This window comes from Streptomyces canus 299MFChir4.1 (genome assembly GCF_000383615.1).
Lineage (GTDB): Bacteria > Actinomycetota > Actinomycetes > Streptomycetales > Streptomycetaceae > Streptomyces > Streptomyces canus_C.
This window is the reverse complement of record NZ_KB911625.1, coordinates 1-55,631: the sequence shown is the minus strand read 5'-3', so window position 1 is coordinate 55,631 and position 55,631 is coordinate 1. Positions and strand designations below refer to the sequence as shown.

37 protein-coding genes and 3 pseudogenes are annotated in these 55,631 nt (G+C 67.8%); 16 read left to right on the top strand and 24 right to left on the bottom strand.

All coding sequences use genetic code 11. The features are described 5' to 3' along the window. Positions 1 to 564: 564 nt before the first annotated feature. On the bottom strand, positions 565 to 1,206 hold the full coding sequence (locus H293_RS0143095; RefSeq protein WP_020123976.1) for a TetR/AcrR family transcriptional regulator: 642 nt from the start codon (positions 1,204 to 1,206) through the stop codon (positions 565 to 567). 192 nt (positions 1,207 to 1,398) lie between these two features. Here H293_RS0143095 and H293_RS0143090 point away from each other — a divergent pair, with 192 nt between their 5' ends. Further along, positions 1,399 to 2,331: a zinc-dependent alcohol dehydrogenase gene (locus H293_RS0143090; RefSeq protein ID WP_020123975.1), complete on the top strand. Its 933-nt coding sequence runs from the start codon at positions 1,399 to 1,401 to the stop codon at positions 2,329 to 2,331. 307 nt (positions 2,332 to 2,638) lie between these two features. Here H293_RS0143090 and H293_RS60865 read toward each other — a convergent pair. The 7 genes and pseudogenes from H293_RS60865 to H293_RS0143055 form a co-directional block, all read right to left on the bottom strand. Continuing rightward, positions 2,639 to 2,758: pseudogene (locus H293_RS60865) on the bottom strand (IS5-like element IS4811 family transposase); the annotation flags it as partial. A 131-nt stretch (positions 2,759 to 2,889) separates the two neighbouring features. Then, positions 2,890 to 3,387, bottom strand: a complete 498-nt coding sequence (locus tag H293_RS51410; protein WP_020123973.1) for an ATP-binding protein — start codon at positions 3,385 to 3,387, stop codon at positions 2,890 to 2,892. Positions 3,388 to 3,725: 338 nt separating this feature from the next. Then, positions 3,726 to 4,046 carry a DUF4387 domain-containing protein gene (locus tag H293_RS0143075; protein ID WP_020123972.1) on the bottom strand — a complete coding sequence of 107 codons (321 nt, stop codon included), beginning with the start codon at positions 4,044 to 4,046 and terminating at the stop codon, positions 3,726 to 3,728. After that, positions 4,039 to 5,430 (bottom strand): acyclic terpene utilization AtuA family protein, encoded by a 1,392-nt coding sequence (locus tag H293_RS0143070; RefSeq protein WP_020123971.1) that lies wholly within the window; start codon positions 5,428 to 5,430, stop codon positions 4,039 to 4,041. Before H293_RS0143070 ends, H293_RS0143075 begins: the two co-directional genes overlap by 8 nt. Before the next feature lie 45 nt (positions 5,431 to 5,475). Further along, positions 5,476 to 6,459 carry an NAD(P)-dependent oxidoreductase gene (locus H293_RS0143065; RefSeq protein WP_020123970.1) on the bottom strand — a complete coding sequence of 328 codons (984 nt, stop codon included), beginning with the start codon at positions 6,457 to 6,459 and terminating at the stop codon, positions 5,476 to 5,478. Positions 6,460 to 6,466: 7 nt separating this feature from the next. Beyond that, positions 6,467 to 7,783, bottom strand: coding sequence for an MFS transporter (locus tag H293_RS51405; protein WP_051138247.1), 1,317 nt, complete (start codon positions 7,781 to 7,783; stop codon positions 6,467 to 6,469). A 91-nt stretch (positions 7,784 to 7,874) separates the two neighbouring features. Further along, positions 7,875 to 9,005 (bottom strand): tartrate dehydrogenase, encoded by a 1,131-nt coding sequence (locus H293_RS0143055; protein ID WP_020123968.1) that lies wholly within the window; start codon positions 9,003 to 9,005, stop codon positions 7,875 to 7,877. 131 nt (positions 9,006 to 9,136) lie between these two features. Between H293_RS0143055 and H293_RS0143050 the strand changes: the two genes are divergently transcribed. The 5 genes from H293_RS0143050 to H293_RS0143030 all read left to right on the top strand — a co-directional run bounded on the left by H293_RS0143050 (position 9,137) and on the right by H293_RS0143030 (position 16,851). Beyond that, the gene (locus H293_RS0143050; protein WP_020123967.1) at positions 9,137 to 10,093 is read left to right on the top strand and encodes a LysR family transcriptional regulator; all 957 of its coding nucleotides are present in this window, start codon (positions 9,137 to 9,139) and stop codon (positions 10,091 to 10,093) included. Between the two features lie 861 nt (positions 10,094 to 10,954). Continuing rightward, on the top strand, positions 10,955 to 12,052 hold the full coding sequence (locus tag H293_RS0143045; protein WP_020123966.1) for an ABC transporter substrate-binding protein: 1,098 nt from the start codon (positions 10,955 to 10,957) through the stop codon (positions 12,050 to 12,052). A gap of 5 nt (positions 12,053 to 12,057) precedes the next feature. Beyond that, positions 12,058 to 14,871 carry a branched-chain amino acid ABC transporter permease/ATP-binding protein gene (locus tag H293_RS0143040; protein WP_020123965.1) on the top strand — a complete coding sequence of 938 codons (2,814 nt, stop codon included), beginning with the start codon at positions 12,058 to 12,060 and terminating at the stop codon, positions 14,869 to 14,871. Beyond that, entirely contained in the window at positions 14,868 to 15,566 is a 699-nt protein-coding gene (locus H293_RS0143035) for an ABC transporter ATP-binding protein (protein ID WP_020123964.1), read from the top strand. Before H293_RS0143040 ends, H293_RS0143035 begins: the two co-directional genes overlap by 4 nt. Positions 15,567 to 15,723: 157 nt before the next feature. Beyond that, complete coding sequence (locus tag H293_RS0143030; protein ID WP_028808708.1) at positions 15,724 to 16,851, top strand: NAD(P)/FAD-dependent oxidoreductase; 1,128 nt, start codon at positions 15,724 to 15,726, stop codon at positions 16,849 to 16,851. Positions 16,852 to 17,192: 341 nt separating this feature from the next. Here the strand turns inward: H293_RS0143030 and H293_RS0143020 are convergent, their stop codons facing one another. The 5 genes from H293_RS0143020 to H293_RS0143000 form a co-directional block, all read right to left on the bottom strand. Beyond that, the gene (locus H293_RS0143020; RefSeq protein ID WP_020123961.1) at positions 17,193 to 18,839 is read right to left on the bottom strand and encodes a PucR family transcriptional regulator; all 1,647 of its coding nucleotides are present in this window, start codon (positions 18,837 to 18,839) and stop codon (positions 17,193 to 17,195) included. 95 nt (positions 18,840 to 18,934) lie between these two features. Next, entirely contained in the window at positions 18,935 to 20,041 is a 1,107-nt protein-coding gene (menC, locus tag H293_RS0143015) for an o-succinylbenzoate synthase (RefSeq protein ID WP_020123960.1), read from the bottom strand. Continuing rightward, positions 20,038 to 20,946 (bottom strand): hypothetical protein, encoded by a 909-nt coding sequence (locus H293_RS0143010; RefSeq protein WP_020123959.1) that lies wholly within the window; start codon positions 20,944 to 20,946, stop codon positions 20,038 to 20,040. Before H293_RS0143010 ends, menC begins: the two co-directional genes overlap by 4 nt. After that, positions 20,943 to 22,073, bottom strand: a complete 1,131-nt coding sequence (locus H293_RS0143005; protein ID WP_051138248.1) for a M20 family metallopeptidase — start codon at positions 22,071 to 22,073, stop codon at positions 20,943 to 20,945. The genes H293_RS0143010 and H293_RS0143005 overlap by 4 nt, the downstream gene beginning before the upstream one ends. 77 nt (positions 22,074 to 22,150) lie before the next feature. After that, positions 22,151 to 25,501, bottom strand: a complete 3,351-nt coding sequence (locus H293_RS0143000; RefSeq protein ID WP_020123957.1) for a serine hydrolase — start codon at positions 25,499 to 25,501, stop codon at positions 22,151 to 22,153. A 348-nt stretch (positions 25,502 to 25,849) separates the two neighbouring features. Here H293_RS0143000 and H293_RS0142995 point away from each other — a divergent pair, with 348 nt between their 5' ends. Both H293_RS0142995 and H293_RS51400 read left to right on the top strand, forming a co-directional pair. Beyond that, the gene (locus H293_RS0142995) at positions 25,850 to 26,194 is read left to right on the top strand and encodes a RidA family protein (RefSeq protein ID WP_020123956.1); all 345 of its coding nucleotides are present in this window, start codon (positions 25,850 to 25,852) and stop codon (positions 26,192 to 26,194) included. Between the two features lie 366 nt (positions 26,195 to 26,560). Further along, a complete protein-coding gene (locus H293_RS51400) occupies positions 26,561 to 27,769 on the top strand; it encodes a PucR family transcriptional regulator (RefSeq protein ID WP_051138246.1) in 1,209 nt (402 codons plus the stop codon). 521 nt (positions 27,770 to 28,290) lie between these two features. Here H293_RS51400 and H293_RS51395 read toward each other — a convergent pair. From H293_RS51395 to aspA, 9 genes and pseudogenes are all read right to left on the bottom strand, one after another. Beyond that, positions 28,291 to 29,685, bottom strand: a complete 1,395-nt coding sequence (locus tag H293_RS51395; RefSeq protein ID WP_020123954.1) for a serine hydrolase domain-containing protein — start codon at positions 29,683 to 29,685, stop codon at positions 28,291 to 28,293. 422 nt (positions 29,686 to 30,107) lie between these two features. After that, positions 30,108 to 31,613, bottom strand: a complete 1,506-nt coding sequence (locus tag H293_RS0142980) for an amidohydrolase family protein (RefSeq protein ID WP_158694528.1) — start codon at positions 31,611 to 31,613, stop codon at positions 30,108 to 30,110. A 461-nt stretch (positions 31,614 to 32,074) separates the two neighbouring features. Next, positions 32,075 to 33,079: a dipeptidase gene (locus tag H293_RS0142975; RefSeq protein WP_020123952.1), complete on the bottom strand. Its 1,005-nt coding sequence runs from the start codon at positions 33,077 to 33,079 to the stop codon at positions 32,075 to 32,077. Between the two features lie 459 nt (positions 33,080 to 33,538). Then, the gene (locus tag H293_RS57905) at positions 33,539 to 34,720 is read right to left on the bottom strand and encodes a cytochrome P450 (RefSeq protein WP_033416404.1); all 1,182 of its coding nucleotides are present in this window, start codon (positions 34,718 to 34,720) and stop codon (positions 33,539 to 33,541) included. Positions 34,721 to 35,014: 294 nt separating this feature from the next. Beyond that, positions 35,015 to 35,526: pseudogene (locus H293_RS56035) on the bottom strand (helix-turn-helix domain-containing protein); the annotation flags it as partial. Positions 35,527 to 35,849: 323 nt separating this feature from the next. Beyond that, positions 35,850 to 36,731 (bottom strand): hypothetical protein, encoded by an 882-nt coding sequence (locus tag H293_RS57900; RefSeq protein ID WP_158694527.1) that lies wholly within the window; start codon positions 36,729 to 36,731, stop codon positions 35,850 to 35,852. 980 nt (positions 36,732 to 37,711) lie between these two features. Continuing rightward, entirely contained in the window at positions 37,712 to 39,070 is a 1,359-nt protein-coding gene (locus H293_RS0142955; protein ID WP_020123947.1) for a dicarboxylate/amino acid:cation symporter, read from the bottom strand. A 228-nt stretch (positions 39,071 to 39,298) separates the two neighbouring features. Next, positions 39,299 to 40,723: an NAD-dependent malic enzyme gene (locus tag H293_RS0142950; RefSeq protein WP_028808705.1), complete on the bottom strand. Its 1,425-nt coding sequence runs from the start codon at positions 40,721 to 40,723 to the stop codon at positions 39,299 to 39,301. Between the two features lie 61 nt (positions 40,724 to 40,784). Then, positions 40,785 to 42,206 carry an aspartate ammonia-lyase gene (gene aspA, locus H293_RS0142945; protein WP_020123945.1) on the bottom strand — a complete coding sequence of 474 codons (1,422 nt, stop codon included), beginning with the start codon at positions 42,204 to 42,206 and terminating at the stop codon, positions 40,785 to 40,787. A gap of 244 nt (positions 42,207 to 42,450) precedes the next feature. Between aspA and H293_RS0142940 the strand changes: the two genes are divergently transcribed. Both H293_RS0142940 and H293_RS0142935 read left to right on the top strand, forming a co-directional pair. Further along, on the top strand, positions 42,451 to 43,362 hold the full coding sequence (locus H293_RS0142940; RefSeq protein ID WP_028808704.1) for a LysR family transcriptional regulator: 912 nt from the start codon (positions 42,451 to 42,453) through the stop codon (positions 43,360 to 43,362). A 548-nt stretch (positions 43,363 to 43,910) separates the two neighbouring features. Then, positions 43,911 to 44,324: an isochorismatase family protein gene (locus tag H293_RS0142935; protein ID WP_028808703.1), complete on the top strand. Its 414-nt coding sequence runs from the start codon at positions 43,911 to 43,913 to the stop codon at positions 44,322 to 44,324. 305 nt (positions 44,325 to 44,629) lie between these two features. Here H293_RS0142935 and H293_RS51390 read toward each other — a convergent pair whose 3' ends face one another. Both H293_RS51390 and H293_RS0142925 read right to left on the bottom strand, forming a co-directional pair. Next, entirely contained in the window at positions 44,630 to 45,790 is a 1,161-nt protein-coding gene (locus tag H293_RS51390; protein ID WP_020123943.1) for an acyl-CoA dehydrogenase family protein, read from the bottom strand. 137 nt (positions 45,791 to 45,927) lie between these two features. Continuing rightward, positions 45,928 to 46,890 carry an RNA polymerase sigma factor gene (locus H293_RS0142925; RefSeq protein ID WP_028808702.1) on the bottom strand — a complete coding sequence of 321 codons (963 nt, stop codon included), beginning with the start codon at positions 46,888 to 46,890 and terminating at the stop codon, positions 45,928 to 45,930. A 131-nt stretch (positions 46,891 to 47,021) separates the two neighbouring features. Between H293_RS0142925 and H293_RS61820 the strand changes: the two genes are divergently transcribed. The 6 genes and pseudogenes from H293_RS61820 to H293_RS58750 form a co-directional block, all read left to right on the top strand. After that, on the top strand, positions 47,022 to 47,390 hold the full coding sequence (locus tag H293_RS61820) for an HIT family protein (protein ID WP_397896257.1): 369 nt from the start codon (positions 47,022 to 47,024) through the stop codon (positions 47,388 to 47,390). A gap of 107 nt (positions 47,391 to 47,497) precedes the next feature. Then, the gene (locus H293_RS0142920) at positions 47,498 to 51,304 is read left to right on the top strand and encodes a S8 family serine peptidase (RefSeq protein ID WP_078612860.1); all 3,807 of its coding nucleotides are present in this window, start codon (positions 47,498 to 47,500) and stop codon (positions 51,302 to 51,304) included. Between the two features lie 114 nt (positions 51,305 to 51,418). Further along, a complete protein-coding gene (locus H293_RS0142915; protein WP_020123940.1) occupies positions 51,419 to 52,147 on the top strand; it encodes a Sua5/YciO/YrdC/YwlC family protein in 729 nt (242 codons plus the stop codon). 764 nt (positions 52,148 to 52,911) lie between these two features. Then, complete coding sequence (locus H293_RS0142910) at positions 52,912 to 53,355, top strand: YbaB/EbfC family nucleoid-associated protein (protein WP_020123939.1); 444 nt, start codon at positions 52,912 to 52,914, stop codon at positions 53,353 to 53,355. A 2-nt stretch (positions 53,356 to 53,357) separates the two neighbouring features. Next, positions 53,358 to 53,741, top strand: a complete 384-nt coding sequence (locus H293_RS0142905) for a hypothetical protein (RefSeq protein ID WP_020123938.1) — start codon at positions 53,358 to 53,360, stop codon at positions 53,739 to 53,741. Positions 53,742 to 53,875: 134 nt separating this feature from the next. Further along, positions 53,876 to 55,631 (top strand): annotated as a pseudogene (locus H293_RS58750) (hypothetical protein); the annotation flags it as partial.

Here is a 55,631-nt window from a genome sequence, read left to right as displayed (position 1 = left end):
ACTCACCAGCACCAGATCATCAGCAGGCGCAAACCATCAGATAACACCGCGCTATAGAGGAAAACGACCTCTGAGAGGTCGTTTTCAGCTAATTTGTGTCGCTTCACGTGCCACAGGTTGATACTCGCGCCTCTCACGTGTCGGGTTCCTGCACAGGGTGGCGGGAGAAATCACTGATATCAGCTCCCCTTGGAATGAGACAGGCTTCCTAGGGCGAGGCGGGCAATATGGGCTTCCCTCATACCCCGTCAATCGCGCCAACCCCTACAGTCTCCCAAGGGCCGCTCCGTCACGGGGACTTGTTGGGATGAAACAGGATCTGCAGATGAAAACGACCTCTGAATAGGTGTTTTTGATTCCCGGCCGTGAGCTGTGCATACCTGGATGATCTGGGGTGTGAGGGCTGGCGGGGTGGCCAGGCGATACCGTAGAAGTGGTGATCCGCTGCCGCAAACGATGGCGGCCGAGGCGGTGTTCTGCTCCGGTTGGGCAGGTCACGGCAGTGGCGGAGGCTTCAGCGGGTCTGGCAGCGGGAGAGCAGGCGGAGTGCCCGGTGCTGTTTTCTCACGGGATCAAGGCACGGAACCCGGTCAGCAGAGCGTTAAGTCCGACTTCGAACTCGTCGTCGCTGGTCACCTCTGCGAGGGTGTCGGCGTGTAGGGCGATCAGCGGAAGGGCGGCGGCGTCCCGGGAGCTGTACAGCAGACGTCGGTGCTGGATTTCTTCGGGATCCGTATGGTCCAGGCTGAGGTTGAGCTGTACCGAGCCGATGATGAAGGCGGCCAGCGAGGACGCGGCGGCGGACGCGAGTCGGGGGCTGAGGCCGGCGCCGATGAACAGGCCGAGGGAGTACTCCACGCCGGCCAGTGAGTTGGGTCCCAGCCGTTCGGTCCCGTGGAGGAGCGCGGCCACGCCGGGATGCCGACGCAGATGTTCGCGGAAATGGCGGGAGGACCACGCCGCCTTCTCGGCCCAGTCCGCGTCGTCCGGTAGAGGTGAGTGCGCCACATTGATGGCACGGTCGACGAGCAGGGTCACCAGTTCTTCGCGATTGCGTAGGTGCCGGTAGAGAGAGGCCTGCGTGCAGCCGAGTGCCACGGCGACGTTGCGCATCGTCAACGCGGCCGCCCCTTGATCGTCGATGAGTGCGATGGCCGCGTCGAGGATGGCGTCGAGAGTCAGAGACCGTCGCCGGCGCTGCCGCATGGGCGCGCTCTCCCGGGCGCGCCACCAAGCCGCTGTCCCCGGCCTCGGTTCGGCCGCCGGAACGCTTGTCGGGGGTTCGCCTTCCTCGGCTGTCATCAGCGGTTCATCCACCCGGCAAGCCTAATTGCTGGCTGACCGGGGGGCACCCAGCTTAAGATAACGATGTTCGCTTAAGGATTTGAGGAGAACATCATGCGCGCTGTACGCAACACCGACCAGGGCATTGCCGTAACCGAAGCCGACGAGCGGGGTGGGCCCGGGGTACGCCTCAGCATCGCTTCGGCCGGTATCTGCGGCACCGACGTGAACTTCGCGGCCGGCGGGGTGCAGGGCTACATCTATGGTCATGAATTCGCCGGCACGACCGCCGAGGGCCATGCCTACGTGGTCGAGCCCACGATCTACTGCGGAGCCTGTGACCAATGCCGCGCCGGCCACGTCCAGCTGTGCGACGCTCCCGGGCATGGGACGCTCGGAATATTTCGGGACGGAGGAATGTGCGATGCCGTAACCGTCCCCGAGGACATGCTTGTTCCGCTTCCGTCGGGCCTGGATGTACGTGATGCCTGCCTGGTGGAGCCGGCGTCAGTGGCCTGGCACAGTGTCCGCCGCGCGGCGATCGAGCCGGGGGAGCGGGTGGCTGTCGTGGGCGGCGGCAGCATCGGGCTGCTTGCCGCCGCCGCGGCCAGGAGCCATGGAATCGACGTCGATGTCGAGGTACGCCACAAGCACCAGAGGATTGCGGCGGAGCGCCTCGGAGCCGGCTCCGCGGAAGGTGTTTACGACGTGGTGATCGATGCCGCGGGCAGTGAGGCCGGTCTTGCCCGGTGCGCTGAGCTGACCCGTCCCGGCGGCCGCGTCGTGCTGCTGGGTGTCTACCAGGGTTCCGTTCCCATCCCGGCCGACGTCAGTCTGATCAAGGAACTCACCTACGTTTACTCCACCGCTTACGGTCGGCACCACGGCATTCGTGACATGGAAGAGGCTGCAGCGCTGCTCGCCGGCGATCCCGTGATCGCGCAGACGGTGATCACCCATCGCTTCCCGCTCGACGAGGCCGCAGAAGCCTTCCGCGTCGCAGGTGACCGGGCCTCCGGCGCCATCAAGGTCGTCCTCCACCCCTGAGCTACAGCGGAGCGTCCCTGTGACGACGCTGATGGCCGCTGGCAGCCGCCGCCGAGGTCCCGGGTGCAGGAGGGTGGCTGGTTCAAACGGGGTCATGCCTGTATCCGGCTTGGCGTCACCATCGCATCCCCAACCGATCGTGTCCGCCTCGTCGTTGGGCGGTCGGCCCATCAGCGAGTGTTCGCCGTCCGCACACCCAGCTCAACAGGCGGCGCCAACGCGGGGCGGACGACGTGCCGGAGGCCGGCGCAGAGTAGGACCACCGTCATCCACCGGCCGGCGTCTACCGCGTCCACTGGCTCGTTCGCGGGCTCTTGCGGGTCAGGCGCCGGGTCATCATGGCGATGAGTGCCCAGTTCAGGTGTGCTTCGGAGTGCTGGGGCAGGCGTTCGTAGTCGCGTGCGTTGCGGCGGGCGTTCATGCACCAGCCGATCGTGTGGGGATCAGCACCGACGCGTGGCCCGGACGGTGTCCCTTGAGCGTGTGCGAGAGGGTGGACACCGCGTCCCCATGCAAGTGACCCGCGGCGAAGTGCACGCGGGCTCTTGCGACGGAATCTCACGCCGCGGGGGCGGGCATCGGTGACCTGAGGACGATGCGGGCCAGGATGTGCCATCCCTCGGCTGCCCTGTCGATGGACAGGTTGTGCGTGAGGGCCGCGACGATGGCAAGGCCGCGGCCATGTTCGTCGGGATCGTTGACCGTGGCGGATTTCGTGGCGGATTTCGTGGCATGGCCGTGGTCGATGACCGTGATCTCGAGACCGGATTCAGCACGGGTTACAGCGAGAGTCATGTCGGCACGCCCGTGCTCCACCGCGTTGGTGAGGAGCTCGCTGATGACCAGTTCGGCCGACTGTGCCTCATCCGTGCTGAGCATCCAGCCGGCAAAGATCATCGATGCACGCTTCCTGAGGTACCCGACGGACTCGGGGCGCGCCGACGCCTGGAAGGTGACGCGTAGTGCACCGCGCCTCAGGTGCGGGACGGGAACGCCTCCGCGATCCGTACCGGCCGCCGGTATGGGGACGGCGGCGGTGCTTGTCAGGGTGGACATGGGCAGCCACCTCCATTCGTCTCTCGCCGGCCTCGGCAACCGGGTCATAAAGGACGCTAGGAGCGGCAAACACTTACGTCAAACGTTTGATATAAAAAGTTCGTCAAGGGTATACGGATCATCCAGGTCTTGTTCGATCTTGCAGACTACGGCGACCGGAACGTCAACCGGGCCACCTGGAAGTGCGACTGCGCCCTCAACCATCGCGCGGGGTATATGACTTCGGCGCCCCGGCGCCCGCTGTCGAGCGGACGCCGGGCGCATCCCTCAGGCGAACACCGACAGCAGGAGCGCAGGGGACGGGCACCGCGTCCGGGCAGTCTCGGACGGGCGTGCCACTACCCGGCTTGGACAGGCAGCACGGCGAGCGGTACGTGGTGCTGACCGGCATGCATGTCCCGGTCCCGCAAGGAGCCTTGGCTGACGGGGCGGGGGAAGGAGATTTTGACCACGTTCAGCGAGGGGATCCGATAGAGGGAGACTGTCGTTTCGTCCACGTCGTACAGCCGGGCGATGGTGCCCTCATTGAGGAAACCGGGGTCGGCGGCAATGCGGTAGCCGTCGGTGTCGCGCATGAACAGTTCCATGGTGACCCAGAACGGGCCGGCGTTCTTCGACCGGATTTCGTGGGCGAGGTCGGCAAGTGTGGTCTCAGGCATGGTGCGCGGCCTCCTGGAGGACGAGGCGGAACATGTCGGTGGGGGTGTCGGTGTCGACGACGTGGTTGAGGACGAACTCGTAGGCGGGGCCGCGTTCGGTCTCCGCCGGTGAGGTGGCGAACGCGAGGCTGGGCAGATAATCCATGTCGGCCGTGGGCAGATGCAGCATCAGCGGGTTGGCGATCTTGGCGATGGCGGTAGCGGTGCCCTGGTCGGCGGCGCTGACCAGGAGCATGACGCCTACCTCCCGCGGTGGTCCCGAGGCCGGGTCGAGTTCCTCCAGTACGGCGTTGTAGCCGTAGAGGCGGACGTCGAAGGCGTAGGCGTCTTCTCGCAGCCCGAGGGTCTGCTCCACCCGTTGCCGAAGGATGGTGTGCAGGAGTTCTGCCCAGGCTTCGATGTCGGCGAGGATGTGCGGGTCGCGGATCGCGGAGAACGACATGGTTTCGTAGCCGGTGATCCGGGCGCCTTCGAGCTTGACCGTGTGCTGGTCGGCGGTGTGGAAGCGTGAACCCTCGACCCGTACGGTGCGTTCGTCGAGGGAGGTGTAGGTGGCGTCGCGGACGTCCAGGGTGCCGGCGGGCTCACGCATCTGGAAGGGATTGGCTGTCTCGTAGAGCATGTGGGCGGCGACCGAGTGCGGTGTGCAGGCCGCCGTCGGATCGAGCGGTTCGATGGTGAACCCGTCGGCGTCGATTGTGGCGAACACGCCGCCCGCGCGCGGGTTGGTGGTGCACTGGCCACCGCATTCCACGATTTTGGACGCGTGCCAGGTCGGACCGGGAGGCATCCCTTTCATGAGGGGATACGCCGCGGCGACGGCGGTGTCCGTAGCCCGGCCGGCGAGCACGACGTGGGCGCCTGCTTCGAGCGCGGCGACGATGGGCTCGTGGCCCATCATGCCGACGATGTGCGTGCAGCTCTCCAGCGTTTCGGCCTGCAGCTCGCCCAGCGGCGGCAAGGCGTGGATACGGCCGGCCTCCAGGTGCTGTTTGAGGGTGGTGGCGTCCTGCTCGCTGTAGATGCGGGCGACGTTCAGTCGCAGACGCTCCTCGGACTGGATGGCGGCCACGATGCCGGCGACCCAGTCGACTCCGCTGTCGGTTCCGCTGGTGCCGCATGAGCCGACGATCAGCGGAATGTCCGCGCGCGCCGCTGCCTTGAGCAGGATGCGAAGGTCACGGGCGACCGCGGCCGTCGTGGTCTTGGGCACGGAAGCGCCGAGGTAGTGGGGGCCGGAGTCGGTGCTGCCACCGTCGATGGCTATGACGTCGGCGCCGAGCGCCAGGCCCCGCTCGATGGTCGCCTCGCTGAAGCCTGCGCCGAGCATGCCCGCAGGCACCAGAATGCCCACCTTCTCGGCCGGTCTGTCCTTCGTGCTCATCGGTTCCTTCTCTGGCGTCTGGTCGTGTCAGGGTGGGTGGTCGGTTCAGCCGGTCCGCTTGGCGGGCGGGTCGGCCAGGTGAGGGGTGTTCACCGCGAAGCGCGGGCGCCCGGCGAGCGCCGCGAGAAGCTCGTCCGCTCCTTCCGAAGCGGCTGCCGCACGGGCCTGGTCCGTCTGACCGGCCATGTGCGAATAGACGACGATGCCGTCCACACCGCGCAGCGGGCTGTCGGAGGGGAGTGGTTCCTGGACGGTCACGTCCAATGCCGCACCGGCGATCTGCCCGGTGCGCACGGCCTCGGCCAGGGCCTGTTCGTCGACGATGGCTCCACGAGCGGTGTTGATCAATACGGCGGTCGGTTTCATCGCGCGGAATGCCGCAGGGCCTAGCAGGCCGCGGGACCGCTCGGTGAGCGCCGTGTGCACCGACACGTAGTCGGCCTCGGCCAGCAGTTCGGGTAGCCCCACGAAATGCACGGTGGCATCGGCCTGTTCGGCGTGCGGGACACCGGTCGTGCAGAGCACGCGCATGCCGAATGCCTGGGCCAGCGGTACGACGGCTCGCGCCGTCGCGCCGTAGCCGAGCAGGCCGAGTGTGGCTCCGCGCAGTTCACTGCCGTGCCGGCGAGGCCAGGCACCCTGGGCGACCGCTGTCGCGCTGTGCACCAGTCGTCGTGCCGAGGCCAGCAGCAGGCCCAGGGTGTATTCGGCGACGGCGTTGGCGTTGATCCCGGGCAGGTTGCTCACCGTGATGCCCAGTTTTCCAGCGGCTGCCACGTCGATGGCGTCGTATCCCACGCCGGTGCGCACGATGACACGCAACTGCTGCGCCCGGCGCAGGACATCGGCAGTCAGAGGTTCGTGGCCGACGAGGGCCGCGTCGGCGTCGGCGTAGGCTTCGGCGATCCGTTCATGGTCCCGCACACCGGCGAGGGAGGTGTGCACGGTGGTGTGGCCACGCGTACGCAGGTAGCGGTCGACCTCGTCGCCAGGGCGCAGGTAGTCGGTGGTGATCAGGATGTGCGGCACGGGCTCCTCATTCTGTCACTGCCTCTTCGTCTGCGCGGCTGGTCCGGCCGTCCTGAGTACGGGTCCGGGCCATGAGCCGCCGCCCTACGTCGATCCGTATGACGAGAGCGATGGCGACAGCGGCGATCAAGGCGATGTCGATGAGCATCAGAGCCCAGCCTGTGCCATCGACCATGGCGCCGACCAGTGTGGGGCCCACGAAGCCGCCGCTGGCCCAGCTGATGCTGTACATGCCCGCGTAGGTTCCGAAGACCTGAGCGGAAGGGGCGAGGTTCCACAGGACCACGGCCGCGTTCACGAGGAAGCAGGCCGCTCCGGCCGCGCCTATGCACAGCGCCACGGTGACGCCGGTCGCGGTCCGCAGGAAAGTGCCCAGCACCAGCGCCGCGGCGAAGACTGTCATGCCTCCCGCGATGACGCGCAGTCGTCCGTAGCGCTCGGCGAGAAGCGCTGCCGGATAGGCCGCTGCGATGAAGGCGATACCGCTGGGCAGTGTCAGCCCACCGGCATCGCCGCGCGACAGGCCGAGCGTCTCCATCCCGAAGGGAGTGATCAGCGAGCGGGAGGCAGACCATGCGCTGCCGAACAGGAGGATCGCGGCCAGGAGGAGCAGGCGGCTGCGATCGCTGTCCCGCACGATCTCCTTGAGCGTGTCGCGAACCCGCCGCCGCTTGAGAGCGTCTTCCGATCGGGACTCGCTTTCCGCCACCGCGGCCTGGTAGGCGGGTGAGTGGCTGTCGCGCACGGTGGCGGCGAGCACGGCCACGGAGATCAGCATGATGACCGCGGGGATGGCGAAGGCGATCTTGGGGTGGTCGTCCACCAAGAGGAGGCTGATGACCGCTGCGGCGATGGTAGTGAAGCTTGTCGCGATCTTCACCGTCGCGTTGGCACGGCTCCGGCGTTCAGGCGCGATGAAGTCGGGCACCAGCGCTTCGGCGATCGGTTTGAAGGCGTTGGCGACCACCGCGTAGGAGAACATCACCAGGATCAGGAGGGGCAGGGAGGCCGCCGCGTGCGGAAGAAGGACGAACAGCCCTGCCGCGACAGGCATGCCGACCACGAGGTAGGGCATCCGCCGGCCCCAAGCGGTCCTGGTGTGGTCGGACCTGTTGCCCATCCAGGGCTGGATGAAAATGCCCAGCAGGTTGTCCATGCCCATCAGCAGGCCGACCACCGCTGCGCTGGAGATGTGCTCCCTGAGCATGGGAGGGACTTGGGACTCGTAGAAGTTCCAGGTCGATTCCTGCGCGAACACCGCGAGGGCGGCCAGGAGCGTGATGCGCCAGGTCCCCTGGTGCTTCCCTGGTGACACTGTCCTCATGAACTTCCCCCCTTCGTGCCTCCACTCAGGGAGGAGGCTGGTGGATGAGATGCGTTCCGCACCGATACGTGATTACAGGACGTCCGGCGGCTCAGGCCGTTGTACGCGTCTCGTTGCCGAGGCCTTGGTTCGCGTTCGCCGGCGGGTGCGTGGCGATGCGGTCCGCGATCGCTGCCCCCAGGCCCGCCGTGGTGCCGGGCCCGCCCAGGTCGGGGGTCAGGACCTCGGGCTGCTTGTCCAGGACCTCTTCGATCGCGGTCACCATCCGTGCGGCGGCGGCGTGTTCGCCCAGGTGGTCGAGCATCATCGCGCCGCTCCAGATCTGTCCGACGGGGTTGGCCACGCCAAGCCCGGCGATGTCCGGTGCCGAACCATGGACCGGTTCGAAGAGGCTGGGGAACGTGCCCTCTGGGTTGATGTTGGCACTGGGGGCGATACCGATGGTGCCCGTAACCGCCGGGCCGAGGTCGGAGAGTATGTCTCCGAACAGGTTGCTGGCCACCACGACGTCGTAACGCTGGGGCCGCAGGACGAAGTTGGCCGACAGGATGTCGATGTGCTCCTTGTCGGCGGTCACGTGCGGATACTGTGCGGCCATCTCGGCCGCCCGCTCGTCCCAGTACGGCATGGAGATCGCTATGCCGTTGCTCTTGGTCGCCCAGGTCAGGTGCGGGGTTGGGCGAGAGGCAGCCAGCTCGAAGGCGTAGCGCAGCACGCGGTCGACGCCGGTTCGGGTCATCACGGTCTCCTGCAGAACGGTTTCCCGCTCAGTGCCTTCGAAGATCCGCCCGCCGATGCTGGAGTACTCGCCCTCGGTGTTCTCCCGGACGACCAGGAAGTCGATGTCGCCGGGCAGATGATCACGCAGTGGACTGCGCACCCCGCGCAGCAGCCTGACCGGCCGCAGATTGACGTACTGGTCGAATCCGCGGCGCATCTGCAGCAGGCTTCCCCACAGCGACACGTGATCGGGGACCACTTCGGGCCAGCCGACCGCGCCGAAGTAGATCGCGTCGAACGAGCCCAGCACGCTCTTCCAGTCGGAGGGGAGCATCACGCCGTGTCGCTGCCAGTAATCCGCGCTTGCGAAGTCGAACTCGACGACCTCCAGGCCGAATCCGTACACGTCGGCGACCGCTCGCAGGCAGCGCAGGCCCTGCGGGACGACCTCGGATCCGATCCCGTCACCGGGGATGGCGGCAATGCGGTAAATGCGCGGCACGAATCCGCTCCTCAGTCCGGGCCAACGGGAAGTCCAGTGCTCCAGCAGTGGGCGGAGCAACGGGGTGGACCCACTTTGGTCAGCACCAACAGCCGGAACAAGACTGCGTACGGCAAGGTAGCCTTTCGCTCATGGCAAGCCTCCGCTGGGCTGGGCAGCCGGCCGACGTGCGACACTCCTCGATGGATGACCTGTGGTTCTTCCAGGTCGTCGCCTCGAACGAGACGCTGACCGCCGCATCGCGCGAGCTGGGATGTTCCCTGTCGGCTGTCAGCAAACGCCTCAGCGCGCTGGAACGCCGTCTGGACGCCCGACTCGTCCAGCGCGGCGCCCGTCGGCTCGCACTGACCTCAGAAGGTGAGCGATACGCAGCACGCAGCCAGGCGATTCTTGACCAGGTCCGGGACCTGGAGGACTCACTGGCCGATCAATCCGCAGACCTGCGCGGGTTGCTGGTCGTCGAGGCCACCCTGGGCCTGGGACGAGCTCATGTGGCCCCGCTGCTGAGCGAGTTCGGCGCGGCCCACCCTCACCTGCGTGTACGACTACAGACCTCTGAGCTTCCGCTGCGTCCCCACCGACGCACCTTCGACGTGGCCGTCCATGTGGGCATGCCCCCCGACTCCTCGCTGCGCATGCGGCGTCTGGCCGCAAACCGCCGTGTGCCCTGTGCGGCACCGTCCTACCTCGCGGAACGCGGCGTCCCCGAGAGCATCGATGATCTGGCCCGGCACAACTGCATCGTGTTGCGTGAGAAGGAGAGCGACTACGCGCTCTGGCGCTTCGGCGACACAGCTGATACCCGGCAGATGCGCGTACACGGCAGCCTGGCGAGCAACGACGGTTATGTGGTGACGGACTGGGCGCTTGAGGGACGAGGGGTGATCATGCGTTCGGAATGGCACGTCAGGCCGTACCTCGAACGCGGCGACCTCGTCCGGGTACTGCCGCACATTCCGACACCCGCCGCTGACATCTACGCGTTGCACGGAGGCGACGAACACCTTCCGCACCGGGCCGCCCAGTTCATCGACCATCTCTCCGCGGGCCTGTCAAAGCGTCTGAGCTCTGTTGACCCGCCTCACTAGCGCCCACGGCGCCGCCCGACGGGAGATCGCCGTAGTTCCTCGACAGCGGTCGGCCGCGCCCGCGCCAGCACGTTCGCGGGCACGCCGCTGATCCGGGCCGGACAGGGTGTTGGTTCAAGCTCGGTGCGCTGGAGTCATTCCGAGGCGGTCTGTGGCCACCGGCGTCGTACCGTGTCCACGGTGGTGTCCGGTCCTGTGTGTGCGGAACTTCTCCTCTCCCCCCGTGCCTCGTCCGAGGAGACAGGTCTTGAAGCCAAGACCGATGCGCGCGAGCCCGGCCGCGGCCTGGTCGAGCCCGGCTTGGACCTGAGCGGCATCGACGATTGACCGACCTATCAGAGACAACGACCTCTTGAGGCGTCGTCGAGCGCGCCCCTCCGCAGGCAGCAGACGTGCGGGTGGAGGCCTGTGGGGCCACACACCGACCACCGTGCGGACAGCCTTGATCCGACGCAGCGCATGCGGACGCATCATGCGCCGGACGCCCGACGCATTGTCGAGCTGTCGAGGTATGAGGGCACAGATCGTGACATCTGTCGAAAGACCTCCCTCGTTCTGTCCCATACGTTGACGCACCAACACCGTCGACATCGCGCCACAGGACGAGCACCCACTCGTGGCCCGATCAACAATCTGGCACCCAGGCCCCCGCACGTTCGATCTTCCACGTTGTGCCCAGAGGAACCCTCAGACCCCCCGGCGACACGAGCCGGCCCTCACTCCGGAGCGCTCATGCGAACAACCACCATCACTCGCGGATCTCGGCTCGCAGTCCTTGCGACTGCCGGTCTCCTCGCCCTGGCTGGGTGCGGCGACAAGGAGGCGCCCTCCGTCGCCAGTGGCTCGGACGGGGGCAAGCCTGTGACCGGCGCTCCCATCCTCGTCGGGTTCATCAACACCGGCCAGGGCGGCCTGTCATTTCCCGAGGTCAGGGTCGCGGCAGACGCTGCGAGCAGCTACGTCAACACCCACGACGGCGTGAACGGCAGACCGATCGAGCTCATCAGCTGCTCGACCACCGGAGCCCCGGAGAGCGCCGGCAAGTGTGCCAACGACCTCATCGCCAAAAAGGTTTCCGTAGCCGTGCTCGGCGTCGAACTCGGCGCCGACGCAGTCCTGAAGCCGCTCAAGGAGGCCGGCATCCCGATCTTCGGGGTCTCTTCGTCCGGAACAACGCTGGCCAGCGACCCCTCTGTGACCTTCACGACCCCGCCGGCGTCCCTGACGTGGAACGGCTTCTGGAAGGTCATGAGGCAAGCAGGGGCCCGAAAGCCGATCATGATCGGTGTCGACGCGGGCCCGGCGTACAAGAAGATCCTGGACACCACCGTGGTACCGAGCGCGAAGGCCGCCGGGCTCGACCTCAGCTACACGCTCAACAACCCCGCCTCCCCCGACTTCGCGGCCGCCGTCACCGCCGCGAAGGAGAAGGGCGCCGACGCGATCTACTTCTCCGGTGCCGAGGGCGACTGCACGAACGGCATCAAGACCGCCCGGCAACTCGGGTGGAACAAGCCCATCTTCGCGGGCAGTTGCACGCAGTTCATCAAGACCCTCGGTTCGCAGGCGGAGGGTGTCTACACGCAGCAGTACCTTCTGCCCGCCAACTCCAGGGACACCGCGCCCAAGGGCAAGCAGGCGCAGATCGACCTCTACGTCAAGCACATGACCGCGGCCGGCGCCACGGACAAGATCGACTCGTTCGCGACCTACGGGTTCGCCGACATCATGACCCTGACCGATGTCCTCAAGGGCGTCAACGGCAAGATCACCGCTGCCACGGTGAAGAGCGCACTGGCGACCTACAAGGGCGACGTGTTCCTCGGCGCCCCCGTGGACTGCTCCGCGCGTCCGCTGCCGAAGGAGAGCTGCGGTAGCTCGATCGTCTCGCTGAAGGTCCTGCCGGGCGGCAAGCAGAAGGTCCTCACCGGCGGCTTCCTCGACATCACCAAGGGCTGACCGCGATGGATCAGTATCTGCTCTTCGCCCTGCTCGGGATGGGCGCCGGTGCGGTGTTCGCCGGCCTCGGGATGGGCCTTGTCACGGTCTACAAGGGCTCCGGCGTGGTGAACTTCGCGCAGGCGAGCCTGGGCCTGTGGGGTGCTTTCGTCTTCGACGAACTCCGCAAGACCGGAGATCTGGTACTGCCTGTGCTGGTGATCCCGGGGCGCGTCCACCTGGGCACCAGCACACCCCTTCCCGTGGCGGTCGCCGTGGGTCTGCTGTCCAGCGCGGCGCTCGGCGCGCTCGTCCACGTCCTCGTCTTCAGGCCGCTGCGGAACGCTCCGGCACTGTCGAAGATCATGGCCTCGGTCGGGATCCTGACCTTGCTGCAGAGCTTGCTCGTGCGGCGGTTCGGTTCCGGCTCCCGGGTCGTCGACTCGGTGCTGGGGTCGGACAGTATCCGGTTCGCCGGTGTGGAACTGCCGCTGGACCGCCTGTGGTTGCTGGCGATCACGGTGGTTGTCGCCTGCGCGCTCGTCGCCTACTACCGCTGGTCGATGGCCGGACTCGCGACCCGGGCAGGCGTGGAGGACGAAGTCGCGCTCCTGCTCGCGCGCTGGTCCCCGAACCGCCTCGCGAGTCTGAACTGGGCGCTGGGGACCGGGGTGACGTCACTCTTCCTCCTGCTCGCGAGCCCGATCACCGGACTCAATCCCGCGAGCATCGGAACGCTGGTCGTACCCGGCCTTGCGGCACTGCTGGTCGCGCGGCTCTCCTCGGTCGCGGTCGCCGCGGTGGCGGGGCTCGGCCTGGGCGTGCTGCAGAGCGAGCTCTCGTTCATGCAACTGCAGTCGTGGTGGCCCCGCAGCCTCCCCAGCGGTACGACCGACGCGATCCCGTTCGTCGTGATCGTCATCGCGCTCGTCCTGCTCGGCAAGAAGCTCCCTCGCCGCGGCGAGCTGGTGCTCACTCGTCTGCCCGCGGTCGTGCGGCGGCCGTTGCGGCTGAAGTGGGTGCTGCTCGGTACGGCGGCCGTGGCGCTGCTGGCGCCGCTGCTCGGGCAGGCGCAGCGCAACGGGCTGATAGCCAGCATGGTGTTCGCGGTCATCGCCCTCAGCTACGTCGTCCTGGTCGGCCTCGTGGGGCAGGTCTCCCTGGGACAGGCCGCCATCGCCGGCGTCTCCGCGTTCACCCTGGCCCGGGCCACGGACGGGCTGCCCTTCCCCGTCAGCGTGCTGTTGTCGGCGCTCACCGCCACTCTCGTGGGCGTGGTGATGGGCGCACCGGCGCTGCGCATCCGTGGCGCCCAGCTCGCGGTCGTGACCCTCGCCGGCGCTGTGGCCGTGGAAGCGCTGTTCCTCCGGCAGATCTCCGCGGGCGGTTCCGAGCTGGCGGACCCGAAGCTGTTCGGCCTGGACCTGGCCGCGCAGCGGGCCAGCGAACTGGCCCGGCTCCCCTTCACCTATGCCGTGCTCGCCGCACTGGTGCTGTGCTGCCTGCTTGTCTCCCGTGTTCTGAACGGCACCACCGGACGTCGTTTCCTCGCCGTGCGTTCCAACGAGCGGGCCGCCGCCGCGGTCGGAGTAGACGTCGCCCGGACGAAGCTCATCGCATTCGCTCTGTCGAGCTTCATCGCCGGTGTCGGTGGAGCGCTGCTCGCGTACTCGCGCGGCAGCGTCTCCATTGAGAGCTTCAATTACCTCGCCGGCATCAGCTTCCTCATCTTCGCCTTCATCGGTGGCATCACCAGCGTGGGCGGGGCTCTGCTCGCGGGTCTGATCGGGCCCTTCGGCCTGTGGTACGTCGTGCTGGACGGCTTGGTGCCGCTGGGGTCCGCGTACGACATACTCGGCGGCCTCACCATGATCAGCACGGCGATCGTGGCCCCCGAAGGTGCCGCCAGCTTCTACGGCAAGGCCCTGCGCAAGCTGCTCGCCCGCCGTACCAAAACGGCAGGCCATGCCGGAAAGGTGCCGGCGCCGGCGGACACTTCTGCGGCAGCCGTTCCTTCCGTGGACGCGCTCGCGCCCACGCCGCCGGCCGCCGCGGAGCGCATGTCAGGCCCGGCCCTTGAAGTCGAGCGCGTCAATGTGCGGTACGGCGGGGTGCGCGCCGTGCAGGACGTGTCGCTGATCGTCCGAGCGGGCGAACTGCACGGCCTCATCGGCCCCAACGGCGCCGGCAAGACCAGCACGCTGGACGCGATCGCGGGTTTCTGCGTGAGCGAGGGCGCCATCCGGGTGCGCGGAACCGACGTCAGCCGCCTTCCTCCCCACCGTCGCTTCGGCGCGGGGCTGGCCCGAACCTGGCAGGCGACGGAGCTGTTCCTCGATCTGACGGTCCGGGACAACCTGCTCGTGGCAGCGCAGCCGGGAAGCCTCGGAGATCTCGTCAACGACGTGGTGGGTCGCGCGAGGATTTCCAAGGACGACGCGATGTCCGCCCTCCGGCTGCTCGGCATCGAGCACCTCGCCGACAGCCACCCCGCCGAGCTGAGCACCGGGCAGCAGAAGCTCGTCGGAGTCGCCAGGGCGCTGGCCGCGCGGCCAGCGGTGCTCCTGTGCGACGAGCCCGCCGCCGGCTTGGACAGCGCGGAGAGCCGCGAGCTGGGCCGGCACCTGCGCGCCGTCGCGGACACGGGCGTCGCCGTTGTGCTGATCGAGCACGACCTGTCGCTGGTTCTGCAGATGTGCGACCAGGTCACGGTGCTCGATTTCGGTCAGGTCATCGCGCAGGGCCCACCCGAGGCCATTCGTCGCGACCCCGCCGTGATGACCGCGTACGTCGGTGACACGCGCCCCGTCAGTTCCGTCTCGAAGGAGGTGCAGCCATGAGCGTGCTGCTGTTGCAAGAACTCACCGCCGGACGCAACGGCGTGCCCGTGGTACGTGACCTCGACCTCGATGTGCAGGCCGGTGAGATCGTCGCTCTGCTCGGCCCCAACGGAGCCGGAAAGACCACCGTGCTGGAGACCGTCGGGGGAGTGCTGCAGCCGCTGGGCGGTTCGGTGCGAGTCGGCGGAGAACAGGTGCGAGGGGTCCAGCGTGCGGCGGAACTCGGGGTGAGCTACGTGCGGGAGGGCAGAGGTCTGTTCACCCAGCTCACGGTCCGGGAGAACCTGCAACTGCGCACCCACAGCCGCCGTGCCGCACGGGACCTTCTGCCCCGCTACCCCGTTCTCGAAGCCATCGCGGACCGGCGCGTGGGGCTGCTCTCCGGCGGTGAGCAGCAGCTGCTCGCGGTCGCCTGCGCCCTCTCCGTAGAGCCCCGGCTCCTGCTCATCGACGAGATGACGATGGGTCTGTCCCCGGTCGCCGTGAAGCAGCTCCTCGTGCTGGTCCGTGACGCGGCCGACCGCGGTGTCGCCGTCCTGTTCGTCGAGCAGCATGTGCAGGACGCGCTGCAGTTCGCCGATCGCGCCTGTGTCCTCAGGCACGGTGAGCTGGTCGCACAGGGCACCTCCGAGCAGCTCGCCGAGCAGCTGGAAGCCCTGCACGACAGCTACTTCGACATGAGTCTGCCGCACTGAATGTGCTTCCCGCGGTGGCAGCGTGTGTCCTTGCCGTTTGTCCCTGATCCTGTTCCCTATCGCAGTTGCGGAGTGCAACTCCCCACCGCCTGACGGCGTTTGCTTGCCCTGATGTGTGCTGAGCCGCCCGGGCGGGACCCTTGTCTAAGGAGATCTCTTGCTGAGCAGTGATGTTGTGGTTGTCGGTGCCGGGATGGCCGGTGCGTCGATAGCCGCGGAGTTGTCCGAGCGGTTGTCGGTCGTGGTGGTGGAATCGGCCGCCTCGGGGGAGGAGCACAGCACGGGCCGGTCCGCTGCCGCGTATCTGCCCTCCTACGGCAGCGCTTGGGTGCGCGCGCTCACGGAAGCGAGCCGCCCGCTGTACGAGGCGATCGCCGCCGAGAACGGCGTACCGCTGTTGCAGCTGCGGCCCCTGCTCTGGCTCGCGACCGACGAGCTGAGCGAGAACGCCGTAACCGAGCTGACGCGAACCTCACCGCACATGGACACGCTCACCCCGGGACAGGCGCACGTGCTCTATCCGCCGCTGCGGGCCGAGCGGGTCCGATCCGCCGCCGTCGACCGTTCGGCTGCGGATCTGGATGTCGCCGGCCTGCACCAGAGCTACTTCAGGACACTGCGACAGCGTGGCGCCACCGTGCTGTTCAACGCGGAGGTGCGCGACATCAAGCGGGACGGCCAGGGCTGGCACGTCACGGCCGGTGAGCACGTCATCCGGTGCGCGAAGGTGGTCAACGCCGCGGGCGCGTGGGTGGATCAGGTCGCCGACCGCGCCGGAATTCCCCCGGTCGGTATCCGGCCCAGGCGGCGCACGGCGTTCGTCAGCCCGACACGCTACGGTGGTGACGTCTCCGAACTGCCGCTGGCCGTGGACGCGTGCGAGCGGTGGTACGTCAAGCCGGAGGCGGGGCTGATGCTGGGCTCGCCCGCGGACGCCACGGATGTGTCCCCCGGCCGGCCGCGCCCGGACGAACTGGAGATCGCCCGAGCACTCGAAGCGATCGAGGAGACGACCACGCTCGGATTGCGCAGTGTGCAGCGCGCGTGGGCGGGTCTGCGCAACTTCGTCGACGATCACGAGCCTGTGGTGGGCGCGTGGTCCGCGCACGAGGACTTCTACTTCCTTGCCGGGCAGGGCGGTTACGGCATCCAGATGGCGCCGGCGCTGGCCCGGCTGGCGGCTGACATCGTTGCCGAGGGAGCGCTGTCCCCGGAGACAGCCGCGTACGGGGTCCCCGCGGCCGGTCTCGCTCCCGACCGTCTGAAGCGTGACCCCATGTCGTGAGACTTGCCCGCATCGGCGTGTGGCCGCCGCTCGCACCACGCGGCGGTGTCTGCCTGACGGGGCGCGAGGTGGACGACGCGTCGGCGGGGCTCATGGCGCGCCGGCCCAGGTGAGACAGCCGCCGGTACCGTCCCCGCCGGAACCGTCAGCGAGCGTGCTGCGGCCGAAGTGCGTGAAGGACGCGATCCGCACCCCCCGGCCTTCCGGCGCGTGGCGGCGGTCGCCGCCCGCGAAAGCCCGGGGATCCTCCTCGGCGTTCCCCGCGCGGGCCCACCACCGCGACCTGACCGACGACCGCCTGCGCGGCTGTGAACAGGAGCCGGTCACCGCGCCGCCAGACGTCAGCCCCCCGAGGCCCCCAGGCGGAGCAGACGCAGCTGCAACATCAGCGCGAAGCGGCTCTCAGGGTCGTCGAGATCGGTCTCGGCGACCTCGGTCACGCGGCGCAGCCGGTAGCGGAAGGTGTTCTGGTGCACGTACATGGCCTTCGCGGCGGCGGGCACATCGCCGAAACTGTTGAGCCAACTCCGCAGCGTCTCGACCAGGTTGGCGTTGTGCTGCTGGTCGTAGGCGAGCAGGCGGGCCAGCGGTCCCGTCAGCAGGTCGCCGCGTTCGGCGGCCAGGTCGGCCAGATCGAGGAGGAGCGCCTCGACGTGCACGTCCGCGATGTGAGCGAGTCGCCGTGGACCACCGCCTGCGCGCAGTACGCGCAGGGCCCGGTCGGCGCCGCTTCGGGACCGGGCCAGCTCACCGCGGTTCCGGGCCACCGTGCCCACGCCGATCAGGGGCGACATCCGGTCGCCGACCCGGGTGAGGAAGTCCGACGCGACTCGGGCCGCCGACTGCTCCGCGTCGGTCTGATGCTGCGAGACGGGAAGGATCCCGTATGCCACCTCACCGATCAACGCCGTGGCGGCGCGCGGGTGCATCGCGGAGAGGTGCATCGCGAAGGCGTCGGTGAGGCGCTCGCGCTCGGCCGCGTGCCGGGCGTGCAGGCTGGTCGAGCCGGCCGCTGCGGGCGGATCCGATACGGCGAGCGCAAGGACTACGCCCGCGTAATCGGTGAGGCCGAGGCGGCTCAGCGCCTCCGACGTCCCGGGGCCGCCCTCCAGCGCCGTGGAGAGCAGGTCGGCGCGCAGGCGCCGCTCCACGTCGGCGCCGGCACGCAGCCGCAGCATGTGCAGCGCGACCAGCTTGGCCGCGTCGTGCAGTGCCCGCATGCGCTGTGGGCTGAGTTCGGAGTCCACAGCGGCCCAGATGGAGCCGAGGACCTCGTCTCCCGCGCGTACCGCGATCGCGACGCGGGGGATGTGAAACCCGCCCGTCTGCAGGGGTGCGACCAGGACGGGCTGATCGCTGCGGTACAGGTCGCGGAAGACACCGCGTTCCTCCAACAGGCGGGTGAAACGTTCGGGCACCTGCCGTCCCAGTACGGTTTCCACCCGGGAGTCGTCGGCCTCGTCCTGACGGCCGGAGAACGCCAGGACACGCGAGCTGCGGTCCTCGATCGTGACGGGGGCATCCAGGAGCGCGGCCACCGCGTTGGCCAGGGCGAACATGTCCCCGGACGGGGTGCCGCCCAGGGTCTGCGGTCCTGCCTCCCCGACGTCACCTTCCGCGAGCAGAGAGCGCAGCAGGACGGCGAGCTGTGCCCAGGAGGCTCCTCGGGTGAGAGCTAGCAGGGCGACGCCGGAGCGTTCGGCGGCTTCGAGGACCATGGGATCTTCGGGGGCGGGCGAGCGGACGATCAGCGCCGCCGCACCGGCCTCGCCCAGCGACGTGAGCAGCCGGGCGGTCTCGGCCGTCCCGTGCACGCTGACACCGAGGACCAGCGCCTGCCGGGGCAGTAGGGGCTCGTCCAGCGGGTCATGGATCACCACGCCGCCGATCGCGTCCGCGCGCCTGGGATCACCGCAGACCAGATCGAGCAGCGTGGTGCCAAGATCCTCCAGGACGCGCGACAGCCCAGCGCGGGGTCGCACGGCCATCACCCCCTCCGTGGCGGGAGAACGGGTGAGACCACGTCGTTCGTCGTCATTACCCAGAATTGTGCCTTCTGCTCGTTGTATGCGACAAGCGCGGCCTACAAAGGCACCCAGTGAGTCGCGACCGTGACCTCATCCAGGATGTCCGGATCGGGGGTGACACCGAGCCCGGGACCGCCGGGGACCGGCAGATGCCCGTCGTCGAGAATGAACGGTGCGGTGATGTCGGTTCGGTAATACCGGTCGGAACCCGAGGTGTCTCCCGGCAGCGTAAAACCGGGAAGGGCCGCGAGCGCCACATTGGCCGCCCGGCCGAGGCCTGTTTCCAGCATGCCGCCGCACCACACGGGCACTCCGTGTGCCGCGCACACGTCATGGATGCGCCGTGCCTCCAGATAACCGCCCACCCGGCCGGGCTTGATGTTGACGACACTGCACGCGCCGAGGGTGATGGCGGCCGCTGCGGAGCGGGCGGAGGTGATCGACTCGTCCAGGCACACCGGCGTGGTGATGGCCTTGGCGAGCTGGGCGTGCCCCAGAAGGTCTTCCTCCTCCAAGGGCTGTTCGATCAGGAGCAGGTCGAACGGATCGAGGCGGGCAAGATGCCGCGTATCGGCAAGCGTGTACGCGGTGTTGGCGTCGACCTGGAGCAGCAGGGCGTCCCCGAAGTTCTCCCGCACGGCCCGGACCGGCTCGATGTCCCACCCGGGTTCGATCTTGAGCTTGATGCGTACATAGCCCTCGTCGAGGTAGCCGGCGACCGTTTCCAGGAGCTGCGGCAGCGACTCCATGATGCCGACCGACACCCCGCACGGAACCCGGTCGTGCACAGCGCCCAGCTCACGCGCCAACGGCACGCCCCGCGCCCGCAGTTCGGCATCGAGGACCGCCATCTCCAAGCCGGCCTTCGCCATCCGATGGCCACGGAACGGTGCCAACGCGGTGCTGACCGCCGCGCCGTCCAGGCGCTCCCGACGACCGAGGGCCGGGATGAGGAAACGGCGCAGGACATCGGAGCAGGCGGCGACGTACTCGGAGGAGTACAACGGATCGGCCATCGCCACACACTCGCCCCACCCCTCGCTGTCGGCGGTCACCGCACGCAGCAGCAGCGCCGAGCGGTCGGTCAGGGTGGCGAAGGAGGTGCGGAACGGTGCCACCAGAGGCAGCCTGATCTCCCGGATCTCGATGCCGGTGAGTTTCATTGTGTGTCCTGTCTTTCGAGGAGATACCAGCCGGCACGGTCGAACCCAGCGACCTGCCAGCCGTCCGTGAGCAGGCCGCTGAGTACGTCCCGAAGCGCGGATCGCCACGCGGCGGCGCAGGCCGGGTCGCTCCGGCGGAGCTGTTCGATGTCCGCCGGTACGGCGACCCGGGTACGCGCGCCGCTGACGCGGCCGGTGACAGGGCGGCCGTCGGCCGTGATGTCCAGCGCGGCTTCGATGGTGCGCCACGCCCCGGCATCGGCGTCCCGTGGCCGGCCGTGGCAGGCCGCGGCGACGTCGGGCGCTGCCAGGTGCCACTCCGCCAGGAGCCGGTCGGTGGCATCCTCGCCGTTGATGCCGTCGTTCATACGGCCGTAGAAGTCCTGCAGGTACCGCACGGGCCGCGCGGCCAGCTTGCCGATGTTGAAGTAGGCGTTGCGCCGCACCAGCGGATCGAACGTCCACGAAACCTGTGCCGCACCGTGCCGCAGCGTCCATGAGCGTTGGTGCGCCTTGAGAGCGAAGCCGACGCTGCGTCCGCGCATTCGGGCCGACACACCGGCGATGTGACTGTGCAGGGAGCCGGCGGCCGGCGGCCCGAAGAAACCGATGCAGGCGGCGACCAGTTCGCCGTCCCGGGTTGTGTCGAAGGCCGCCGCGACATAGCTGCCCGCCTTGTCCATCGCACGGAGCAACTCGGGTGTCGCCAGGGCGCTTTCGCCGTCGGGTTTCCAGATGGTCTCGAAGAGTGCGCAGGCTCCCTCCAGGTCCGGTGAGGCGCTGATCGGACGTATCCGGCACCCTGAGACGCGTGCGGCCGCTTCCGCGGCTGCCTCCGCGTCAGCGACTATGCGCTCGTCGGCCGCCGCCGATCCGCCCCCCAGGGAGGCGGGGGTGTCGCTCATCGCGTGTTGCCTTCGGCCGTCGCCGAACCCTCGTGCAGTGTGCGCAAGCCCGTCCCGCACACCTCATGTATGAGGGCGGCGAGCAGGGCGGTCCGGGAGGGCAGCTCGCCGACCAGGACATGCTCGTGGTCGGCGTGCGCGCCGCCGCCGACGGCTCCGAGGCCGTCGAGGGTGGGGGTACCGACACCGGCGGTGAAGTTTCCGTCCGACGCCCCGCCTACCGCGGCCGCGGTCAGGGGAGCGAGTCCGAGGCGGCCGGCCAGCTTCTCGGCGGTGCGGTAGAGCCTCTCGGAGGCCTCCTGCTGCAGCGGGGGCCGGTTGGGGCCGCCGGCCACCTCCACCGTCGCGCCGTCGAGGACGGGACGCAGCGCCTTCAGCGCGGCATCCACCCGGGACTGTTCCGTCACGTCCCGTACGCGTACGTCGACGGCGAACCGGCCCGCCGCGGGCACCGTGTTGGCGGTCGTACCCGCACCGAGCACGGTCGGGGTGACGGTGGTTCCGCGGCGGTGGTCGCTGAGAGCGGCGACCGCGACGAGCTGGTGCGCGGCCTCGACGGCGGCGTTCACCCCCTTGTCCGGTTCCAGGCCGGCGTGCGCGGCCTTGCCTCCCATCCGTACTTCGTACAGCGAGACGCCCTTGCGCGCGGTCTTGAGCGCCCCGCCCTCGGCGGCTGCTTCGAGGACCAGGGCGGCGTCGCACAACGAGGCTTCTTGCTCGATCAACTCGCGTGACGAGGGGGAACCGAGTTCCTCGTCGCCGGTGACGAGCAGGGTCACCCCCTCGACCGTGCCGAGCGCACCGAGCGCGTGGAACGCCATCACCAGTCCGGTCTTCATGTCGAAGCATCCAGGCCCGCGCAGCACCCCCTCCCGCACCGAGAAGGGGTGGGTGTTGAGTGAGCCGAGCGGCCAGACGGTGTCATGGTGCCCGAGCAGCAGCACCCGCCGCGGCCCGGACCCCAGCCGCCAGCGCAGGTGGGTGCGACCGTCGAGTTCGATCACCTCCGGCGGTGCTCCGAGATGGCGGGCGCCTAGAGCGGCGACGACCTTGGCGCTGCGGGCCACCGCGGCGAGGTCCGCCGACGGCGACTCGGTGCGCACCAACCGCCCGATGTCGTCGATCATGTCGGCCAGCAACGCCTGGAACCGGGCCACCGGCACAGGAGCGCCGGGCCCGTCAAGGTCGTATGGCTGCTTCATTGTCAGGACACCTTCGGGGTCGCGCGCATGCCGTGGTGCACATACCTGTCGCCGTTGGGCAACGCGTAGAACGTCACCGGGATCCAGGACGGACTGCCGGCGTACTGCACGAGGAACTCGCTGTCGGAGACGGGCACCAGCGCGGTCTCCTGGACCGGTTCCGGCACCAGGTGGGCGAGCGGCCCGGTCGTCGTGTACCGCAGCCGCAGTCCGTCCGTGCCGTCGAAGATGTCGACGCGCGTTCCGGCCCGCTCGTACCGCCCGACGTATCGACCGGCGTCCACCGACACCGGTTCGGCCGGTGGCCGCGGAGGCTCCGGCAGGGCCACCCCGGCCAGGTCGGCGAAGATCTCCCCGAACAGGTCCCGGTACAGGTCCTTCGCCGCGCCACCGTTGGTGAGGAGCGTGACGGCCAGGTCCTGCTCGGGCAGCACCCGCAGGAACGCCGACTGCCCGAGCGTGGCCCCGTCGTGCCCGATCAGACGGTGGCCGTCCCAGCCGAAGCGGATCCAGCCGAGACCCCAGGAGTCCCCGAGCGTGAGCGTGTCCGGCAGATCGACCTGCTGCTCGGTCATGGCCCGCGCCGCGTGTTCCGAGAGCAGACGCGTTCCGTCCGGCGCGGTGCCGCCTGCCAGGTGCAGACGGGCGAAGGCGAGGACGTCCTCGGCCGTGGCGGTGATCAGGCCGGCGGGTCCTGCGGAGCGGGGCAGACTCCAGGCGGGGACCGGACGCGGCGGTTCGTCGCCTTCGGAGTCATGCCCCATGGCGGTGCGGAAGCGCAGCGCCTCCTCCGGCAGCGTGACGGTGTGCTCCAGGCCGAGCGGGGTGCACAGCAGCTCGCGCAGGGCATGGTCCCAGCTCATGCCGGTGAGCTTCTCGATGACCCGTCCGGCGAGCACGAACCCGGAGTTGCAGTACGAGAAGGTCGCCCCCAGCGGATGGTTCTGCGCGGCCTCGTCCAACTGGCCGACGAAGCGTTCCAGGCAGTCGTCGCCGCGTCCGGTGTCGGTGAACACGTCCCCGTCGATGCCGCTGGTGTGGGTCAGCAGATGCCGCATCGTCACCTGCTGTGCCACCTGCGGGTCGGCGAGGCGCAGTTCCGGCAGGACGTCGGCGACCGGGGCGTCCAGGTCGAGGGTGCCCGCGTCGACGAGTTGCATGGCCAGGGTCGCGGTCCACACCTTCGTGATGGACCCGATCTGGAAGAGGGAGTCCCGCGTGGTGGTCACCCCGGTGGCCTTGTTGAGCACGCCGTACGCGGCCACGTCGCTGTGCGCACCGCGGGCGATGCCCAGGACTGCGCCGGGTACCTGATGCCGTTCGGCCAGTTCGGTGAGACGCCGCTGCCAGTGCGCAACATCCACGGGGCGCGCGGCTGAGGGCGCGGAGGAGGCCGGTGCGGACCCGTTGGCGTGGTGGTCGACCCAGTCCACGATGCGCCGCGCCAGGTCGGTGCGGTGCGAGGGAGGGCCATCGAGGAGGAACAGGTGTGAGCCACCGGGGTAGAGCACCAGGCGGGTGGGCACACCTTGGATCTTCAGCGCGTTGAACCACTGCTCGGCCTGGCCGACGGGACATCGTTCGTCGGCCGTGCCGTGCAAAACGAGCGTCGGCGTGCGTACGTTCTCCACCCGGGAGTACGGGGAGAGCTCGGCGTACCTGTCGCGGTCGAGCCAGGGGGCGACGCCCAGTTCGGTGGTGGCCAGCCGGTGTCCCGCATCGCTGGTGCCACACATGCTGGTGAGATCGCTGATCATTGCGCCGGCCACTGCTGCGGCGAAACGATCGTCGCGGCTGGTGAGATAGCCGGTCATGTAGCCGCCGTAGCTGTATCCGGCCACCGCGAGCCGTTCGGGATCGGCGATGCCTTCGGCGACCAGGATGTCGACCGGTTCCAGGAAGTCCCGTGCGTCGCCGGTGCCCCAGGCGCCGAGGTTGGCCGTGAAGAAGGACTCGCCGTAGCCGTCGCTGCCGCGCGGGTTGAGCAGGAGTACGGCCCAGCCGCGGGCGATCAGCTCCTGGTGGTAGAGGTGCACAGGGTCCGCCGCTCCGTTCCAGGCGTTGTGCGGGCCGCCGTGGATGTCGAGCAGCAGCGGCGCGGGGCCGGTCCGCTCGGGATCGCGCAGCAGCCAGCCGTGGACCGTGCCTCCGTCGGAGATCTTGAAGTCCCGTTCCTGCGCGGGGAAGGGTTTCGCGTCCTTGAGCAGCGCGCCGTGCCGGGTGAGGAAGCGTTCTTGGCCGGTGGCGCGTTCGACGGCCACGATCTCGCCGTACCTGTCGGGTGTCGCCAGGACCACGACGGCGGTGTCCTTGGCGACGGACAGTGCGGAGACCACCCGGTCCGCGCCGCTGATGAGCGGCCGCGGCGCACCGCCGGCTGTGTCGACCGTGTACACGTGGCTGCAGCCGCGGTCACGCACGCAGAAGAGGATGGTGCGGCCGTCGTCCGTTGCCCGGGGCAGGGCGCCGGGGTAGGCCGGGCCGCCCGGTGTCACGTTGCGGTCGAGGCCATGCGTCAGGTCGACCGTGGGGCCGCCGTCCAGGGGCACGCGCAGCAGGCCGGCGTGTCCCAGTTCGGTGTCGGTGCGGCCGACGACCAGCAGGGCGTCACCTTCGGCGGTCCAGGTGACGGCTTGGGCGTTGCCCGTACTGACACCCACGAGTCGTGGCTGCGCGGCTTCCCCGGGGTGGGACAGGTCCACGATGTACGTCTCGGAGCGCAGCGTCAGAGCGGCGGCAGGTCCGCGGGCCGCGCAGAAGGCCAGGCTGCGACCGTCGGGTGACCAGGCCGGAGCCCCGGCGTGCCAGTCCCCGTCGGTGACCTGCCGAAGCCTTTGGCCGGCGAGGTCGAGGACATGCAGATGGGTGCGGACGGTGCCCGCGAGGCCGTCACCGTCGACTTTGTGATCAAGGCGGTCCACTACGACCGGTGGTGGCGATGTCGCCTCGGCCCGAGGTGACGGCCGTCGGTCCACCGGAGCGGTGAACGCGATCGCGGTCCCGTCGGGGCTCCATACCGGCGCGCCGGCTCCCAGCGGCAGCTCGGTGACCGGTTCCGGTTCGCCGCCGGCGGTCGGCAGCAGCCACAGCTGCGCGGGGCCGTCGCCGCCGCGCAGAAAGGCGATCCGGTCGCCGGCGGGTGACCACGCCGGCGCTGTGTCCGCGGGGCCGCTGGTGAGTCGGCGAGCCGGGCCGGAGTCGGTCGGCACCGTCCACAGCACCCGTACGTCCCGGTCGTGTTCGCGGTCGGCGGTACGCAGTACGTACACCACATGAGCGCCGTCAGGTGACAGGGACGGCTGCTCCGGCAGCGCGAGGGAGTAGAGATCGTCGATGCCCAGTGGTCGAGTCAAGGCGGGCTGTCTCCTCGTGGACGATACGGATGCGGCGGTGTGCGCGGTCTCTACTTCCGGGAGGGTGCACCGGTTAACCGGAAATTAGGCCAAGGATGCGGGTGTCGCTTCGTTGGCAGCGCCAAGACGCTTACGGATTGTTCGTCGTGGCCGATGAACATCGCCCTTCGCTGTCAGGTTCTCGCCTGCCCACGTGCACCGGAACGCAACGGCACCGTGCCCGTGTGACAGACGTCGAAATGGAGACCGTCAACGCAGGACAACTGGCGGACGACTTCAGGTCGTGAAGGGCCGATAGTGGGCCGGAGCGGGCCCCGACCGACTGTCCTTCTCAAGTGAGGCGAATCGATGGACTCTTTTCCGCTCTTCCGCTCGACCGTGGACGCCGGCGACCTTGTAGCGATCTCCGGGCAGATCGGTCTGGTCGATGGGCGCCTGGTGGACGGTGGTGCCGCCGAGCAAACGGACCAGGCCCTGGCCAATCTGCTGACGGTGCTGGACGGAGCCGGGCTGACGATCTCCGATGTGGTCAAGGTGAACATCTACCTGACCACGATGGACGACTACACGGCCTTCAACGAGCGGTACAACGCGGTGTTCAGTTCTGAGCCCCCGGCCCGTACGTGCGTGGCGGTGCACGAGCTGCCGTTCGGCGCGCTGGTCGAGCTCGAGGCTTGGGCCCGCCGCCGCTGACTGCCCGCCGAGAGGCTTCCGCTGCTTCAGGCCCCGCTCGCACCGAACTCACCGGGCGGGGCCCACGGCTCGGTTGCATGATCCTTCGATTCATGTGGTTGACGGCTTCCGCGCGATCCAGTTCATGCGGTAGCCGGCGCGCAGGCATGTCCGCGTCATCGACGTGGCCGTGACAGCGCTGACGTTTTGCGGCACACTGCACGAACTCCTGGGAGAGCGCAGGTGGCCTCCCGCCACTGCTCGCATCGGATGTCGCATCTGCGCGCCCTGCCACGTGACTGATGTCGCACGAGGTGGTACGACTGGAGGAGCGCTGACGGAGTCGTGGGCGGAATGGCACAAGCCTGCGGCAGGATGGTGAGTCGTGTGCTCGAAGAGCTTCAGCGCGTGGTGGAGACACTCGCGCATCGCCTCGGACGAGCGGTCGCCGTAGACGACCTGGACTTCAGGTTGCTGGCCTACAGCGCACACTTCGGCGAGGGCGACGAATGGCGCGCACGTGTCATCCTCAGCCGCGAGGCTCCGCCCGAGGCCCTGGCGTGGTTGCGCCGTCAGCGCCTTGGGCGCATGACTGGACCGGTGCGCCTTCCGGCCGACAAGGAGCTCGGCATCCTGCCGCGAGTGGTGGTGCCCGTCGTGTACCAGAACATGCGCTTCGGCTACCTGTGGCTGATCGACGCAGAAGGGTCCCTGTCCGACGAGCAGCTGGCTCTGGCGTCCGCAGCGGCTGTTGACGCGGGTGCCATCTGCTTTCGTGAGCGCGTCGTCTCGCAACTGCGTACCGCTCAGGAGGGCGAGCTGGTGCGCGACCTCTTCTCGGACGACGAACAGGCGAGGGGCATTGCCTCGGCCAGGCTGGTGGAGAGCGGTTTGTTCGCGCCGAGGGGCGACGTCACCGTCGTTGTGGCGCGTCCGATTGCCGGCGGCGCCGACGGTGTCGATGAGGACGATCGGATAGCTCTCCAAGCTGCCCTGGACACGGTCTCCACCCGACTCGGCGATCGAGGCAGCCTGCGCCTGGTCAGGCCGGATCACGCCGTCCTGGTCATCGCGAGCGCGACCTTGCGACGCTCGCCGGAGACGCCGGACGCCCTGCGGACGACTTCCCTGGACCGGCTGGGTGGTCGGAGTGCGAAATGGCGTGATGTGCACGTCGCCACGGGCAGCGCAGCTCGTCGGCTCGACGATGCTGTGACTTCGTACACGCAGGCGCTCGACGCTTTGCGTGTGGCGGAGGTCGTTCCCTCGTTCGCCCCGCTGGTCGCACACGAGACGTTGGGCATCTATGCGTTGCTCGCCGCCCAGCCCTTCGACCAGCTCGGCACCTATGGAGTGCACCCTTCGGCGCGGCAACTGCTCGAGGCGGACCGTGATCTTTTCACCACTGCCGAGGTGTATCTGGACAGAGCGGGTGACGCCCGGTCGACCGCCGCCGAGCTCGGACTGCACCGTGCGAGCGTGTACCACCGCGTCCGCCGCATCGAGGACGTCACCGGCCTCGACCTCTCAGACGGGCAGCACCGCCTCCTCCTCCACCTGGGCATCAAGGTCTCCCGGCTCCTGGGGCTCGTCTGAACCCAGAACCAGACGTCGCCACGGGCACCTTCGCCGCACTGGATGCACTTGAACCGGCTCGGCGTGGGGCCCGGCCCGGCTGGAAGGTGAAGGGCCAGAAACTCTCGCCGGACACCTCGCGTACTTGTCCGGCGGGACGGGCGAGATGGCGTCCCGCCGAGTGACCGCCGAGTGGTGCAGCCGATCAAGCTGGCGGAATTCCCGGGTCGCGGCGCGAATTGTCCTCGCCAGAGGCCCTGTTGAGCCTCGCCGGGCCGGGACCAGCGGTGATCGCACGGCGGCCGACTGCGGCACGTACCGGACGGCTCCGAAGCGGAAGCGACGGACCATGATCGGCTACACCACGACCGGCACACGACCACGGACGACGACGTACGGGTTCCTTGAGCTGGCCTTGCCCTGCGCGGGCAGCCCACCGGCCGGTCCGGTCCGCCAAGCGCACGCTGGACGGTGATCACTGAGCGCCACACCGGGCGCGGCGCCGCGTCAAAGCTGTTGCGATCCCCCTCGGCTTCGCTGTCTCAAGATGTCCGCTCGTAGAGCGTCCCCACACGGATCAGGGTGGGGCGTCCGTCGGCGCCAGGGTTGTAGAACTGCACGGCCCTGAACGCCCCTGGGCTGCCGAGGCCCAGGGAAAACCGGTGCCGCTCGCTGTCGATGCAGACGAGCGGCAGGGGCTCACCGCCCCCTGATGTGCCGCCCATGAGCTCTTCCCAAGCGGCCAATTGGGGTGAAGGTGTTGTCCGGAGGTGCAGTTGCCCGTCGTGCAATTCGACGGAAACCTCACCGTTGGGTGACTGATATACCCCAGTGAACTGCTCGGAGTCGACGTTGACGCTGGGCTCCGGCGGGTACGAGGGAGCGGGACTGCTGATGTTGAAACACTCCTTGAGCAGACTTTCGCAGAGCGCGGTGTACAGCTGAAAGCCGGTCGTACTGTTCGTGAGCACCGCGAGGACGGCCTTCTGCTTCGGGAGGACATACAGGGTGGAGTGCATGCCGAGGTTGGCGCCGCCGTGCGCCAGGACCGGGTCGTCACCCTCGCGGACAATGGCCCAGCCGAGTCCGTAGTTCACATACATGGGGAAGCAGCCCCAGTAGTCGTCGAACTGGGGCTCACGCATCTGCTGAAGTGCCTCGGGGGACAGGATGCGGCGTCCGTCGGGAGCCGTACCGTCGATGTGCATCCGCCCGAGCTCGATCAGGGCTTCGACGTCGAGCCACAAGCGGGACCCGGCCGGGCCGTTCTCGGGCCAGGCCCGCAGACGACGGACCCGTGACGCGGTCCCGGTGGCGGGGTCGACGGTGTGTCCCACGGCGGTTGATCGCAAAAGGAGCTCTTCGGCGTCGGCGGTCGCGTTGAGGCCGAGGGGCTGGAGGATGCGCGAGCTGAGTGCGGTGTGGTAGCTCTCGCCGGTGATGACTTCGATGATCCGTCCGAGAGTGCTCATGCCCATGTTGCTGTAGGACCACCGCTCGCCGGGGTTTCCTGTGACCCGCAAGGTGGTGAGTTCTCGCATCAACCGTTCGAGCACGTCATCGCCTGGAGTCAGGTCTGGCATGTAGTCGCCGGGCAGACCCGACGAGTGGTTCAGCAGCATGCGTACGGTGATCGCCGCTGACCGCTCGGGATTCGCAAGCGTGAAGTCGGGCAGGTAGGCCCGCACGGGTGCTTCGAGGTCGAGCAGACCCTCGTCCACGAGAGTCATCGCCAGAGAAGCGGTGAACACCTTGGTGACGGACCCGGCGGCGAACAGCGAGTCGGGCAGCACGGGTGCGCCGGTTGCCACGTTCACTGTCCCGGCCTCGGCCCTGACAAGCGTGCCGTCGTGCCACAGGGCTGCTGACGCGCCCACCACGCTGAATTTTTCGACCAGCTCCGAGAGCCGACGGGTGAGCTCCTTCGATGTCATCATTCCCACCAAGATAGGTGCGCCGGCTATCGGGCACACGCGACACCAGTCACCCTTGCCCGGCGCCTGCGTCGACAGATGTCGTGCGGGCTTTTGAGGGATGGCGACTGTTTCCCGCGGCTTTTCTCGTCTGCGATCGCGGGCGCAGACCCAGCAGCCGAGGAAGGACTCCAAGGCTACGGCGCCCCGTAAGAACCGCTGTCGAAAGAGGAGGAAATGCAGGCGTCCGCTCCTGACCATGAGCGGGAACGCCGCTCATGCTCAGCTGCCGGCGGTCGGCATCGTCGAGGCGCGGCGGCACGCCCCGACAGTCTGCTTCACTTCGTAACCTGCATGGCCGCAGCGTTGCTGCACTGGACCCTCCGGTCACCACCCACCTGGCCGACGGTGGGTCGCGGCGTTCTGTGCAGCCTCGCTTCCGGCCGTCAGTGTGTTCCGCTCACGCAGGTGGGGCAACCCGGCAGGCGCTCACCGTGGTGAAGAGACCTCTTGTAGCGGGCCTGCTCCTCGACGGGAGCAGGAAGTTCCGCGGTCAGTATCGGCCGCTCCGGAAGCGCGTCGCGGTTTACCAGTTCCCCATCCTTGATGACGGTGTGGATGCTCTGGTAGTTCTTGGCGCCCTGCAATGGATCCTCGTCGAGGACGACCATGTCGGCGATCTTGCCGACTTCGAGTGTTCCAAGATCGTCGTCGACCTTGTAGGCCTTGGCGATGTTGCGGGTCGCCGCACGCAGCAGGTCGATGGGCGACATCCCCTTTTCTTCCATGGCTCGCAGCCAGACGAAGTGACCTGTCGCCAGCCGGCCCAGGGCTTCTTCCTCGGGCAGTCCGTTCCAGGTGCCCTTGATCAGCGGCTCCTGCATGACTTCCGGAGCGAAGATTCCTCCGTCATTGGCGAGGAGTATCATCGCGCCGGCGTCGATGAGATTGCGGGCGTTGGCGTCCGATGCCTTCCACATCGTCCATTCATGGTCCGAGATGGATTCTTTGAGGTGGGACAGACCGTGATCGGTCAGGGGGAAGACGACGGCGCCGCAATCTCCCTGCGCCAGCATTTCGAGGGTTTCGCGCGGGATCTCGACAGGTCCCGTCATGTTGCAATGCTGTACGAGGTCGCAACCCGCCTCGATCGACATTCGCAGGCCCTCGACCGAAGAAGTGTGCGATTGTACGGTCAGCCCAGCGCGATGGGCTTCCTCGACGATGGCGCGCTGCGTTCGCTCCGAAAACTGAATGAAGGCGCCGGCGGAGATACCGCCATGTTCGTTCGACGCGTACTTGACGAAGTCGATTCCCAGCTCGATGTACTTGCGGACCTCCTCTCCAACGGCTTCCGGTGTAAGCCACATCAAGTGCCGGCCGGTGTTTTCGACCCACGTCGCGTTGATGCGGTCGACGAAGTGAGAGGTGCCGATCCCTGGGATCCTTGAGTCGAAGTCTCCGGAGAACGGTCCGTCGAATCCGATGATGTTTCCGGCGCAGCGAATACGGCTGCCCACAAGCTCGCCCTGGTCGATCCTGTCGCGGACCGACATCAGAGCACGCCGGGGGCCCCATGTGTCGAACACCGTCGTCATTCCGACCTTGAGCGCGACTTGAGCGGCTTCGGCGATCAGATCCTCGAAGCGCCCCTCGTACCTGACGAGTGTCTCGAAGAGAGCGTTGATGAGAAGATGCACATTGGCATTCATCAATCCAGGGATGATGAACTTTCCGCTGAAATCGACCGTTTCGGTGTCCGGCGGGACCGAAAGCTCATCCGGTCGGCCGATGGCCACGATGCGGCCGTTCTCTATCAGAATCGACCGACCAGCAATACCCGTGTCGGAGACGCCGTCGATGACAGTCGCGCCGGTCAACAGAAGTGACATGGTATCCCTTTCATGATCACGCGCCGTTCCGGTGGGACGCAGCACGTCGTTGAAGTTCACCGATCAGACGTCCGTGCAATGGATCGGCGTGTCACTGCATTGTGCGGGGATGGAGACTTTCGGCCACGCGTGTATTCGCTGGCCGATCACGGCGCACGTCAAGGGTCGGATCGGCAACCGGTTCGCCATTTCGGGAGGCCGACGGTACTGAATGGTCTTGTCCCACGTCCGCCTCTCGGCCGCATCGCGTCGAGAATCGGCGGGCTGCGGTGACCCGGTGCCCGGTACGCAGAGAGGGCAACGATGCCCTCACGCGTTGCCCGGCATGAGCGAGTGCCAGAGCGCCGCCAGCCTGAGCGGCATCCGGGCCGAGTAGGTCGACGAGCCGCACGGCGCACCCCATACCGGCTTGCTCTCCCCGCAGGCAGGATGTCCAAGACCGATGCCACCCGCGGTGCTCCGCCGGCAAGTCGCTCACCGAGCCCATCACGGAACCCACCTTCTCTACGCGTCGGACGCGATCAGCGCCACACGTTCTGTGCTACGCGGAGGAAATTCTCTCCGAGGATTCCCCGGATGGCCTCGGCTGGATAGGAACGACTTGCCAATGCCGCCGCGATCGCGGGCAACCGTTCCGGCTCGATGAAGTCAATGCGATCCCACGCCCCGTAACTCGGCGGGAAGAGGTCGGGGTTCTGGGCCAGCTCAGCGTTGAGATCTTCGGCCTCGAAACAGAAGTCGAGGCCGAGCCCGACATGCTCCCAACCCACCAGATCGACGGCGTGGTCAATGTGGCGGACGAGCGCTTCGGTGCTGGTGTCGTTGTCGCCCAGGAAGATTCCGACGCCGTTGATGCCGATAACGCCCCCGGTCTCAGCGCACGCCTGAATCTGGTCGTCCCACACGTTGCGCTGATGGTCATGGATCGCGCGCGTCGCCGAGTGGGACAGCACCACCGGCTCCGTGGATGCGGCGAAGATGTCCATCGATGTGCGGTAGGAACAGTGGGTCGCGTCGACCACCATGCCCACGCGGTTCATCTCCGCCACCACGTCTCTGCCGAAGTCGGTCAGGCCGCCGTCAGAGTCGTCGTGACAGCCCGAACCAGCCGCGTTCTGCTGGTTGTAGGTCAGCAGCATGGTCCGGACACCGAGGTCGTAGTAGGTCTGTACGGTGTCGATGCGCCCCCCCAGCGGACGCGTGTCCTCAAGATCGAACGCAACCGCGAGACGGCCGGTGGCTTTGGCCTGACGTACGTCATCGGCCGAGTTCGCCATGACGTAACGGTCAGGGTTCGTGAGCACGTGACGGCGGAACGCGGACAGCACCTTGATCGTGTCGGCGATCTCGTGGGGCGCGTAGCCCACGTTCACCGAGACGAATGAGGCGCCGGCTTCGGCGTAACGCCACAGCTCGTCGACGCGGGTGTCAGGGTCGAGCGGAAGGCAGCAATGCTGCTCCCACACCAGCGCCTGGGCGTACTCGGCCGCGAAGGCGAGCTGCGTCGTCGTGTGCTCCTGTTTCATGGATCTCCCAGAACCGATAGGCGGGTCTCGGCCGAATGCTAGGACTACGCGGGACGGCGGGCGAGCGTCAGCTGTCGTACAGCTGAGGACAGCCGATCGACAAGTGTCGTGATGGGCCACGAGGCGCGAGGCCCTGCCGGCTGCGTGGAACACAGCCCCCTCGGAGGCGGCGGGCAAGTCTCGCAACGAGTTGAAGCCGAACACCGCGGGCGTCCCCGCTCTTCCCTGTCGCTGCGGCCGTCCGAGCACCGGGGCTCGGACGATCGAGGCGCTCTGTTCCACTGGCCGCGTCAGTCATCTTGTTCAGCCTCGGCTTCCCGACGGGCGCGCGTCGTGGGGGCGCTGTCCGCACACTGCCCTGGGCTCGGATCTGCCGCGGGTCCTGATGCGGTCCGCCGAATGTACTTCCTGGCTCCGAGCCGTCGGATCAGTTCTTTGGGGCCATGTGTCGCATAGTGGTCACCACGAGACCAGGAGACGATTGAGGCCGCGGGTCGCATGACCGGTCTTCCAGCCCAGGGCGTGTATGTCTTCGGCCAGAGAAACAGCCGGCAAACGGGTGAGCACCCCTCGAACCGCTTCGGTCAGTTGGATCTTTGCGAGGTGCGATCCCAAGCAGCGATGCACCCCGTGCCCGAAGGTGAGATGCATGGGCCGGAATGACTTTTGTGTTTCGACCTCGGGAAGACCATAATTTGCGCCCAAGACGTCCACGATGACTGCTTCTCCCGGCTCGATGGTCATTCCGGCCATTTCAACGGATTCTGTCGCCATTCGCGCGAAAGTCGTGGTGACCGCGGGATTGGTGCGCAACGCGTCTTCGACGAAGTCCGGAATGAGCGACGGCTTGTTCCGTAGCGCGTCAGTCTTCTCAGGTTGGCTCAGTAGATCAAGGATGGTCAGTGAAATCTGGTCCACGGTGGTTTCATAGCCTGCCATGAGGATGGCGAGACAGAGTGTCACCATGGCCCGGTTGGTCAGTTTTCCATCGTTGTCGCATGCCTCAATCAGTACGCTGATCAGATCTGTGCCGCGCTTCTTTTCTCGCCTCTTCCGGGCGATCAGGCCCATCATGTAGCGGATCAGGCTCAAGGTCCGGTCTTCGCCGTCACCCGGCGCGCCGGTCAGGTCGAACAAGACCGCGACATGTCCCGCGAAATAATCTCTGTCTTCTAATGGTATTCCCATGACATGGCATATGACGTGTATGGGGAGGGGTACGGCCAGTCCGGATACGAGGTCGCCCTGCGGACCTCGACTCGCCACGTCGTCCAACAGCTCTGTGACGAGGGTTTCGACGAAAGGCTGCAGTTCTGCGATCCGTGCGTGTGTGAACGTTCCGGCGACGAGTCTGCGAAGTTCCGCATGTTCCTGGCCGTCCATACTGATGATGGATTCCGGGGAGGGATCGGTGATGCCCATTTTGGCACCGTTTGGACCAGCTGCCAGGGATCTACTGAAACGCTTGTCGGAGAGTATCTGGCGCGCGAGGTGATAATCGCTGACCACCCACATGCCCACGCCGCTGGGGGCCTTTGCCCATTGCATTTTGACATCGTCGGGCAGGGGTGGCGGATTCAGAAAGTCTGGTAGCGGTCCCCAAGAAGGACAGAAGCCACTGCGTTCGACGGTCTTGTCCACCGTGCCCCTTGGTAATTTTTCGCTTCCATACCGGACGTAAGGCTTGCAGAGCACCTTTGCGGTTTGTCCCCTGTTCCCAGGCAGCAGGAACTTTCGTCATGCGACGATTGAATTCAGGCCCGCCTGTGCACAAATCATTCACGGCGCATGGTTAGCCTAATCCGGTAACTTCACCGCGTCAAGACCGAACGTTCTGCCTCGTAGGTTCGACGGCTTTGGCGATTGACGTCATGCGGTTTGGGCCCGTGCCGCGGCCAGGGCCCGGTTGACGGTCTTCTCGGTGAGGTTGCGTTACTGCAGGGGGCTGCGTTTGATGCCCGTGGTCACCCTGGGGCCGCCGCCCTGGTTGGCGACATCGGCCAGGACGGGGACACCTTGGCGCTCGCAGATGCGGATGATCCGGTGGGCGCGGGCAGCGGTCAGGTCGTGAGTTCGGTCCGGCAGCGCGGGTGAGAGCCACAGCAGCCGGCCCGTCCGTCGCCGACGTGGTCGCACTCGGTGAGCGTGCCGTCCAGCGGGACGAAGTACGCATCGCCTCGCGCAGGACCTTCAGCAAACCCGGTGCATGTACGGCGAGCAGTTGGATGACCGCGCTGGTATAGGCGTAGGCGGTGGACTCACTGATCCCGAACCCGGCAGCGATCTACGCCAGGGTGGTGTGCTCGCGCAGGTACACCAGTGCCACCATCGCGCGTTGCGACGGGCGGAGCTTGCAGCGCCGGGTCGCCCTCAAGGGTGATGATGAGCATGGTCACCCACTTCACGAGCGCATGGGGCAGGTCGAGGCCGGCAGGATGGATTGCCAACGAGGCCCCCACGCATGGTGGTTGAGACGTCAGACATCTCGATCAACAGCTCGGGGGCCTCGCTCGTCGCGTTCGTAGGCCGTCACCTGATCGGGGGCCAGCTCGAAGAAGGTCTGTGAACATCGGTGCGCTCTTGCCGGCCCAAGCAGAAGCGGGTTGATCGCCCGACGGTGGGCAAGGGGAAGCGTCCATCGTCGGGCGTGGCGCTGAGCTGGGCACGAGTCCCGGCTTTCTTGTGCCGTGTCTCGACGGGGTCGATGTGCGGGCGGCTCTTCACCAGTGCCGACCGGCGCGCCCCAAGATCCCGATCTGCATCGGGAGCCTCAGACGGAGCCCGACCGGTCCTTTGTGATGAAACTGGTGACGTCAGGATGTGTGCGGTTCAGTAGTACAAGCGAATCCACGTAGTTCTCCAGCTTGATGGCGATCTTCATCTCACTGAGATGCATCGGAGCGCCGCGGCGGTGCACATCTTCCGTGTGTGCCATGAGGAGGAAGGGCGGACAGCCCAGCGAATCCGAAGCAGCCATCTCCTTCAACTTCGTGCAGACATCGCCCACTTGCTCATGGCTGCTCAACGTGCCGACATCTTCGCTCGTGCTCAGGAGTTGCAGGCGGTCGATGACGACCAGGTGATGCCGGGCACCGTCGCCCATTCCGCCGTGCAGCCGCTCCTTGATCGACTCGGGAGTAAGCCGCGAGTCGCGGTACACGGTCAAGCCGGGCACGGGGTTACGAGGAGGGAGGTCAGGTGCGAACATCACAACGCGCAGGCCCTGTGCGGCATTGTGTACGGCGATGTCGTATCCCATCTGCCTCTCGGGGCTTTGGGTGCGAACGCCGAGGCAGAGAAGTTGACTCGGGGCAAGTGGCATCACTGCGTCCAGGCCCGGCCAGGGCGTGTGCGCTCGAACATCCTCCGGCTCTGAAGGGCGGTCGGCGGGCCAGTACCTGAGTTGAGTGCCGCCCAGTGTTCTTGAGGCAGACATGGGGGCCGACGGGTCTTTCCAGTGCCTCAGTAGTGCATTGACGGCCGGATCACTGGGATCGCATCGGACACTGGTTTGCGTATGTTCCGGAGAAGTGAGCAGATCGCCGGCGGCGGGATGTGCAAGCTGTTCTCTGCACGGGACGTCGTGAACAGGATACGGACCCCACACCCAGTGATCAGAGCCGTCCTTGATCACTCCGGCGATCTTGATCATGCCGGCGCTGTCGGGCGACAAGGGATTCAGGCAGACGGCACAGTCGTAGCGCACAGCGGTCCTCGTGTGGAGGTTGTCAACATGGCATCCCAAGTCGACGCCGCCTGCAGTGACGCCGGAATCGTGTCAGATCTACGCAGGCGTATGTCCGGCATTCCTTGAGTGTTGCGAGTTCACAACCGACCACAGCCCTTGCCACCCGCCCCGCGCTTCGTCGTGCCGTACTACTGCTTGGAGTTGGCCTCTGTCATGACACACGGACGCCGTCGGCCAAGTACCCATCAGATGCGAGAAGTCACGTTTCGGCCCGGACCACGGGCCTGGTCGGCGGCGGGGGAGCACGCCGATCCAGACCCGTGGAGTATGGGCCGCAATCCCGCTTCGGCCAGCCCGCAGAGGAGTGCGTCAGAGGTACAGAACGTTCACCCTCACAAGAATTCTGCCTCACGCACCGCTCATCGTCAATACCGAACGTTCTGCTCCAGCGGCAGGTGGTGGCCGCTGAGGCGCGGGCCGAGGCCGCGGAAGCCCAGGCGGCCGAACTCGCGGTGGCCAACGAGCGGTTGACCGCCCGGGTGGCGGACCAACGCACGCTGGTGCGGCGGGGAGCTTGCAGTGGCGGTCACTCTCGCGGGTGACGATCAGCATGGTGACCACCCGGCCGGCGCATGAGGCAGGTCAATGCGGCAGGATAGTGAACCAACCAGGCTTCTGTGCCGATGAGTTGAAACGTCGAACACCTCCCTCAACGGCACGGGAGCCTCGTGTGTTGCGGACGCCTACGCCGTACCCCGATCGGTGATCACGCTGAAAAGGCTCAGTGCCTACGGCACGAAGCATGGCCTTCGCGGAGGCGGGAGTTAAGGCCGAAGTCCTGCGGGCGCGCAGTGGAGCATCAATGACATGCGCTCGTGGAGAAGCCTGCGGCCTGGGCGGGTGTGTACCGTCCAGGCCGCAGGTGATCTGCGATGAGCCGTTCACTACACCGTTTGTTCTTGGGCGGCCGGCGCCACGGGCTCGTAGTCGGGTACGGCGTCTTCCCGCTGGGTGTTCTGCTCGGCGTCTTTCCCGGCGTCCCTCTTGGCCTCCGAACGGTCCACGACGGCGGACGCCAGCGCGTTCCCTACGACGTTCACCGCGGTACGCGCCATGTCGACGATGAAGTCGACGCCGACCAGGAGTGCGATCCCCTCGGCCGGGATGCCGATCGTCTTGCCCGCGGCGAGGAGCACCACGATGGAGGCCGATGTGACGCCCGCCATCCCCTTGGACAGCACTACCAGGACACCGACCATGAGCAGCAGGGACGGGATCGAGGTGTCCATGCCGTAGGCGTGGGCGAGATACACCAGGGCGGTGGCCTGGTAGAGCACGGACCCGTCGGTGTTGAACGAGTAGCCGAGGGGGACGACGAAAGAAGCCGTCGAGCGGCTGATGCCGAAGGCTTCGAGCTTGCCCATCAGCGGTGCCAGCACCGCTTCGGAGCTGCGCGTGACGAAGGCGATACCGACGAGTCCGCCGATCGCCTTGAGCAGGTCCACGTACCGGATGTGGTAGATCAGCGCGATGACCGGGAAGATCACGCCGAGGACGACGGCCAGACCTGCGTAGACCACGGCAATGAAGCCGACCAGGCTCTTGAGGTTGCCGAATCCGTAGTGCGCCACGTCGTAGCTGATGAAGCCGAGAACGCCCAGGGGAGCGACGCGGAGGACATAGCCGACAACCTTGAACATGGCTGCCGAGACGGACTCCAGGACCGATGCGAAGGGTGCGGACTTCCCGCCGATGGCCGCCATCCCGACACCGAGGAAGAGCGCGAAGACGATCGCGGCGAGCAGGTTGCCCTCGGTGAACGCGGCGAAGACGTTCTTCGGGACGGCGTGGAGGATGAGCTCGTGGAAGTCGATGCCCTTGTCCAGGGTTTCCAGGCTCTTCGTGTCACCGTCGGCGACCGGGGCGCCCCTGCCGATGCCGGTGATCTCGGCCAGCGTCACCGCGACCAGAAGGACCACCGTGGTGACGACCTCGAAGTAGAGGATGGCCTTACCCGCGATCCGGCCCACCTTCTTCACCGATTCCATGCGGGCGATGCCCAGCACAATCAGCGGGAAGACCAGGGGCAGTACGACCATTTGCACCAGGTTCAGGAAGACGTCCCCGAGGAGCTTCAGTTGCTCGCCGACGGACGGCGCGAGCGCTCCGATCAGCGCGCCGAGTCCGACAGCGAGTGCCGACTGCAGTCCGAGTGGCAGTCGCCACCAGCGCTTTGCGCGCGCTGGCGGGGCCTTCACGCTGTGATCGACCTCGAGGGGGTTGTCGTGAGCAGGATTCTTCATGAGTGGAACTCCAATGGGGTGTGCGCTTCACGTACAGACAGGTGGTCCTGAGGCCGGCCACGGAAAGATGTCCATAACCAGCCACAAGGGAGTTGGGGTATGGCCCGCAGCGTGTGCTTCGCGCGCTGCGTCCCTGCCGCCTGGCACCCGGCTCGGTGCCCCGCTGCCCGGTGGTGGGCTTCCGACGCTGTCCCGCAGTGCGACTGACCAGCGTCGCCGCGGCGGAGCTCAGCTGATATGCGCTGCCTGGGCAGCGTTGTGGACCGCGTCCTGGACGGCTCCGGCGACCGCGCGGGCGACCTTGTCGTTGAAGACGCTGGGGATGATGTAGTTCGCGTTCAGCTCGTCGTCCAGGACGACGTCCGCGAGCGCACCGGCGGCGGCCAGCATCATCTCGGTGTCGACGGTGCGGGACTGTGCGTCCAGCAGGCCGCGGAAGACGCCGGGGAAGACCAGCACGTTGTTGATCTGGTTCGGGAAGTCCGAACGCCCGGTGGCCACGACTGCGGCGGTCTGGCGGGCGATCGCCGGGTCGATCTCGGGGTCGGGGTTGGCGAGTGCGAAAACGATCGCGTCCTCGGCCATCCGCGCCACGTCCGTGCCGTGCAGCACGTTCGGGGCCGAGACACCGATGAAGACATCCGCGCCGGTCACGGCCTCCTTGAGGGTGCCGGTGACGCCCTCGGGGTTGGTGTTGTCGGCGATCCAGCGCAGCGGCGAGTCGGGGTCGGCGGAGACCAGGTCCTCGCGGCCCGCGTGCACGACCCCGTGGATGTCGGCGACCACGACGTGCTTGACGCCGGCGGCGTTCAGCAGCTTGAGGATGGCGGTGCCGGCCGCGCCCGCGCCGGACATCACCACGCGCACGCTGTAGATGGACTTGCCGACCACGCGCAGGGCGTTGGTGAGGGCGGCCAGGACGACGATGGCGGTGCCGTGCTGGTCGTCGTGGAAGACCGGGATGTCCAGGGCCTCGCGCAGCCGTGCCTCGATCTCGAAGCAGCGGGGGGCGGAGATGTCCTCGAGGTTGATGCCCGCGAAGCCGGGGGCGATCGCCTTGACGGTCTCGACGATGGCGTCGCTGTCCTGGGTGTCCAGGCAGATCGGCCAGGCGTCGATGCCGGCGAAGCGCTTGAACAGGGCCGCCTTGCCCTCCATCACGGGCAGCGCGGCTTTGGGGCCGATGTTGCCCAGGCCCAGGACGGCGGAGCCGTCGGTGACCACCACGACGCTGTTGCGCTTGATGGTCAGGCGGCGGGCGTCGTCGGGGTTCTCGGCGATGGCCTGGCAGACGCGGGCAACGCCGGGGGTGTAGACCATGGAGAGGTCGTCACGGTTGCGGATGGGGTGCTTCGACGCCATCTCGATCTTGCCCCCCAGGTGCATCAGGAAGGTCCGGTCGGAGACGTTGCCCATCGACACACCCTCGATGCCGCGCAGCTTCTCGACGATCTCGTCGGCGTGTGCGGTGGAGGTCGCGGCGATGGTGACATCGATCCGGAGTTTTTCGTGACCGGACGCGGTCACGTCGAGGCCTGTGACGGACCCTCCGGAGGACTCCACGGTCGTGGTGAGCTGGCTGACGGCGGTGCCGCTCGCGGGAACTTCCAGCCGCACCGTCATCGAATACGAGACACTTGGCGCCGTTGCCATGTCTACATTCCTCCACTGGGCTTATCGGGTCCGTCAGTTCGGGCTCGGCTCGTAACCGGCATCAAGTGGTTGTCCCGGCGAGACTTGTTCCCGTACCGGCGACCTGGGCCGGGCGGAGCAGAGCAGCGAGCCGGTCGGCCGGGAGCAGGCCTTTCTCCAGGACGAGTTCGGCGACGCCGCGGCCGGTGGCGAGGGCTTCCTTGGCGATGTCGGTGGCGGCCGTGTAGCCGATGTGCGGGTTGAGGGCGGTGACCAGGCCGATGGAGTTCTCGACGGTCGCGCGCAGCGTCTCGGTGTTGGCGGTGATGCCGGCCACGCAGCGCTCGGCCAGAGTGCGGCAGGCGGCACTCAGGTGGGTGATGCTCTCCGACAGGGAGTGCAGGATGATCGGTTCGAAGGCGTTGAGCTGGAGCTGTCCGGCCTCGGCGGCCATGGTGATGGTGACGTCGTTGCCGATCACCTCGAAGGCGACCTGGTTGACGACCTCCGGGATCACCGGGTTGACCTTGCCGGGCATGATCGACGAACCGGCCTGCACGGGCGGCAGGTTGATCTCCGCGAGCCCGGCGCGCGGGCCGGAGGAGAGCAGCCGCAGGTCGTTGCAGCTCTTGGAGAGCTTGACGGCGATGCGCTTGAGCACACCGGAGAGGTGGACGAACGCGCCGCAGTCCTGGGTGGCCTCGACGAGGTTGGCCGCGGTCACCAGCGGCAGGCCGGTGATGGCGGAGAGGTGGCCGCGGGCGGCCTCGGCGTAGCCGACGGGGGCGTTGAGGCCGGTGCCGATCGCGGTCGCACCGAGATTGATCTCGTGCACGAGCAGCACGGCTTCGGCGAGCCGGCTGCGGTCCTCCTCCAACATGACCGCGTACGTGGAGAACTCCTGACCCAGCGTCATGGGAACCGCGTCCTGGAGCTGGGTGCGGCCCATCTTCAGAACGTCGCGGAACTCCTCCGCCTTGGCGGCGAAGGCGTCGTGCAGCACGGCCATCGCGTCGTGCAGCCCGTGCACGGCGCTGATCGTGGCGACCTTGACGGCGGTCGGGTAGACGTCATTGGTCGACTGCCCCAGGTTGACGTCCTCGTTGGGGTGCAGGAAGGAGTACTGCCCCTTCTCGTGGCCCAGCAGCTCCAACGCCCGGTTGGCGATCACCTCGTTGGCGTTCATGTTGGTGGAGGTGCCGGCACCGCCCTGGATCACATCGACGACGAACTGGTCGTGCAGGCCGCCCTTCCGGATCTCCCCACAAGCAGCGGCGATGGCGTCGGCCTTCTCCGGAGCCAGAAGCCCGAGGTCCTCATTGGCGCGGGCCGCCGCTTCTTTGACCGCCGCGAGGGCGTTGATCAGCTGTGGGTACGCTGAGATCGCCGTACCGGTGATGGGGAAGTTCTCCCGGGCACGCAGGGTGTGGATGCCCCAGTACGCGTCGACGGGCACGTCCCGGTCGCCGAGCAGGTCGTGCTCGCGGCGATGGTCGGCAGACATGGGCACAGCAGTTTCCTTAAGGGGTGGGGAAAGCGCGGGGATTCGGGCGGCGGGGCGCGTGGCGTGAGCGTGTCGGTGGCGTGGGAGGCGGACAGGCTTCAACTCATGCGGTCGACAGCGGTCGTTGCCGGTGGCTTCACGGGGACCACTGTGGAGCGTCGCTACCGTGAAGTCCATCGCTGTTTTCTCGGATCGCCTGTGAAGCTCTGCTTCACAGGCTCTCTCTTCTGGTGTACTGCCTGACGTGATCGATCCCCGTAGGCTCCGAGTGCTGCGAGCTCTGGCCGAGCACGGCACCGTCACCGCCGCTGCCCACGCTCTCTATCTGTCCCCGTCGGCGGCCTCACAGCAGCTCGCCGCGCTCGAAGCGGAAGTCGGGCATCTACTGCTGGAACGGCGTGGGCGCTCCGTCCGGCTGACTCCCGCGGGTGCCGTGCTGGCCACTCACGCGACGAAGATCGCCGCGCAGTTGGAGGAGGCGGAGGCCGATATGGCCTCCTGCTCGGCGGGCCTGGCCGGCGAGGTGGCGATAGCCGCGTTCGCGAGTGCGATCACCGAAGTGGTGGCCCCGGCTGTGGCGGCACTGCGGGACCGCGCGCCGCAGGTGCGCATCCGAGTGAAGGACGCGGAGGGGCGAGCGAGTCAGCGACTTCTCATCGATGGCGCAGTCGACATCGCCGTATCGGTGGAGCAATGGGACACCCCTGGGCAGAGCAGAGAACAGCTGCTGCGTGAGCCGTTGTACGGGGAACCGTTCGATGTCGTACTGCCGTCCGATCACCCGCTGGCGGACGCTCCAGAGGTCGGGCTGGCCGACTTGCGCAACGATCCGTGGATCACGCCGTGGCCCGGCAACCCGGTACATGACGTCGTCATGCGCGCCTGCGAAGAGGTCGGTTTCCAACCTCGGGTCGAGTGCCTGGCCGACGACTCCCGGGCGGTGTGTGCCCTCGTATCCGCCGGCGCGGGTGTGGCGCTGGTGCCTCGTTCGGCGCTCCACGGCATCGCTATCGGGGGTGCCGCCACACGCCCGGTCGGCGGCTTTCGTCCCCAGCGGCGGGTATACACCGCCGTCCGGAGCGGCAGCGAGCAGCACCCACTGCTGCGGCTGGTGCTGCGCGAACTACAGGACCGGGCCGCCGCTCTCGGCTCCTGAGTGGGCGGTGTCGATCTCGAAGTTGGGTAATGGGCCTGGTGTGCTTGGGGTTCGGTGCTCGTGCTGGTGGTCGCTGACGCGGGCCCACGATGCCGTGCGCGGCGAGGTGGCGGGCCATAGACCCGCGCCACGCGCGAAGAAGTCCTCGCCCGCGTCGCGAAGCACGATAGACCGGGCCGAACGCTTGAGGAGGGATGGGCACGACCGGGCAGTCGGCCGTGAAACGGGGTCGGCGAACTCCGCGGCGACCGCGGTTCACGCATGCCGTCGGGAAGCCGGCGGCCGAGTCGCTGTCCGCGGCGACCGCGTCGAGTCGTTCGAGTACCTGGGCGGTCCGCAGGGTGATCACCTCGTGTGCTGACTCGTCCTTGCCGCCCCGGTAGTGGAAGGTGAAGGATCCCCCCGGGGGGTCCCGGTCGCGTTCACGATGTCGCTGATCGCGGCGGCGCCGTAGCCCTGTTCCCGTTGCGGTCCCGGGGGTCTGTGCGCTGCCCCCTGTGCACCCTCCTCGACCTGATCAAGACGGTACCGGGACGTACGTGTGAACCATGTATTCGCTGGAGCGAACGGCCCTCGTCCTCATCGACGCCACCAACGACTTCATCTCCGAGAACGGCAAGGGGGGCCCGGGCCTGCGCGTGGTCTGCGAGGCGGTCGGCACCGTGCCGAACATGAAACGCGTCCTCGACGTGGCACGAGAGGCCGGCATCGCAGTGCTGCACGCCACGATGGAGACCGACCCGTGGGCACCTGGGGCGTCCGATTGCACACGGATTTCCCGCCGATCGACGGGGAGGTGGTCGTCACGGTGCACAAGACGTTCGACGCCTTCCACGGCACGGACATGGACATCCAGCCGCGACGCCGTGGAGAAGGGGTACGAGGTCACCTTCGTCTCGGACGCGGTGGCCACGTTCACCATGGAAATGCAGCATGCCACCGTCGCACTCGACTGGCCGTGACTGTTCCCAGGGCCTTCTGAGGGCGATCGCGGCTTCCCGCGATCCGCGGGGAGACCCTGACGTGGTCGTGGGCGGCCGGTCCCGGCGCCGACAACCCGCTCCTCGGCCCCGTGTGCGGGCGGAATCGGGCCCCGGGAGGACAGCCGGGCACGGGACATCCCGTGCCCGGCTCTGTGGCCGGTGGCACCTGCTGCCGGCGGTGGATGAGAGAGCGCGGCAGTCACCAGCCGGGCGTCCCCTCCGTTAAGAAGGGGGCAACCGGCTTCGCTTGTCGATCAGGCCATGTCGGCGGGCCGGTGGTCCGCTCAGAGGGTGGGGTCGCCGGCGGGAATGCCGATGACGGTGCGGCCGGCCACCTCGTACTGGGGCGCCGACAGGACGGCGTGCTGCGCCGCGACGAGACCGTCGCGGAACAGCTTGCCCAACCGGCTCGACTCGAACACGGCGCTCGAACTGCCCAGCTCGTACATGGAGGTGAGCGCGCCGCGCGCGGTCTCACCCGCGTGGGACAACGCGCCCCGCACGGCACCGCGCTGTGCCTCCGTAGCGACACGTCCTTCCGCGGCGGCGGCGTCCAGTTCGCCGAGCGTGGTCAGCAGCAACGCCCGTGCGGCGTCGACGCGGGCGCTGGCTCGGCCGACGGCGGCCTGGATGCGTGGTTGCTGCGCGAGCGGCAGGCCGTCCGGCCCGGTCTTCGTGCGCGACAGGGCCGCCATCTCGTCGATCGCGGCCCGGGCGATGCCCAGCACCACCGCCGCGCCTCCCGAGGTGATCTGGTTGGTCACCGGCAGGCGGTAGAGCGGGCGGTCGATGCGGGCCTCCGCATCGGGCCCGACCATCCTGTCGCGGGTCACCGGCACATCCTGGGCGGCCACGGTGTTGCTGTTGGTGCCCCGCATACCGGTCGCGTGCCAGGTGTCCCGCACCGTCACCGAGTCACGGGGTACCAGGCAGAAGCGCCACTCCGGGCCGGTCTCGGTCATACGCGGCTGCCCGTCTTCCAGGATGATCGCCAGCAGCCCCAGCCACTGCGCCGCGTCAACCCCGCTGACGAGTTTCCACTCGCCGGAGAGCCGGTATCCGCCGTCGTCCGGCACCAGGAAGCCGGGCTGACTCGAATGCGCGATCATCGGGTCCGGCCCGTCGGCCCAGATCTCTTCGACGATGGTCTCGCCGAGGAACGCCGCGGCGAAGCCGGCGTTCAGGTTCCACACGATCCAGGCCGTCGGGCCGTCGATCCGGGCCAGCCTCTCGATCACGGCCACGGACCGGGCCAGCGGCAGCTCGAACCCACCGAGCTCACGCGGAGCATTGAGACGAAACGCTCCGTGAGTGCGCAGGTGGTCGAGGAGTTCGTCAGGAAGCCTGCGGAGTTCGTCGGCCTCGTCGCGGTACTTCTCTATCACCGGGCGGAGCACCTCGGGCAGGTCCTCAGGCTCTTCGGCCGGCCGGGAGTAGGTAGGCATTTCTTCGATCTCCGAACAGGGGATGGACCGGATCAGCCGGGGCGCCGTCCCTGTGGACGGCACGGCTGCCGGATGCGTGATCCCCCCTCAGATGCGGGGGGGCACAGGAAAGTTCGGAGATCCGTCTGTGTCGTGGGTCACGCCGCACGGGCGTGTTCCGGTAGCTCCCGACGCGTGTGGAAGAGCCGGGCCCGCTCCACCCAGCCCGACCGCAGATGCAGGACCCACGCACCCCCGGGTGGACAGTGGAATGGATCCTCGGGCGGACTCTGCAGCGTGAACTCCCAGACAGCGAGATCGCGGCCGGCGACGACGTTGGTCAAGTGGTGCCGCACTCCGTCGGCCACGTCCTGCTCAAGCCCACGGGCCAGCACGTCGTACCCTTCGGCCCGCAGGCCACCGGCTCCGGACAGCGCGACGGTCGGCAGCCAGCTGGCGGACAGCGCGGACAGGGACTCGCCGCGCCGCGCAGCTCCCAGTAACTCCTCGGCCTGGCGGCTGCGTTCCACGGTGACGGCCCGAACATCGCCGTGCGCGGTGTCGGCCGTTGCGAGGAGGGCCCGTGTCAGCTTGGCGCGTGCCTCGCTCAACCGGCTCCGCACGGTCCCGACCGGCACTCCGCACGCCGCGGCGATGTCCTGGTACGCCGTCACGCCGCTGAAGTAGCGAAGCATCAGCACCAGGCGCAGCGGGGGTGACAACGTTTCCAGGGCGTCCCAGACCCAGTCCCGCGTGCCCTGTCCCTCCAGCAACTCCTGAGGATCCGATTCGGCGGAACGGAGCGACGCCGCGAGCCCGTCGTCCACCGTCAGGTGGACCGGCGCCCTGCACTGCATGCGGCATGCGTTGCGGACCACCGCGCGCAGCCAGGGACCCACTGACTCGGGATCACGCAGACTGCCGATCCGGCGCAGAGCGATCATGCAGGTTTCCTGCACGGCGTCCTCGGCGTCTGGACCATGGCCGAGCAATCCGATGGCGACCGAGAGGAGCATCGGGCGGTGCCGGGCCAGGAGGGTTCCGAGGGCGCTCACATCCCCTGTCTGTGCGGTGTGCACCAGGTCTGCATCGGGCGGGCCGACGGCACGGGACAATGCCATGCCCGCCATGCTAACAACGACGTGTCAGTGTCCCGGGGCCAGTGCACCGGCCCCGGCGGGAGGCGCCGTACACGGTCCGCCCCCTCGGCCTGGACGGCCGCCGCAGATGACAGGTTCGTGCGCATGGCCCCTTGCTCTCTCGGATCATCGCGGGCCAACTGCCCGGTCGCTTCGTCCGGCAGGATCCGGAGATCACCGAGTTCCTCACCACCGCACTGATTGCGGCCCGGTCACACACACTGGTCGTGCCCCGGCGTGAGGTCGACCGGTGGACCGATGCCGACGGGGTCCTGCTCGGGCATTGCGTCGAGGTCGCCCAGGCCATCGGACAGGTGTGCAGCGGGTTTGGGGCGCCCTGCGACCGGGCTGGTCATTGCGGGCCCCGAGGTATCGCATCTGCCCATCCACGTGTCTTGGGCGGGGGTGGACGCCGTCGGTTGGGGGTTCATGACCGGCCGGAAAGCGCGTCAGGCGGAGCCCGCCTTACCGGCAGTTGGTAGATCGTTCAAGTACTTACTTTTCCGCACCCGGAGTGGTCGGATGCAGTCGATCACTGACTGCTGGAGGAAATGTGTTGTTCCCCTATGCCCGAAGAGCGGCAACGACCATGGCTGTGGCCTTAGTTGTCGCCTCGGTCGCTCCCGCGACAGCTCGCGAGGCCGGCCCCTCGCTCCACGCGTACGGCGCCCCCGTCGAGCGAAATGCCGTACAGCGCGCGCCGGTCACGGTGACGTTGATCACAGGTGACAAAGTGACGGCCCGTCAGGCGCCGGGCGGAGCGGTGTCCGTGGACGACATCGTGCGGGTGCCGGGGGCACGCGGGTCGGTACGGATCGCCGTGGAGCGCGGTGACACCTTCGTCTACCCCGACGCCGCCATGCCCTATGTCGCGACCGGCCTCCTCGACAAACAGCTGTTCAACGTCAGCCAGTTGATAGCGCAGGGCTACGACGACGCTCGTGCGGACGCCCTGCCCCTGATCATCACCCGCTCCCCGGAGACGTCCGCCGCCCGGAGCGGTGACCCTGGAGAAGGGCCGCGGTCCGCTGCCCCACTGCCGGGAGCGAGGACGACCCTCCGCCTTCCGTCCGTCCACAGTGAGGCCGTCGAAGCCAGGCGCTCGAAGACCTCCGCCTTCTGGTCCGCTCTGACGGGCGCGGACGGCGAGGACACGTCACGGCGGGACAGGAGCGGCACGAGTTCGTACGCCGGGACGAGGCCGTCCTTCGTCGCGGGCATTGACAAGGTGTGGCTCGACGGCAAGGTCCAGGCGGACCTCGCCGACACGACGGCGCAGATCGGCGTCCCTAAGGCGCGCGAGGCGGGGGGCACCGGAGCGGGCGTCCGCGTCGCGGTACTGGACTCCGGGGCGGACACCACGCACCCGGATCTGGCCGACCGCATCGTCGCCTCACGCAGTTTCGTGGCGGGTGAGGACGTCACGGACCGCAACGGACACGGAACCCACACCGCCTCCACCGTGGCCGGAACAGGAGCCGCCTCCGACGGGCAGGAAGCGGGTGTCGCCCCGGGCGCCGACCTGATCGTGGGCAAGGTCCTCGGCGACAGCGGATCCGGTCCGATCTCGGGGATCATCGCCGGCATGGAGTGGGCGGCGCGGACCGAGCACGCCAAGGTGATCAACATGAGCCTGGGCACAGCGGTGTGGCACACCCAGGACGACCCCATGAGCCGGGCCGTCAACCAGCTCAGTGCCGAGACCGGCGCACTGTTCGTCATCGCCGCGGGCAACGGCGGCAACAGCCCCTACGGCGTCAGCGCCCCGGGAACCGCGGACGCCGCTCTCACCGTCGGCGCGGTCGACGCCTCCGACCACCTCGCGAACTTCTCCAGCGCCGGGCCGCGAATGGGCGACGACGCCCTCAAGCCCGACCTCACCGCCCCCGGTGTGGACGTACTGGCCGCGCGTTCGCAGCAGATGAGCTCGGGGGAGGGCTATTACCGCTGGGACAGCGGTACCTCGATGGCGGCGCCGCACGTCGCCGGCGCGGCGGCGCTCCTGGCCCAGAAGCATCCGACGTGGACGGGACAGCGCATCAAGGACGCCCTGATGAGCACCAGCGTCCGCACCCCCGCCCACAGCCCCTACCAGGCCGGTACCGGCCGGCTGGACGTGGGGGCCGCGTACCTGGAGGACCAGGTGGTCGCGAGCGGCTCCGTGGACGCTGGGCTCGTCCCCTGGTCACGGGACGGGAAGCCGAGGACGGTCGAGCGGCCGATCACCTACACCAACACCACCGACCGACCCGTCACCCTGGACCTCACGCTGGACCGTGGAGAGACCCCCGCGGGAGTGTTCACCCTGGCGGCTGACCGCGTCACGGTACCGGCGCGCGGAACCTCGACCGTGGCGCTCTTCGTCGACCCGCGGCACCGGGCGCCCGGTCAGTACGCCGCCCAGGTCACCGCCCGCTTCGCAACCGGCGCCGTGCACACCGCGGTGGGCGTGTCCGTCGAGTCCGAGAAGCACACGCTGACCGTCCATCTGAAGGACCGGTCGGGCAAACCCGTCAGCGGCGAGGTCGAGATCACCGGAGCCGACGGGCGGACCACCGTCATGTGGGTCCAGGACGGCACCCTCATCAGCCGCTGGACGCCCGGCTCGTACACCGTCGTCTCCGCCCTGGATGTGGAAGGCCGCAACGGCCCGGACTCGCTCGGCTACGCAGTGCTCACCGTGCCCGAGCTCGACCTCACGTCGGACAGGAGCGTCGAGCTGGACGGCTCACGGATGCGCCAGGTCAAGGTGGAGACACCCCGGCCCACGTCCGTCGCCCACAGCAGGATCGACGTCTTCCGCTCCTTCACCTCCGACCGGCCCACACCGGCGGACGAGCACGCACTGCACCAGACCTTCATGCCCTCGACCGCGTACGACAGCATCTGGGCCCTTCCGAGCAAGGGCAAGGCGACCAAGGGCAGCTTCGTCTTCACCACCCGGATCCGCGCCAAGCAGACCCCGCTGAAGATCACCTACGGCCGCCACGACCTCGACGACACACTGCTGGTGCAGCCCGGATCCGCTCCGTTCCGCGACGGCAGCACCCGCTGGGACGCGGTCTACGCCGGTGACGGCGCACCCGCCGACTACGCCGGCCTGTCCGTCCGGGGCCGGGCCGTGATCGTCCGCAGAAGCGACAGCGTGACCCCGGCGGAACAGGCTGCGGCCGCCGCAGCGGCGTCGGCGGCCGCGCTCCTGGTGGTCGGCGACGGGTACGGCCGCGCGAGCGACTGGTACGGCGGCCCCGACGGGACGACGAACGGCCCCGTACCGGTCGCCTCGGTCACCCGGGACGACGGCGAGGAGCTGATCAGGACGATCAGGACCGCCGGGAAGAAGCGGACCAAGCTGACGGTCGAAGCCCATCCCGCCCCGGAGTACCTGTACGACCTGGCCGACTACCACCAGGGAGGAGTCCCCGCAGACCCGTCCGCCGCGACGGACCCGGGCAGCCTGGCCCGTATCGACAACACCTTCGCCCCACCGGCCGGCAAGCAGATCTACGAAAGCCGTGAGGACAGCCCCGCGTACGAGCACTGGCCGGCTGCCTTCCCCTACGCCGTGTTCGGAGTAACGCGCGTCGCCCCGTTCCCGAGTGAGCCGGTCCCCGCGGGGCACCGCACCGACTGGGTGTCCGCCGGAAACGGTGTCACATGGCAGCAGTACGGGTCGATCGACGGCTGGGACACCTTCACCGACATCACGGGTTACCGGCCGCGCAGCACGCAGAGCGAACACTGGTTCGGCCCCATCACACGGCCCCGCATGGTCAGCTTCGAGGTTCCGCACCGCGTCGGCAACGCCATGGGCGGGCAGGTCGCGGGGTTCGGCGACGGAGGTTCCGCCCACAGCGGCGACACCCGGTGGATGTCCCGGAGCTTCGCGCTCTACCAGGGGGACAAGCTGCTGACACAGAACGGGCCGCGGCCCGACTTCGGGGTGGGCGACCTGGCCCCGCAGCGGCTCCCGTATCGACTCGTCGCCACCACGAAGGGGAACACCGAGCTCACCCCGTACTCCACCTCCACGCGCACCGAATGGAGCTTCCTGTCCGGAGAAGCCGACAACCAGGCCATTCCGCTGGCCCAGCTCGACTACGAAACGGAGCTGAACCTGGCCGGGCGGGCCGGACACTCGTCGGTTCTCGGGGTGAAGCCCGTCGTCGTGGGCAGTGACGCCGCCGCGGACGCCGTCGCCTCGCTCACGTTGGAGGTGTCCTACGACGACGGCGTGTCCTGGCGGCCGCAGGCTCTGACGAAGACCGACGGCACCTGGCGGACGCGGCTCCACGCGCCCGCCCGCGCCGAGTACGTGTCCATCCGCGTCGTCGCCGAGCAGCGCAACGGCGGCGGGGTCAGCCAGACCGTCACCCGGGCCTTCGGGCTCGTATAGCCGCGCGAGCGGCCGGAGTCCTTCGAAGCACCGGGCTCCGGCCGCTCCCGGCCGACGCCCACCCCTGCACCGCGCTGCGGTCTAGCATCTCTTGCAACGAGCAAGGAGGCTCGCATGGGTAGGCACGACATCCACGCTGACGCGAAGCGCGTGTTCGAGACGATCACGGCCGGCGGCGCGGCGATCCTTCCCGGTGACATCGGATACGGGGCCTGCGCGAGCTCGTCGGAGGCCCTGCGGCGGCTGTTCGTAGCGAAGCGCCGCGCGCCGCACAAGCGTCACGCGATGGTCGGTACCTACGAGCTGCACCGTGAGGTGCACGAACTCGGCAGCCGGGAGCAGGAGATCGTCGATGCGATCACCATCGACGCGGGTCTGCCGCTCGCTGTCATCGCGCCCTTCCACGCGGATCATCCGGTCGTGGCCGCGGTCGAGTCCGAGACACTGGCCGCCAGCACCGTCGGTGACACGCTCGCGATGCTGGTGAACGGCGGCCGCTTCCAGGAGGTGGTGGTCGGCCTCACCCACCGGGCGGGGATTCCGCTGCTCGGTTCGTCGGCCAACCTCACCGGTACCGGCACCAAGTTCCGGGTGGCGGACATCCAGCAGCCGATTCTCGACGCGGTGGACCTCGTCATCGACCACGGGCTGTGCAAGTACCACCACTATCGGCGTTCCTCGACCATGATCGACTTCAGTGCGATGGAGGTCATTCGTATCGGTACGTGTTACGAACTCATCAGCGACATCATGGCCACCCAGTTCGGCGTCCGGCTGCCCGCCGACCCGGGACGCGACGTCCTGCCGTCCGGCCACCTCCGCGAGCAGGCAACCGTGAACTGAGCGGAGCCCGCGGCCCCTTGGGGCCGCGGATCGTGACCTCGACCACCGGACGCCCGTCAGCCCTCAGCAGCCTGACGGAAGTCCGGTCTGTGGGCGGTGCCTTCGCGTGTCCTGGACATCGCTCGGCCCGTCAGGCCTGCTTTGGGTGTGCGGTGCGGTGCGGTGCGGTGCCCGCGCGGTCGTTCGCCCGGCTGCAACTCTGCCCGACGGGTCGCTGCGCGGAGGCGGAAGGCACGGTCCAGCTGCCCTCGCACGCAGTCTCCGCCTCTTCGTTACGGGCGGTGGTCTCGAGGGCGGGCGGGACGCGGGACGGCCGTTCTCGCGGACGCGAGCAGTCTGTGCGTGGGGCAGCGCACACCTGCTGCAACACCCCGTCGGCGCATGATGGCGAAGCCTGTCAGCGCTGGAAGTCCGGGAGTCCGGAGAGCCGTCTGGAGAACCCTCCCGGCCATCTCCGCCACACCGATGGTCTGAAGGTGCCCGGTCGATAGAGTGCCTGGACCTTCCCGCGGAACGAGAGACGGCCCAACTATGCGGAACGAGAGACGGCCCAACTATGCTGTCGGCCAGACGATTTGCATTCTGGTTTGGACCACCGGCGAGTGCGTGTAGCGTACGCTACTTACACTTGCCGGTGCGCGATCTAGCAGTCCGACGCGGATCCGGCTCGCCTCGCCGGACCGTCCAGCCGTGCGCGAAGGGCGGAGGCCGGGGGAGGCGCCCGGTGTACGAGGGGACAGGCTGACGGAGGAAGGGCAGGGGACGTGACAGAACCGCTGGAAAAGCGCGTGGAGAAGGCGATGGCCGAACTCCAGGCTGCCCAGGCAGCGATGGAGCGTACCGAGCGTGAGCTGAGACAGGTGTCGTTCGCCGTTGTGTCCTCCGACCGGGCCGTGCGGGCCACGGTGGGTCCCCAGGGTGAGGTGACCTCACTCGACTTCCTGGACACCAAGTACCGGGACATGTCGCCCCAGGAGCTGGCAGCCAGTGTCCTCGAAGCGATCAACGCGGCCCGTGTGAAGGTGAACCGGCACGTCATGAAGGCATTGACACCGTTCACTCAACCCAGCGACAGCATGCCCGAGTTGGAGGGCTTTGATGTGGACTGGGGAAACATCTTCGGCCCCGAAGTGCTGGAGGACGACGGCGACGACGCGAACGAGGCCGAGAACAAGCCTGGTTGGCGGGATGCCCTGGAGGAGGACTGACGGTGAGTGATACATACCGTTTCGACCCCCAACTCGTTCAGGCCATGACGGATCAGCTCAAAGGCGCGCAAAAGCAGCTTCGGGCCACGAGTGAGCAGTACCGTGCCGGCGTCGCCGAAACGTTCGACTGGCCTGGCACCGTAGGTGACATCGCACAGCAGGGCAGGAAGAACGAGCAGCAGGAGCGCCAGTACACCATCAACACCACGCTGGCGATCGAACAGATGGTGAACGCCCTCATCGACGCGACCCTCGGCATGATCGCCATGGTGAAGGACACGCGCGATCACAACCTTGAAGAAATCGCTAAGACCGGCAACCGCTTCGATACTGACGGTTTCCGCGGCGATAGCGGTACCTCGGGATCTGGGCGGCGCGGCGGTTGATCGGGAATACGGGACGTCATCGGCTGCTTCCGCGTTGCGGCGGAGGCGGCTGTGTCGTCATGTCCGTATGTGTCAGGGGGTGATGGTCGATGGCTTTTATGTCGGGTAACCCTCTGGATAATCTCCCGCAGTGGGTGCGTAATCTTTTCTTTGCCTTGATAGGCGAGTTGTTTCCTGATGCTAATTCAGAGAAAGCGTTTTACGATCGTCTGAATTATGTGACGGCGCGGCTGGATCAGGATGCGTTGCGTAGTGTGCTGGCCAAGGTGAGCGATGATATAGTCAAGGCTTTGCCGGATGAGGTGGCCAGGGCTTATCGGCGGGCGGTGGGTCCGCTCATCGGTGAGGGCGGCCAGAATATTCTGCGTGATTTTGCTCGTGCTCTGGATGGTATTGCGGAGAATCGCCGTAAGGCATCCATGAATATTGTGAAGATGCAGTGGGATCTCGTTGCGGAGCTTGTCCGGCTCGCGGCTGAGATTGCTTTTCTGACGGTGCTCTCATATTTCACGGGTGGTCTGTCGGCGAGTCAGATTTTTCTGGCGAAGCTGCGTTCGCGTCTTGTGCTCCTTCTGACGCTGAATCGTCTGCTGAAGACTCTGCATATCTCGCCGTCGCTGACCGAGGCGATCGATGAGATTCTTCAGGAAATTGCGGTGCAGTTGGCGTTGATGCAGTTCGGTCCGTCCGGGCGCCGGCCGAAGGGGCTTGACGGCAAGGATATTTATCTCTCTGGCTTGACCGGTTTCCTGGCGGGTGGGCTCACCAGTCTTGTGGGGGCCTTTGGCAAGAATGTTGTTGATGGTTACAAGCTGAATTTTTTGAAGGATGGTCTTGATTTCAAGCCCGGTCCGGGTGGTGGGCCGGGTGGCGTGGGTCATCTGACCGGGGGGCCGCATCACAGGCCGGGTCCTGATGGCAGTCCGGGGCCGGATGTGAATCGGCTTCCTGGTGGGAAGTCGGGTGGTGGTCATGGGCTGGGCGGGGGCCCGCATCCGCATTCTGGCGGTCCGGGGCGTTTTCCGGATTCTTATCATTTCCGGATCAGCCCGAATGCGTGGCGTCATGGCGGGGTGGGGCAGTCCAACACGGGCCGGCCGTGGGCGTTGGGGGGTTATTACGGGCTGAAGGGTACGGACGAGTTCCTTGCGGCGGGTGTGGGTGAGACGGCTGCGGAGGTACTCATCAATGGCGCTTTCTATGGGGACTGGTCGTGGAACTGGACGACGTTCCTGGGTGCGGGTCTGAGTGCTGCTCCTGAGGCGGTGTTCAGCGGTGCCGGTGTGAATGGTGGTGCGGGGCTGCGTCGTGTGGTCGACAGGCTCACCGGCGGGTTCCGGGGCCCCTCGGGCGGTGGGCCGGTCACCGAGGCGGGGAAGGGCAGCGACGCCGGCCAGGGCACCGACGCGGACACGGTCAAGGGCGTGGGCAAGGGCTCGGACGCGGGCGTGGATGTCGACATGCTTGCTGATCCTCCGCCGCCGTATGTTCCGGGTGGGCTGCTGCCCGTGACGGAAAGTGGGCTGTCCTCGTCGCTGGTGTCGCCGCCTCCGCTGGTGTCGCCGTTGCCGTTGTCGTCGGTGCCGGACGGGTGGGCGGTGGCCGGTGGTGAGGGTGAGTTGTGGGGGCGTTTGCTGGGTGGGTCTGCGGAGGTGCGGGAGCGGCTTCTGGTTGATCTTGCGGCGTTGCGGGGTTCGGCGGGTCCGGGGCCGGTTGAGGTGGGGGTGCGTGAGCATCTGCATGAGCGCTTGACGGGCGGGCCTGATGGCGGGCTTGTGGGGTCTGGGGTGCGGGTGGTGCCGGTGGGTGAGGGCCCGTCGGTGCTGGGTGATGCCGAGCAGGTCCGCCGGGCGCTGGACGGGCTGGGTGTCCCGGTCGTGGTGGACACGC

Coding starts and splice junctions, on each gene's coding strand:
- H293_RS0143095 (WP_020123976.1), bottom strand. CDS start 1,206: ATGCGGCAGCGCCGGCGACGGTCTCTGACTCTCGACGCCATCCTCGAC.
- H293_RS0143090 (WP_020123975.1), top strand. CDS start 1,399: ATGCGCGCTGTACGCAACACCGACCAGGGCATTGCCGTAACCGAAGCC.
- H293_RS51410 (WP_020123973.1), bottom strand. CDS start 3,387: ATGTCCACCCTGACAAGCACCGCCGCCGTCCCCATACCGGCGGCCGGT.
- H293_RS0143075 (WP_020123972.1), bottom strand. CDS start 4,046: ATGCCTGAGACCACACTTGCCGACCTCGCCCACGAAATCCGGTCGAAG.
- H293_RS0143070 (WP_020123971.1), bottom strand. CDS start 5,430: ATGAGCACGAAGGACAGACCGGCCGAGAAGGTGGGCATTCTGGTGCCT.
- H293_RS51405 (WP_051138247.1), bottom strand. CDS start 7,783: ATGAGGACAGTGTCACCAGGGAAGCACCAGGGGACCTGGCGCATCACG.
- H293_RS0143050 (WP_020123967.1), top strand. CDS start 9,137: ATGGCAAGCCTCCGCTGGGCTGGGCAGCCGGCCGACGTGCGACACTCC.
- H293_RS0143040 (WP_020123965.1), top strand. CDS start 12,058: ATGGATCAGTATCTGCTCTTCGCCCTGCTCGGGATGGGCGCCGGTGCG.
- H293_RS0143035 (WP_020123964.1), top strand. CDS start 14,868: ATGAGCGTGCTGCTGTTGCAAGAACTCACCGCCGGACGCAACGGCGTG.
- H293_RS0143020 (WP_020123961.1), bottom strand. CDS start 18,839: ATGGCCGTGCGACCCCGCGCTGGGCTGTCGCGCGTCCTGGAGGATCTT.
- menC (WP_020123960.1), bottom strand. CDS start 20,041: ATGAAACTCACCGGCATCGAGATCCGGGAGATCAGGCTGCCTCTGGTG.
- H293_RS0143010 (WP_020123959.1), bottom strand. CDS start 20,946: ATGAGCGACACCCCCGCCTCCCTGGGGGGCGGATCGGCGGCGGCCGAC.
- H293_RS0143005 (WP_051138248.1), bottom strand. CDS start 22,073: ATGATCGACGACATCGGGCGGTTGGTGCGCACCGAGTCGCCGTCGGCG.
- H293_RS0142995 (WP_020123956.1), top strand. CDS start 25,850: ATGGACTCTTTTCCGCTCTTCCGCTCGACCGTGGACGCCGGCGACCTT.
- H293_RS51395 (WP_020123954.1), bottom strand. CDS start 29,685: ATGATGACATCGAAGGAGCTCACCCGTCGGCTCTCGGAGCTGGTCGAA.
- H293_RS0142975 (WP_020123952.1), bottom strand. CDS start 33,079: ATGAAACAGGAGCACACGACGACGCAGCTCGCCTTCGCGGCCGAGTAC.
- H293_RS57900 (WP_158694527.1), bottom strand. CDS start 36,731: ATGATCAAGATCGCCGGAGTGATCAAGGACGGCTCTGATCACTGGGTG.
- H293_RS0142955 (WP_020123947.1), bottom strand. CDS start 39,070: ATGAAGAATCCTGCTCACGACAACCCCCTCGAGGTCGATCACAGCGTG.
- H293_RS0142950 (WP_028808705.1), bottom strand. CDS start 40,723: ATGGCAACGGCGCCAAGTGTCTCGTATTCGATGACGGTGCGGCTGGAA.
- aspA (WP_020123945.1), bottom strand. CDS start 42,206: ATGTCTGCCGACCATCGCCGCGAGCACGACCTGCTCGGCGACCGGGAC.
- H293_RS0142935 (WP_028808703.1), top strand. CDS start 43,911: ATGTATTCGCTGGAGCGAACGGCCCTCGTCCTCATCGACGCCACCAAC.
- H293_RS51390 (WP_020123943.1), bottom strand. CDS start 45,790: ATGCCTACCTACTCCCGGCCGGCCGAAGAGCCTGAGGACCTGCCCGAG.
- H293_RS0142925 (WP_028808702.1), bottom strand. CDS start 46,890: ATGGCATTGTCCCGTGCCGTCGGCCCGCCCGATGCAGACCTGGTGCAC.
- H293_RS0142920 (WP_078612860.1), top strand. CDS start 47,498: ATGGCTGTGGCCTTAGTTGTCGCCTCGGTCGCTCCCGCGACAGCTCGC.
- H293_RS0142915 (WP_020123940.1), top strand. CDS start 51,419: ATGGGTAGGCACGACATCCACGCTGACGCGAAGCGCGTGTTCGAGACG.